Below are 57,671 nucleotides of genomic sequence, written 5' to 3'. Positions count from 1 at the left end.
CCAGAAGTAGTTTCGGGTGCTGTGGGTAGCAATGTCGGCGCCTTTGTACGTTCTACGGTTACGGAGCGCGCAAAAGGAGTACGCCAGGATTTTGTCGATAACGAGATTCTTTTCAGTAATATCGAAGGACATACTCTTTTTTCAGTTGGGAGCATCGCGGCCCCCAATAATGCTCTTCAGGTGCAGGCGGGTGCAGGAAGTCAGGCGGCTGGCCTCTATGTACAACAGGGCGCAAATGGATCCGCCAATCTGGGACTTTTTCCAGCAGAGGGCGGTGAATTGCAGATATCGTCTCCTGTCAGTGGGGAGGGGATGACCTTGCCGACAACTGCTGATGGCGGATTTTTGCACATCAACATCAATGGATCTGATTATCGTATTCCGTTGATGAGTCCGGCTCAGGCTGGAAGCTGACGATGGGTACGCTTTATGACGAAGAAGGGTTAGTTCTTCAGGCTACGGATGGAAAAGCCCTTTTGGATACCGGGCCAGTACCGGGCTCTCTTGAAGATTTTACGGCCCGCTTGCGTGCGCTCCTTCCCACTGGTTGGTTCCCGCCCCCCCCTCAGAGGTTGGAAGAGGAAGAAGCACCGGTGCTGGTGGCTCTTCTGACAGGGTTTTCCACGGTTCTTTCTGGAATCTGGGCTCTTATGGAGAAATGCCGGAATCAGACGCGCCTTTCGACAATGGGCGATGCCTTTCTGGATATGCTGGCGGCAGATTATTTCGGTGTGGACGGGTTGCCGAGGAGAGTCTCGGAAAGCGACAGCGATTATCGCAAACGGATTGTGAGTTCTCTGGTAGCGCCGCGAAATACCCGGCAAGCCGTCAGAGATGCTCTGGTCGCTGTCACGGGTGTGGAGCCCGTTATTATTGAGCCTTTGAATGCAGCAGATTGTCATGCACAGGCGTCTTTTGCCTCACCGTCCTGTGGCGGAGGCTTCGGATATGGCTGTGCTGACTTACGGTATGGCAGCCAGTCTGGAGGACAGTTTTTTCTGGAGACTGCTTTGGGTCAGGCGTCTGATGCGCAGGCTATTTATCAAGTCATTGAACGGACAGCAGCCGGCGGTGTAACGGGCTGGGTTCGGGTGGAGCAGTAATGGATCGGGCGATTGTATATGCGGGGTCGATCCCGCTGGATACGGACCTTTTGCGCGTTGGAAAGTATGGCAAGGCTGCAATAGGCCATATGTCTGACATGTTATATGGCCGGGGTGTTATCGCGGCTTCCGGGCTTGGGTGTACGCCCTCTTCTTCTTCTTTGTCTGTAACGATTGATCCTGGATCCATTACGGCTCCAGGGGTCATGGATGCGGCCCCTCTTGGAGGCGCTGGCGGTGGTTATCGCGCTGACCCGACACAAACCACCTGCCAGTATTCAAGTGAGACGGCAGTAACGGTTACTGTGCCTGGAACGGGGGCAAACTATACTGTTTTCGCAATTTGTTCCGAACAGGATATTGATCAGACAGTTCTGGCATTTTTCAATGCTTCCAATCCGTCCCAGACACAGGCGGGGCTGAACAATAGCGGCAACGTACTTCCTACCCGTCGCTGGGCTGGAATGTCTTTTGTGATTGCAACGGATGCGCCTTCCGCTCCAGACGGTGGGACTGTGGTTCCGCTTTATACACTGGCAATTCCGCAAGGTGGAGGGATCGAAGAACCATCAATTGATGTGCTTGGCCCGTGATTTCTGGGTTTTGGCGATTTGATTGACGGTTCTTTGGGGCGTTTTCTGTTTGCGTTTTGAGCAGATCGAGTGCTGTTTCCCGCTGGATGACTACGCGCTCGCGCTCAATCGTTCGAGGAAGAGAAAGCGGCGCATGTTGTAGACAATATTGGCCAGTCCGATCCTCATGGTGGCCCGGGTGATACCGACAGTTCGGATGAACAGTCCCGTCTGCGATTTCTGATCGGCAAAGACATGCTCGACACGAGATCGGATCACAGACTTTCCTGCATTGGATCTCTGGATATGCCGGGGCATCGGTTTGAGATGCGGTTTTTTTCTGTGAACCTTCGAAACAAATCCCTGCTTTTCCATGAAGTCTTCATTGGCTTTGGAGCGATACGCCGTGTCTGCCCAGACGCTTGAGGCCGTATTGGTGTTATCCAACAGCCCTTCTCGCAATCGCGCACCATCACTGGCGGCGGCATCTGTCGTCTTCCATTTCCGGATGAACCGGAACTTCCTGTCGATGGAGACATGGGACTTGTAGCCAAAGAACGGAATGGCCAGATCCGTTGTGGGGATCGTCCCGTCATCCTGACGCTTCGCCTTCGTGAACTTCAGTGTCCATCGTGCATGACGATCCTTATGCGACAGCTTTGCCGGCTTGTCCTGCCAGTCTTCGGGGGTACGTCCTGCCCGGAGGTCGGCTTTCTCAGCGTTCGTATTGCGCTGCTTTGGAGCGGCTACCAATGTTGCATCCAGGATCTGGCCCGACATCGGCAGATAGCCCGCGTTCCGCAGGGTCGCGTCAAACCGGTCAAACAGTCTTTCAATGGCCCCCGCCTGGGTCAGGCGTTCACGGAACAGCCAGACCGTTTTGGCATCAGGCACACGGTCCGACAGCCTCAGACCTAAAAAGCGCATGAAAGAGAGGCGGTCGTTGATCAGATATTCCGTCCGTTCATCAGACAAATTGTTCAGCGTCTGGATCACCAGGATCTTGAACATCAGTACCGGATCAAACGGCGGACGCCCGCCTTTACTGCCGTCTGAATAGGCCAAAGCCTGCTCCAGATCAGGGCGGAACACTTCAAAATCCACTGTCCGGGAGAACGCTTCGAGCTGATCGCCAAGCCCGCTCAAACGGGCAAGCCGCTCTTCAACATCAAAGAAACCAAGCTGTTTCATAGCGGCATTCCCTCAACCAAAACCAAAGAAAGGGAATCACATAGAAAGCATCAAAAACAGAGAGTTTTTCGAACCCTCCAGTTGGGGAGGAGACGGGCAGAGTAACGCTTCGACCTTTGGCGGCTACGGAGGCGGCGGCCCATGGGGTGGCGGTGGCCGTTGCGGCAATCAGGTAGGGCGCGACGGAACTCGCTTTGGCGCCGGTGGCGGTGGTTCGTATTCTGCTGCTGTTGATGGCACTCCGACCACAGCCGGCTCAGGCTTCTCAGGCTGCGTAATGTACCGATTTTTACCTTGATCTCAGGGTATGGAAGAAGAGGGATTAGCTCCCTCCTTTTCCCGTAGACTATCAGTTTAGTGAAATCTCACCGTCCGCCATATTGCGTGGCGGCATATCTTTTCGAAGTTTCGCAACGTCTTCCGCACTGACAGCGGGAGCGTTGTTGCCCCAGGCGTGACGGATAAATGTCACCACATCAGCGACTTGCTGATCGTTCAGACGATGCATGAAATCTGGCATCGTAAAGGCAGACGGGGCTGTCTCGGTTTTTGGCAATGTTGCTCCGACCTGAACAATATGAACCAGAGACGCCGGATCTTTTCCCATGACAACAGGATTTCCCGCCAGAGGCGGGAAGACAGCCGGATAACCCTTGCCATCCGTACGGTGGCATGCGGCACAACTATCCACGTACAGTTTTGCTCCGCGTGCAGAGACGTCTGCTTTGCGAAGAGCATTGGTTGCGGTTGGGTCATAGACCCAGTTTGTCTGCGTTCTATCGAAAGGTTGAAGCGCCCGCAGATATTTTGCCATGGCGTGGAGGTCAGAGTCTGTCAGGTGCTGTGTGCCATGTACAATGGCGGAAGTCATTGCACCAAAGCTCTCGCCTTGCATGTTGCGGCCAGTTTTCAGGAAATCAACAAGATCCTGCTCACTCCATCGTCCCAACCCTGTTCGGTTTTCCTGGCGCAGGGATGTTGGGATCCAGCCGTCAATCAAGGCACCACCCGCAAGGAAGGACGGACTGTCTGAGGCGGTCAGCGCTTTTTCCTGCATGGTCAGACCGCGAGGAGAGTGACAGGCCCCGCAATGCGCAGGGCCTTCTACGAGATAAGCGCCTCTTGCCATCTGGGCATCAGAAAATTCATTCAGGGTTTTCTCCTGCGCCTTTACTGGAGCAGGAGAAAAAGCCCATCGCCAGAACATGAGCGGCCAACGCATCGAGAAAGGCCATCGAATACCATTTTCCCGCGTCGGAATGGCTGCTGCTGGAACACTTTCATGAAAATAGGTGTAAAGGGCATGAATGTCATGATCCGTCAGGCGTGCATAAGACGGATAAGGCATTGCAGGATAGAGCGTTGAGCCGTCCCGCCGAACGCCCTCCCGTAATGCACGCCCGAATTCGGCTTCGGTATATTTTCCGATGCCGTGATCCATGTCCGGTGTGATGTTTGTGGAATAGATGGTGCCAATCGGGAGTGTAAAAGATACCCCACCGGAATATTCTGGCTTGTTCTTAATTGAATGGCATGCGGCACAGTCGGACGCCGCCGCAAGATATCGGCCTTCCTCTCTCAGAGTGGCCTTGTCATCATGAGCAGATGCCGTTTGGTGGCTTAGAGCAAAGATGCTGCAAGCAAAGGCCAGGATTGGGAAAGTCTTCATGCCTGCACCAGTGGTCCGGGAGATTTCAGGTAGGTTGTGCGAATATGATAGGCCGCCCAATAGGCAAGCGCTGCAACCATACCTGTCGGATTGTAACCCATTCCCTGTGGAAAGGCATTTGACCCGATAACGAAGACGTTCGAAACATCCCAGCTTTGCAGATAGCGATTGAGAGCGCTGGTTTGAGGATCAATGCCCATAATGGCGCCTCCACCAAGATGCGTCGTCTGATAGTGGCGGGTGTCGAAGGGCTGTCCCGCATTCAGATGCACAAGATTGGCCTTTGTCGCTCCCATCGCTTTGGCAATGGGTTCAATCTTGCTGACAACATATTGGTTCATTCGAATATCGTTGTCTTTCCAGGTAAAGGTCATCCGGAGGAGGGGCTGCCCGTAAGCATCTTTCCATGTCGGATCCAGATCCAGATAGACGTCTCGGTAAGCCATGTTACTGCCATGGGCATCGACACCGATCGAGTGTTTATAGGTGTCAATCAGTGCACCTTTATAGGCTGAACCCCACCGTGGTGTGCCACCACCGCCTGTCCCGATAGCGGCGGCAATGGGCTTGAGACCTGCTTGGTTTACCCAGACCGGCGAACCGCCAACAAAACCAAGTGGCCCATGATCGAAATTCATACTGTTGAAGTCATCTATGGCAACACCAACGCCACCAGCACCGATGAACTGGTTGGTGTATTTGGACGGCGGCAACCAGATCCGGGAAGAGGTGATGGTCTGATAAACGAAATTACGTCCTATTGTGCCCGTATTGCTGACAGGGTCGTAAGGTTTTCCAATTCCTGACAGCAGCATCAGATGAACGTTATGGAACTGGAACGCACTCAGGATAACGAGATCTGCAGACAGGGAAACTTCCTTCTGCGTTTTGGTTTCCAGATACGTGACGCCCGTTGCCTTGGAGCGCGTGTCATCCAGATCCACACGTAGAACATGCGCATCTGAAATCAGCGTAAAGCCTGGGTTCTGCCGCAGAGCAGGCAGAACATTCACATTGGGAGAGGCTTTAGAATAAAGGTAGCAGTCATATCCGCTACAGTACCCACAAAAATTACACGGCCCCATCTGGCAGCCATAGGGGTTTGTATATTGGCGAGAGGCATTTGCAGCCGGCAGGGAATAGGGATGGTATCCGGCTTCAGTCGCGGCTGCCCGGAATGTGGATGCGGTGAACGTATCCTTCATGGCGGGGAGTGGGAAATTGTCGGACCGGTCTCCATCAAAGATATTACCGTTTCCGACGATCTTTCCGTTTACTTTGTATGCCTCACCAGAGGTTCCAAAGACTTTTTCAGCCTTGTCGAAAAACGGTTCCAGCTCGGAATAGGTGACGCCGTAATCCTGAAGGTTCATACCTTCCGGGATGAATTTCTCACCATAGCGTTCTACGACTGAGCTGCGCAGACGCAGATCTTCCGGGGAAACCCGAAAATGAACACCCGACCAGTGAAGACCAGCGCCGCCGACACCTTCGCCGGGCAGGAAGGCTGCTAGTTGCCGGTAAGGCAGGGCTGTCTGGTCAATCGTATTGCGAACAGTCACCGTCGTTTGGGACAGATTCTGGAACAGACGTTTGCGAATGGCACCTCGAAGTTCGTCAATGGATTCCGGATAAGCGCCTTCGACGGCAGTGGCGCGTTCCGAGCCGCGTTCCAGCATGATGACGGAAAGGCCGGCCTCCGTCAGTTCTTTGGCAAGAATGGAGCCAGCCCAACCTGCGCCAACAACAATGGCATCTGCATGTTTTTTGGTCATGATCTGTGCTCCTCAGGCCGTCTCACCCGAGATCGAAATCGGACCAAAGGGATATGCCTCTCCATTCTGATTGACCCAGTCCATGAAATCCGCGCGGGCACCTGGAAAGCCGAGCATGAGCCAGCCCCCCAGTCCTTTATTGCCGCCATAAAGAGGGTCGGCAAAAGCACCCTCCATCGTATTCGTGCGCAGTTGCTCAAAGAAAACACGTCCCGGAACGTCGCCAAGTGGGACAGACCCGCCTTCAAGTGCTGTCAGAATTTGCTCCTGTGCGGCCAGGGGCAGATCGGCAAAAACTTTTCCATGCTGCTGATGAGTATAAGCCTCCAGCCCTGCGATACCTTTCCGGTACAGATCACGAGGGACAAAGGGGAGTTGATACCCAAGATTGGCCGGTCCCTGTACAAAAGGGGCAGACATGTACCAGTTGTCTCCATGCCCGTACGGAGACTCCATCTGTCGATCAATAAATTCGGCGACACCTAAGACGCGGGCGCCTGATCCGTGCTGATCCTGTGGGAAAAGACGTTCTGTCGCGGCTTCCAGAAAACGGTATTCATCAGGCGTGAAGAACGTGGGCTGGTAAGGCTTCTGTGCTTCCTGCGCCAGGGCCTCAGCCCAGTGGGAATGTCCACTCACCATCCAGAATGACGTGGACCCCAGAAGGCCTTTGACAAAACTACGGCGACGGGGGCGCGTCAGGGTTGGTTCCTTCGGGGGCACAGTTGTCTCCAGAACGAGGGTGGGGCCATGTTCGGGAAATGAACATATCCGAAATAAGTAAGGGCATGATCCCATAGAATAAGCGTCAGGTCTGACGCCAGACCCTACGCGATCACAACCCCACGAGGAGGATGATTTTAACCGTTTGAACCAGAGGTCTGCGAGGAGGACGGTAATTGCAGAGTTCCCATGGGAGGGGATTTCTGTTTGGGAGCAGGAACTACTGACGTGCCATCATCGCCTGAGCCAGTCGGGAAAATGGCATCTGGCACACTGGGCTGAGTTGAGACGGGAACTGCCTGCGGAACGCTGGTGGTCGTGGGCGGGGTTGTGACGGAGGGTACAACTGCCGGAGAGGCCACAGTACCCGGCGCGCCAAGAGATTGCTGTTTGACCCCGCCATCAACGAGTGGATTCCCGATGGCATCCGTCATCCAACTCATCAGCTTCTTGCGGATCTGGAACTCCAGTTCGACATTCATGTCCTGCATCATCTGATTGGTCAGTTCATACAGGGAGGCACGTGAGGTGGCGCTCCTGGAGCCGGTGTCGAGTTTGCGGCTGATCCGGGCATGAATATAACCTGTGTGCAGGTTGCCCGCGTCCGCAACATTCAACTGCACATCCATTGCGCCGGAAATGGTATTCTCTCCTGTGGCAGCGATATAGGCCTGCTTGATGATGAAATCCGCCTGTCCGGTCTGCCCGCTGGCAACAAGACGCTGGCTGGCCATTTGTTTGAGCGCCTGATCAGGCGGAGTGGGAGCCTTGGCGCTCAGTGCGCCTGGGGAGGGAACGGCCTCGTCCTGAATATTGATCGCAGCAACATTCAGGTGAAGCTGGGACAGATAGCTATAATCGGCTGGTGGGAATGTCTGCGCAGGCTCATCGTCTGCACATCCCCCAAGAGCAAGGGAAAAAGCCAGAGCACTCGCCCCGATCCAGTGTCTCATACCCATCACCCAGTCTCCCGAAACCTACTTGCTATGGCGGTTCAAAAGGGATTTCAGTCGCCCGAACAGCCCCTTTCTAGGCTCTGACTTTAATACCGGAGCGGTCTCCAGTGGAAGCTCCGGTAAAAAGGATCTTTGTGGAGCCGCCACAGGCTCTGGCGCGGTCTGAGTCTCTGTGGGGTCAGGTCTTGAAGACGTACTGACAGAGTGTGCAGCCTTTGTAGAAGCAAGCGGAGCGGCGGGTCGATCATCCCGAGGGATTTTGGGGGTGCGCAACGACGACGCCTGACCTACTCCAAAATCTTCCGGAAGAAACGGACGCGCTGAACGGATTGTCTCTGCATGATCTGAATGACTGGCAAACCATTCCAGAATCCATCCGGGAAAGAGCGGTCCGGAAGGGGCATCGCTGATCAGCAGCGGGCCTTTGGGATAATAGAAAGACGGTCGACGGTCCGGCGCTGTTTCATCCCAGACAAGGTAGAAGACAGTGTTCTCGGCTTCGTCATAAAACCGGTAGGCAGTCGCGGAAACCCCCAGTTTCATCTCAATCTGGGCACGAACAGGCAAGGCCGAAAACGGCGAAGACACAATCAGTGCACCACCACTGCGCTTTGCAGAAAGCAGGGCTTTCATCCGTCCTTCCGCGACGGGTTTTCCGTCCGGGCAGGTTAGTGCCTCTCCGCTATCCGCATGTCCCGCTGCGATGAAGATGGCATGAGGGGCATGGCGTCCCAGCCAGGCCCCTGAAAGCTCACGAAAGGCAACTTCCGGAAGATCCGTTCTGAAGATGCGTGCATCTTCCCTGATATCCCCTCCCAGAACGCCTTCCGCCAAAGGCCAGAACAGAGGGTCCATCGCGGTCAGAAGATCGTTCTGAACGGGCGGAGCCAGAGCGAGAATATGACTACCCCTGTAAATCCCGTTCTCCAGCCACCAGCAGGCCTGTCTGCGGCTGACCTCATCCTGAAAAACAACAACTTCGAACTGCCCGACGACCGGCTGACGTTGGAGTGCGACCCATCCGGGGTACAGCGCCCCGGCAGGCGCACCATCAATCTCGATACCATCCAGCAGCGAAGTCGTCATTCAGGCTTGTCTCCCAGTTCATCGCGGGTGAAGCGGAAACCGACATTACAGAACTCACAGTTCATCGTGATGGCTCCGTCTTCAACCATGTGGTCCAGATCGCCCGCGCTGAACCTGTCGAGTACCGCCGCAAGACGGGCGCGCGAACAGCGACAGCCATAAGCCAGAGCGCGGGGTGTCGAGATCTGCACATCCAACGTCCCGAACAGACGATAGATCAGATCCCCACTGCCCAGATCTTCATCAAAAATTTCAACAGGCTGGAGTGTTTCGGCAAACGTACAGGCCGTTTCCCACGCATCGTTATCCTGCGCGGTGGCTTCAATGCCACCTTCCGCAGCAATGCGTTCCAGAACCAGCGCACTGGCCCGCCAGCCTTCCAGCGTCTTCGTGCAGAACAGCCGGATCAGACAGTCATGCTGCTCGCTGGTCTGGAAGTAGTGCATGGCCATGTCGGAGAGTGTACCTCCCGTCAGTTCCACGATCCCCTGATGGCGATCCATATCCGCCCCCTGATCAATCGTGAACGCCATGAACCCGTTGCCCAGAAGCTCGAGCGTTGTATGCGGAAGATTCTCTGGATCCGCGTCTTCTGAAAGACGTGCCATAAAGCGCAGATCACCAGTATCTGTCGCATCCGCCAGCAGCATCGTGACAGGTCCATCGCCCTTGATCTGCAGGGAGAAAGAGCCTTTGAACTTCAGGGCAGAAGCCATGGCCGCCACAAGGGCCAACGCCTGACCGCCCAGTTCCAGAACAACGTCCGGCAGGTCATGACGGGCGAGGATAGCGTCAGCCAGTTTCCCCAGCCTGACAAGGCGCCCCCGCACCGGCGATCGCTCCAGATGGAAGGGAACAATCCCTCCGGAAACAACCATGTTCGGGACGTTGGGACGGTCCCTGTCAAGAAATGGAGGTGTATCGATCACCCGTTTTCTCTCCCAAGAGCCCAGAGAAGCAGGCCCTTCTGCGTATGAAGCCGGTTTTCCGCTTCATCAAAAACAACAGACGCCGGGCTTTCGAAAACATCCGCCGTCACTTCCTCCCCGATATGGGCAGGGAGGCAGTGAAGGAACAGGGCCTCAGGCGCAGCTTTCGCCATAAGGGCAGCATCCACCTGATACGGGCGGAAGGCTTCAAGGCGTTCCTCGCGGTCCTTGTCCCCCATGCTGACCCAGGTGTCCGTCAGAACAGCATCGGCTCCGGCAACGGCTTCAGCCGGATCATGGAAGATTTCGATGGATGCGCCATTTTCGCGCGCCCACCGTACTGCACGCTCACTGGGTGCAAACCCGGTGGGTGTTGCCAGACGCACATTGAATTTCAGCAGAGCCGCAGCTTCCATCAGCGAGGTCGCAACATTGTTGCCATCGCCAATCCAGGCCAGCGTCTTGCCGGTAATCGGGCCGCGATGCTCTTCAAAGGTCAGAACATCCGCCAGAATTTGGATCGGATGGGACACCGGCGTCAGACCGTTGATAACTGGCACAGTGCTCCACTTTGCCAGTTCGCGCAGGTTTTCATCCTTGCCCGTTCGCAGAACAATCACATCCAGAAAGCGCGACAGAACTCGTGCAGTATCCGCAATGGTTTCACCACGCCCAAGTTGCATGTCCCCTGGGGACAGCACCGAAACCTGTCCGCCAAGCTGACCCATTCCGACTTCGAACGACACACGCGTCCGGGTGGAAGGCTGTGCGAGCATCAGGCCCAAGGTCCGACCTTCCAGTGGACGTTCGGGATGAAGGGGGCGTGCACGATTGTTCTGCAAGGCTTTGACGCGTGCCGACAGATCAATAATCTGCCGAATAACGTCTCCGCTAAAATCCCGAATATCAAGAAAATGCCGTGGCATCTGCTGTTCCGTTCCAACCGTCCGGGGGGCGATAGCCAGACTCACGACACTGTCTCCTGTTCCAGTTTCCCGGCAGCCACAAAGGCTTCAGCTGCCTCAATCAGTTTGTTGCACGCAACTTTGCAGTCTTCTTCCGTGACAATCAGCGGCGGCACAAGACGCAGAACATTGTCCCCCGCTCCAACCGTCAAAAGACCAGCAGCCGTTACAAACGGCATGACCTCACCGACCGGGGGCACACAGTGCAGCCCACGCATCAGTCCCATGCCGCGCACATCGTCAAACACCCCGGAAGAGCGTTTCACAACGTCCTGGAGCAAGGCGCCGAACGTTTCTCCAACGCTGTGGACGTGGTTCAAAAAGTCGGGGCTTAGGACTTCTTCAAGAACGGTTGTCCCGGCCGCACAAGCCAGCGGATTACCGCCGAATGTCGTGCCGTGAGAACCCGGCGTCAGGTGCTTGGCCAGTTCTTCCGTTGCCAGAACCGCGCCGAGCGGGAAGCCGCCACCAATGCCCTTGGCAATGGAAATGACGTCCGGCTTGATGCCGTACCATTCATGCGCGAACAGCTTGCCTGTCCGGCCGACACCCGTCTGAACTTCGTCGAAGCCAAGATAAATGCCGTGCTCGTCACAAACCGCACGAAGTGCCTTCATGAAGACTTCCGTCGCTGGCTTGATGCCGCTCTCACCCTGAATGGGCTCGACGATAATACCAGCCGTCTCCGGCGTAATGGCCGCCCGCAGCGTATTCGTGTTGTTGAACGGTGCGTGGTCAAAACCTTCGACAACAGGGCCGAAACCCTTCTGATAGGCGGGGTTCCCTGTGGCGGAAATCATGGCCAGCGTCCGACCGTGGAAAGCGCCGTCAAAGCACAGAATACGCGTCCGTTCCGGATGGCCGTTCTCAAACTGGGCGCGGCGAATCATCTTCACCATGCCTTCGTTGGCTTCGGCTCCCGAGTTGCAGAACAGGACAGAGTCCGCGAACGAATTCTTCACCAGCAGGTCCGCCAGCTTTTCAGCCTGTGGAATGCGATAAAGATTCGAGACATGCATGACCTTCGCAGCCTGATCCGCGATGGTCTTCACCAGTTTCGGATGTCCATGGCCCAGAGAAGAGACGGCAATGCCTGCCCCGAAATCCAGATATCGTCGCCCGTCCGATGCCGTCAGCCAGACGCCTTCGCCCTGCTCGAAAGCAAGGTCGGCACGTTTGTAATTGGGCATGAGGGCGGAGATCATGATGATCGACGATCCTGAATCGGGGTGAATGAAAAGCTGCAGAATCGGAAAACCCTGCCCCAGTCGCCCGGGGCAGGGCCAAAGATTCCGCAGACACATACTGTGCGGCAGAAATGCAATCCGTCAAACCCCTTGCGGGGAAAGAACGGCTTCAGGCACGTCTGTAAACGAGATCCCGGGCCAGCCAGCACCCAACGCGAAGCGCATTTACACCTGCGGCATCCCGCTGGAAAGCCAGCGTCCAGTCTCCCGGGGCGGTATGATCCAGAGCGCGCGGGCAGGGCAGAACCCACACATCCTTCGCCAGTCTCTGGAGTGGCTCCATACGTCCATTTCCGAGAATGCCTGAGAAACCGCCGTAAACGACACCATTTGTCAGTGTGATGGTGACTTCTGCCTCATCCAGCTCTTCGCAGCGATAGACACCTTCAAGAGCGTCAACATCCTCGCCCGGCGTTTCATCACACGCTGTTAGAATACCAACCCGGTTTTCACCGGGGCGCTCCATGCGAACTTCGTCGCCCTGACGCACCACACGGACGGTCTGCGTTTCTGCCCGTGAAGGAGCAACGCCTTCCAGCATTTCAGGAACCATCAGATAGCGAAGCTGCGCACCACCCGGTGCTGGTTCGATTCGGGCAGACAGGCCCGTTTCCTGTTCAAGATACGTCCCGTAAAGTTCAAGTGGCTGCTGGGTCGTCCGCTCTGGCTCATAAGGAACACCAAGGGCGGCGGCCAAAATCTGCGCCGCAGCCACCTGAGCAGGTGCCATGTGATTGAACATCACCACCACGGACAGCCGCTCTGATGCCACATGCAGCCGGTGAGAGCGCCAGCCTCGCAGGGCGCCGCCATGCATCGTCACATCCCGCCCGAACATGGAGGTGCGCTGCAGCCCAAAACCATAGGGGGCAGTTGCACCATCCAGAAAGGTCACCGGGCTTGTGAGGCGATTGTAAAGCCCGTCCGGATCGTCACGGGTGGCGTCAATGAAGCGCTCCCAGGCAATCATGTCATCCAGCGAGGCGCCCAGTCCGGCATCGCCTGTCCACAGAACATTGTTGATCGCAGGTCGGAAGCCGCTTTCAACAGTGCCTTCATAGCCGACCGTCCCGTCCGGCATGGCGCGGGTCTCGGCCGCCAGAATGGCACGTTCCATACCGGCAGGATTGAACACGGACGTCTGAAGCAGTTCCGCAAAGCTCCGTCCCGTCCGGTCTTCCAGAATATCGGACAACAGGCGGAAGTTCTGGTTCACATAGGAGTAGGACGTGCCTGGCTGAAACTGGAGTGTGCGTGTTCCATCAATAACGCGGCGCGCTTCCCGGTCTCCGAAGTCTCCTTCAATCGGGGCTCCATGCAGCATCGCCACGGCCCAGTAATCCCGCAGGCCTGACTGGTTGTGTGCCAGATGCAGTGCGCCCGGAGCAGGCTCATCAAGCTGGGGCAGGCGGTCATCCACATCCCCATCCAGTTCCGTGGGGTCCTGAAAAAGATCCAGCATCACACCGCAGGTAAACTGCTTGGTGATCGAGCACATGCGGAACAGGGTAGAGGGCGTGAACGGAAGCCGCCGCTCCGCATTGGCGTATCCCCAGGTGTGGTGCACCAGAACTTCGCCGTTCTTTACAACGGCAACAGCGCCGCCGGGGCCGGGATAGCGGGCAGGAATGGCGGAGACGGCCGCCTCGAGACGGGCTGAAAAAGAGTTGCTCATGAAGCGATGATGGCCTCATCCGATCTTGCCGTAAATGCCTACTTGGCAGCATACTCCCTCTCTATGGAGGACATTCCAACCGCTCCCGATTTCAAGGTGTTGCGTGAAACGGCTCTGGCTCATCTGGCCCGTTTCGCCGCAACCGAACACGGCCTGCGCCAGATGCTGGACCGGCGTCTGCGCCGCTGGGCAACACGTGCTGTTCGAGCCGGTCTGCCTGAAGAAGATGCTGAAGCGACGATCGCTTCCCTGCGTCCTGCCGTAGATGATGTCGTTTCCGCCATGACAGAACTGGGCGCAGTGGATGATGCCGGATTTGCACGCTCCCGCGCCCTGAACCTGACGCGCACCGGACGCTCCCGCCGCGCCGTCGCTGCCCATCTGGCGACCAAAGGTGTCGATCAGAACGTGACACAGGACGCGCTCAACGAATCGCTGGGCGAACGATCAGACGATTCCGCCCATGAGGCTGAACTCGCTGCAGCACTCGTTCTGGCGCGCAAGCGTCGTGTTGGGCCTTTCTCTCGTCCTGACCGACCGCAGGAAGACCCGATGCGTGTCATGGGAATCTTCGCACGCAATGGATTTTCGCGGGACGTCGTGCAGGCAGCCCTGGAAATGGACCCTGAGCAAGCAGAAGACCGGATCATCGCATTCCGGAGCCGCCCGTGAAGAAACTTGCGCTCTGCCTGCTCTTATCCCTCACGGCCTGTGGCGGGAGCCGCGAATTCAGCCGCGCCAGTTTCAATGGTCCCCTCCAGTGCGCACCTTATGCCCGCTCCCGAACTGGCCTCCAGCTTCGGGGAGACGCAGCCTCATGGTGGCGTCAGTCCGCCGGGCACTACGCCCGCAGTCATAGTCCCATAGCGGGCTCGGTTCTGGTCTTCCGCGCGACGTCGCGCGTACCCAGCGGACACGTTTCCATCGTGCGGCGACAGATTTCTTCACGCACGATCCTTGTGGATCATGCTAACTGGGAGCCGGGACGTATTGATCGGAATGTCCCCATCACGGATGTTTCACCTGATCATGACTGGACGCTCGTTCGCGTCTGGTGGGCACCCATTCACGGCCTGGGGCGCAGGGCCTATCCAACCTATGGCTTCGTTTCGGCCTCCGGTCCGGATGATGCGTCCTGAGCGAACGCTTGCACAAACGCCCAAGCCTTGCCACATGAAGGTGTAGCCTTGGCTTTTCGGAGTAATACATTATGGGCAGCATGAGCCCCGTTCACTGGCTGATCCTGGCGGTCGTCCTGCTCGTCGTGTTTGGCGGCGGTGGAAAGATCAGCGGCCTGATGGGAGACTTCGCGAAGGGAATCAAATCCTTCAAGAAGAACATGGGCGAAGATGAGAACATGACGCCGGCTGAAAACAGCCAGCCGCCGGGTCACATCTCGCCCCCCAACCAGTCGCCCGGTTACAGCCAGACGACTACCAACAGCGATACGCACCGTACGCAGGTCTGATGTTGAACACGACGTCTGATACGGCATGGACCGAGGCTGCCCGGAAAATTGTCCGGGCAGGCCAACGGATGGATCAGCGCGGCTGGGTCCCGGCTACGGCTGGCAACCTGTCCGTGCGTCTGGACGATGGCCGCATCGCCATCACACGTTCTGGCGGCCACAAGGGCTTCCTGACGGAACAGGACGTGATTCAGATCACCCCTGAAGGCGTGCCGCTTGATCCCGCGAACCGAGCCAGCGCAGAGACTTTGCTGCACACACAGCTCTACGCGCATGACCCATCAATCGGTGCCGTGCTGCACGGTCATTCCGTCGCGGCCACCATCCTGTCCATGGATGAGCCAACAGACGCCATCACACTGGCAGGTTATGAGGTTCTAAAGGCCTTTGAAGGCCAGACGACCCATGAGACCAGCCTGGATCTGCCCCTGTTTCACAACGATCAGGATATTGCCCGGCTTGCGACAGTTGTTGCTCCGAAGCTGCCGGAAATGCGTCTGGGCTACCTGATCCGCGGACACGGTGTTTACGTCTGGGGCAAGGACATGTTCACGGCTCTCGCACGTCTTGAGGGCCTGGAGTTCCTGCTCGCCTGTCATCTCGCCCGTCTTCAGAAGGCACGCTGAACCATGAGCAGACTGACCGTCTATCGGGACGATGCTCCCGACACGATCCTTCTGGACGTAACGTCTCCCGGCGAAATCGCGGAGACGCTGCGCCCGCACAACATCCGTTTCGAACGCTGGGCAGCACCTGTTACGCCCCCCAAGGATGCGACGACGGATGAAGTGCTGGCCGCCTACCGCCCGTATCTTGATACGCTGATGGGCGAGACAGGCGCAGGCAGTGCGGATGTCGTACGGATCAACGCCTCCACACCCAATCTGCCGGAACTGCGCCAGAAGTTCCTCTCCGAACATACGCATAGTGAAGATGAAGTCCGGTTCTTCGTGCACGGTCAGGGCGCGTTTGTCCTGCATATTCATGGCCGGATCTATTCCGTCCTGTGCACCGCCGGAGACCTGATCTCCGTGCCGGAAGGCATCCCGCACTGGTTCGATGCCGGCCCGTCGCCTGATGTGGTCGCCCTGCGTGTCTTCACCGATACGACCGGCTGGATTGCCAAATATACTGGGGACGACATTGCCGAGCGCTTCCCCGCAGATGTCTCACCGGCCTCCTGAAAGCCCACTATGATCCGTCTCGTCCTGCTTGATATCGAAGGCACAACCCTGCCGATCTCTTTCGTGCGGGATGTCATGTTCCCTTACGCGGCCAAAGCGCTTCCAGCCCTGATTGAAGACCATACGAACCCGCAGGTCGTAGGCGCACGGGCAGATATTGCGATCTCCCATCCCGGCGAGGACCCGCTGAAGGTCTGCCAGGACTGGATGGCAAAGGACGAGAAAGCCGCCCCGCTTAAGACGTTGCAGGGCATCACATGGCGGCAGGGCTTCGAAGATGGCACCCTCCGGGCGGATCTTTACAAAGACGTGCCACCAGCCCTGAAAGCATGGTCCAAAGGTGGCCTGCGTCTGGCAGTGTATTCTTCGGGCTCCGTTCCATCCCAGAAGCTTCTGTACGGCTATACGGAACAAGGCGATCTGACGTCTCTGTTCGATGGTTTTTTCGATTTGTCGACAGGCGGCAAGAAAGATGCGGCGTCCTATACAAAAATCGCTACAGCCTGCGCTTTGAAGCCAGAAGAAATTCTTTTCCTGTCCGATATCGGCGCAGAACTGGACGCTGCGAAAGAGGCTGGACTTCAGATCTGCCAGCTTGTGCGCCCGCAGGACAAAACCTTCCCTTACGAGGGTGTACCTCACGCGGCTGATCTGAACGACGTCACACAGAAGTTCAGTCTCCCCACATGACCCTGCATACGGACTGGCGATCCATACCAGACAGCGCGCGCGGAACAGTCGCGGCCCTCGGCAACTTTGATGGTGTCCATCGCGGGCATGTTCATTTGCTGCATGCTCTGCGCGCTGCCCGCCCGGATCATCCGCTGTCGGTCGTCACGTTCGACCCGCACCCAAGAGAACTGTTCCGTCCGCAGGACCCTCCCTGTCGCCTGATGCTCCCGTCTGTCCGGGCGCAGACGCTGGAAGAGCAGGGCGTCTCTGAAGTTTTCCAGATTCCGTTCGATGAAGCTTTTTCACATCTAAGTGCTGAAGCCTTCGTAGAGGATATTCTGCTCCGCCATCTGGGTGTTGTGCATGTTGCCTGCGGGGCGGATTTTGCTTTCGGGCACCGTCGGACAGGGAATACGGAGACTCTGGAAGCTCTTCTGTCCCCCCACGGGGTGGGACTGATGATCGTGCCTCAGCTTACCGATGAAGGTGGCCCCATTTCTTCCAGCAGAATCCGCCGGTTGCTTCAGGAAGGCTATCCTGAACGGGCAGCTCAGGAGTTGGGAAGACCCTGGTCCATTGTCGGTCCCGTCATACACGGGGACCAGAGAGGCCGTCTTCTCGGTTTCCCAACGGCCAATATCCCTCTCGGGCAGCATCTTGAACCCGCTCGGGGCGTCTATGCGGTTCGCGCGACCTTGCCTGACGGACGCATCATTCCTGGCGTGGCCAATCTTGGCCGCCGGCCAACGATCAATGATGGCCAGGAAAGTCGGCTGGAAGCACATCTGTTCGACTTCTCAGAAGACCTTTACGGCAAGACTCTCAGCGTTGCTCTGATCGCCCTGCTGCGTGAAGAAAAGCGCTTTTCCGGTTTGGATGAACTTAAAGCTCGGATCACTCAGGACGTCGAGGAGGCTCGGGCTCTCCTATCCGCTTGATTTGCGCGTCGTCATGATACTGCTCCAGAAAGCCGCTTCTCATTTCGAGAGCGGCTTTCTTTTTTGCGCTCTCCCACTTAGCTCAAGCCTCCGTGGCAAATATGTCACTTAATTTCTATATTATGATTTAATGTGTAAATAATGCCATTCTCCATATTGCGAATAATTCGCATTATCTCTCTAAGGAAATCGCTTTTATCCTCACGACAGGATCCTGATGCGATGTCCTCGAAACACTCTAACCGCCCTCTGGGGGCAGTTTCCCTCGCGGCAAGCCTAACTCTGGTCTGTTCTGCGGCCCACGCCCAGAGCGGTTCGCCACATCATAAAGTCAAGCATCCGCAAGGACGTCGCCATCAGGCTGTTGTGCCTCCTGCATCTCAGAAAACCCAACCTGAACCCGTTGTGCAAAAGCCGGTCTCCACGCAGACGAACAGCATCGAAGCCGCTGCTGCCGAGACAGAGCATCTGCATGTTGTCGGTTCTCCCATGAACATTCTGCAATCGCCCGTCGGCATCAGCCGCATGCCTCAGGACGTTCTGCATACACCGCAAACCATCAACGTGGTCCCCAAAGCCTTGATGGAGCAGCAGAACGTCAAATCCCTGGATGAAGCCCTGCGGAATGTCCCGGGCATCACAGCGTCTGTTGGAGAGGGCGAGGGCGGAATGGCGGGAGACCAGTTCCTGATCCGCGGTTTTCAGGCCCAGAACGACATCTACGAGAATGGATTGCGTGATTTCGGCGTCTACACACGCGATAGCTTCGATTACGACCATATCACTGTCATCAAGGGGCCATCTTCGGAAGTCTTCGGCAACGGTACGACCGGCGGCGCCATCAATATCACCACAAAAGTCGCGCATCTGGGGGACAGCTACGGTGCCAGCCTTTCAGGTGGATCTGGCGACTATGCGCGTGGAACGCTCGATTTCAACAAGCAAATTGGTGAGTCCACAGCCATCCGCATTACCGGCATGGGAAACGAGAACAATACGGTTGGCCGGAACGATGTTTATTCCCACCGGTGGGGCATAGCGCCCTCCATTGCCTTTGGCCTCGGAAAGCGAACGACGTTTACGCTCGAATATTTCCACCAGACCGATAACCGTATTCCGGATTACGGCGTTCCTGTGATTACAAAACCGGGAACAGCCATTGCGAAGCCCGCTACAGAATATGGCCTGAACCGAAACAACTGGTATGGAACGAGTTATGATCAGGATGTCTCGAACGTGGACATGCTGACCGGCCGCCTCAAGTTCGATCTCAGCAAATATATCACCCTGTACAATGATTTACGCGGCGGATTGTACAGTCGATATTTCTCAGCCTCCCAGCCGGGCTGCGACACGACCTGCGCGGCTGAATTTTTCACAAATCCGGCTGCGGCCCAGATCAATCGTCGCGGACATCTGGGCGGCCCAGAACCTTATCAGCAGAATGACTGGTCCGTGCAGGATGTATTTTCCGGTGTCGCAAAGTTCTCGACCTGGCGCCTGCGTCACGAGATCATTGCCGGTGTGGATATCGAGCATGTGTATGACCGGCGCACGAACCAAGCCTATAATTTCAATGGCCAGAACGGCACGCAGAAAGACACCACAAGCCTGCTTCACCCATCGTCCACACAATCGGGTTTGCTGCTTGGGTCGGTCGGCCAGTATAGCGGAAACCTCGTCAATATTTCCGGTGTCGGACATGCGCTGTACAAGACAGGTGACGCCACCGATGTTGGCGCGTTCTTCTCTGACCAGATCTGGCTGACGTCCTGGTTCTCCGTACGAGGCGGCTTCCGCTGGGATCACTGGGACAGCCACTACTCAGCAAACGGCGGAACGACCGGGGCAGGTGTGTCTTATGGGCAGACGCAGGATACTTTCAATCCGACCGTTAGCCTCATGTACACGCCGACCAGTAACATCATGGTCTATTTCAACTGGGCACAATCCACGACCCCTATGGGCCTGTATGTGACCAACAGTTCCGAGCCTCTAAAATCCTCCACGCAGGGATTTAGCCCGGAGCGCAGCAGCCTTTATGAACTTGGCGCCAAATATAATGCGTTTCAGGGGCGTATGGGATTCGCAGCCTCGGTGTTCCGTCTTGAAAAGGGGAATGCCCTCATGACGGACGCCTCTACAGGCACCGTTTCCTCATCCAGCGACAGTCAGCGCAATCAGGGCGTCGAACTCAGTGTTTCAGGCGAAATCCTGAAGAACTGGACCATGATCGGCACCTACGCCTACTACGATGCGACCACCGTCAGTTCCCTGACGGCAGCAAACGTGGGCAAGCGGATCCAGTATGCTCCCAAGAATTCCGCGACCATTTGGTCCACCTATACAATCGCGCCCAACAAGCCTTGGAACCTTACCTTCGGCGGTGGGCTAACATGGCGTGACGGGGTATGGCTCAACGCGGCCAATACAGCGCGCGTGCCTGCAACGATGGAGTGGGATGCTGTCATTTCCCATAATTTTGGCAAGCACTGGCGTATCGCCATGAACGGTTACAACCTCGATAACCGTCTCAACTACAGCAATCTTTTTTCGGATCGTGCGACGCCGTCTGTCGGTCGCTCGTTCCTCGCGAATATTTCCGCAACATACTGATCTGAAACATCAGGCCCGTTCATGCCGGCCTGATAACCGAACGGTTAGGGCGCGGGAACACCAAGTTCCTGCAGCCGTCTTTGAACGCGGGTTTCCAGCGCCGTATCGCGCTTTTCCCCTAACAAAACGAGCTTCTGGTTCATCGCGAGCAGAATGTCAGACGTGGCATCCACAACAGCCTTGCGCCACCAGTCCAGAGCCTCATCAATCTTACCCGCATCCGCCAGTGCCGTCGCGAAATTATGCTGTCCCCGGTAATCCCCGCCTTCAGCGGACTTCCGATACCAGTCCAGAGCCGCTGCACGATCCTGCGATACAACCCAGCCCTCCTCCAGAAAGCGCGCATACAGGTTCATGGACTTTGCATGGCCGTTCTGTGCAGCCGTTCGGAACAGATCGAGTGCCTTAGGCAGATCCTGAGGCTGACCGATCCCGCGCATGGTCAGAATACCCAGATTGTATCGGCCCCACTCATCCCCGGCTTTGGCCGCTTCTTCATAACAGCGTGCCGCTTCCGTCAGATCCTGGTCGCATCCCCATCCAAACTGGAAGCAACGGCCTCGCATGTTATGGCCCGGCCCAAACCCTGCTGTTGCAGCAATCGTAAACCATTCCAGCGCACCAGCCGGATCTTTTGGAACATACACACTGTCCAGCAGAACCTGCCCCCACTGCACAATTTCCAGATGATGCCCTTTCAGGGCTTTCTGCCGGATGTCCTCAATATTTTCTGGCAGGGACGGAACGGGAATTGGCTCTTTCCGAAGCGGAAAAAATTTTCTGAAAACACGCTTCATGTCGAACCCGCCCATGCCAGCCGAAGCAGAGAATACTGCAAACTCAGTGTATCCTCTGCGTCAGGTCTGGCAAAGCCGACATCAGGTTAAAGCGCGCTGGGGCCAGTCGTGGCTGGAACAACCTGCTGGATGTCAAAACCATCCTGTTTCAGCAGAGCCGGAAGACCTTTGGGTCCCGCCATGTGCAAGGAACCAACGGCAATGAACAGGGATTTCCCGGATTCGTGCAGCGACAGAATTTTCCGTGCCATCTCAATGTTCCGGTCATCCAGAAGGCGCTTGGTTTCGGCCCGCTCTTTGGGGGTGCGAAGGCATTTGCACCATGCATCGTAGTGCTGAAGCTGTGCCATATCGCTTTGTCCCCATATCTCGACGATGCGTTTCTCATCCGTGCGAGCCTCGCCAGAAGAGATATTTTTGATGGTAGTATCAATGAAATCGTCTTCATCGGCCTGATTGGCAGCAATGACCAGATCGCGTTGGGTTTGGGCCTCTTCCAGCGCAATGAGATCTTTCTTCATGCCCCCTGCTATGCCCTGAATCACAAGATCAGCAGCATAGTCCGGATAATATCCGTCCACACGCCCCACGGCTGTACTCAACCCGGCTGCCTCCAGCCCTACAGCCGTTTTCGAGAAATTGGCGACTGGCAGGCACAGCGTTTCTGCCAGATCATCCAGCTTCTTTTTCCGCCCCGTCTGGATCAGATGTTGCAGGCGGTCCGGATCTTCTGGTTTGCGCAACGTCGCGAGCGTTGCCGGGTCCTGAAGATTCAGTTCCAGAGCAACGACATTACTCTTTACCATGGCCATACGTGTCAGGGGGCCGGGGAGCATCCATTCCTGTCGGGAGGCATGAATGGTCCCATAGAGCCAGGAAGAATGACCATCTTTCATGATTTTCCAGAGAAAGCCACGATCCTGCGCTGTCATCAAAAGGTGCAGGAGTTCAGACTTTGGGGGGACGGAGGCCGGTGCGGGGCAGTGCGACGCCTGAGCCATTGCCTGCATGGGAACCGCAAAAAGAAGGGCGGCCAGCCAAAGTCTTTTCATCAGAATGCTTTCAACGCAGAAATAATACGGTTTGAAGCCCACCATGACTGCCCTGCCAAAACAATCCAGCGGAAAGTTTTTTTCACGGAACTGCCGCATTCGCCATGAAATACGCTGAAAAAGCGTCTCCGGCACACATAAAGACGTCTTTCCGCCGTTTGGAAGCAGAGGTTTCCTGCGAGAAGACTTGACCGCATCCCCGCCCAATCTCCATATGGTCCCCCTTATTTTGTGTGAATGACCAAAGTTGGCCCGTCCCATGTCCGACAAGTCCGATACGACCTTTAAAGAACAGCAGGATCGCTATCGCGACACCGTGTTCCTGCCGCGCACCAGCTTCCCTATGCGGGGCGGCTTGCCGAAGCGCGAGCCTGAAACGCTGGCCCGCTGGGCCGCCATGGACCTGGACGGCAAGATCCGTGAGGAAGGGAAGGGACGCCCGGTCTTCACGCTGCATGACGGACCGCCCTACGCCAACGGGCACATTCACATTGGCCATGCGCTCAACAAGGTGATGAAAGACGTCATCAACCGCGCGCATCGTATGTCTGGTTTCGAAGTCCGCTATCAGCCGGGCTGGGACTGTCATGGTCTGCCGATCGAATGGCGGATTGAGGAACAGTATCGCAAGGCCGGCAAGGACAAGGATCAGGTGCCCCTGCTCCAGTTCCGCGCGGAATGTCGCCAGTACGCCGCCGAATGGGTGAGCAAGCAGGCGGAAGACTTCAAACGGATCGGCGTTCAGGCGGAATGGGCTAACCGTTACGTCACGATGGACTTCAGCTCCGAAGCCAAAATCGTGGCGGAAATCGGCAAGTTTCTGCTGAACGGTGGTCTGTATCGTGGCCTGCGCCCCGTCATGTGGAGCCCGGTTGAAAAGACCGCCCTGGCCGAAGCCGAGATCGAATACCACGACGTCGACTCCACCACGATCTTCGTCGCGTTCCCGATCCTGAAAGACCCGACCCCCGGCGATGCTCTGGAAGGCGTGTCAGCCGTCATCTGGACCACAACGCCCTGGACCATTCCGGCCAACCGTGCACTGGCTTACGGCCCGGACATCACCTATGTGGTTCTGCGTGCTGACGAGATCACGGAAGCCAGCGTTGTGCCGCAGGGCGCGCGTCTCCTGATCGCGGAGGACCGCGTTGAGGCGTTCTGTGCCGAAACCGGTATCAGTGCTCATCATATCCTCTACACGCTGCCCGGCAGTGCGCTGGAAGGCGCCATCGCCGCTCATCCGCTGCGTGGCCGTGGCTACGAATATGATGTCCCGATGTTGCCGGGCGATTTCGTCACGACAGACGCTGGTACGGGCCTTGTGCACATGGCGCCGTCGCACGGTCAGGATGACTTTATCGTCTGCCGCCAGTTCGGCATCGAAGTGCCGGAACTGGTGCAGGATGACGGTCGCTACGCCTCATGGGTGCCGCATCTCGAGGGTATCCATGTCTTCAAGGCCGCCGATCCGGTCTGCGATCTGCTGACGGAAGCCCGCCAGTCCGCTGAACATGATGACGCCCCTGCAGCCGGCCTGATGGCCCGCAGCAAGATCCGTCATTCCTATCCGCATTCCTGGCGCTCCAAAGCTCCGATCATCTTCCGCGCCACGCCCCAGTGGTTCATTGCGATGGATGGCGAAACCAAGCTGCGCGAGAAAGCCCTCAAGGCGCTTGATCCCGTCACGTTCGTCCCGGAAGCCGCCCGTCGCCGTCTGACCTCCATGGTCGAGCAGCGTCCGGACTGGTGCATCTCTCGTCAGCGCGCCTGGGGCGTGCCGATTGCCGTGTTCGTTGAGAAGCGGAGCGGTGAAGTCCTGCGTGACGCCGAGGTCATGGACCGTATCGTCCAAGCCTTCAACGAAAAAGGCGCGGACGTCTGGTATGATACGGACCCAGCTGTTTTCCTTGGTCCGAACCGTGATCCCGCAGATTACGAGCAGGTCTTCGATATCGTGGATGTCTGGTTCGAATCCGGCTCCTCACACCAGTTCGCGCTGGGGCAGGAAGGCCTGAATTTCCCGGCAGACCTGTATCTTGAAGGCTCTGATCAGCATCGCGGCTGGTTCCAGTCCTCCCTGCTGGAAAGTGTCGGTACCCGCGGCGTCTCTCCTTACAAGGCTGTTGTGACGAACGGCTTCGTGCTGGACGAGCAGGGGCGCAAGATGTCCAAGTCCCTCGGCAACGTCATTGCTCCGGCAGATGTGACGGACTCGCTGGGCGCTGACATCCTGCGGTTGTGGGTTCTGAACTCCGATACCAACGAAGATCTGCGGATCGGTAACGAGATCCTCAAGCAGCAGGGCGAACTCTATCGCCGTCTACGCAACACCCTGCGCTGGCTGCTGGGTGCGCTGGATGGCTTCACGGAAGAGGAAGCTGTTCCTTACGCCGAAATGCCGCCGCTTGAGCAGTATATCCTGCACCGCCTGTCGGAACTGCGTGGCCTGATCAGCAAGGCGGTCGAAACCCATCAATGGGTCGGCGTCTATCCGGCGCTGCACGGTTTCTGCACAACAGATCTGTCGGCATTCTATTTCGACATCCGTAAGGACGCGATTTACTGCGACGCGCCGTCTGACCCAACGCGCCGTGCGGCCCGCACGGTTCTGGACATCCTGCACCGCGCGCTCTGCACATGGCTTGCTCCGGTGCTGGTCTTCACAGCGGAAGAAGCCTGGAACGCCCGTTTCGGTGAAGAAAGCAGCATCCATCTGGAGCAGTTCTTTGAACCGGATGCTGAGTGGAATAACCCGGAACTTGGTGCAAACTGGGACGAAATCCGCGCCTATCGTCGCCTTGTCACGACAGAGCTGGAAACAGCCCGCCGTGACGGTACGATCGGAGCTTCCCTCGAAGCCAGTGTCACTTTGCCGATCTCGCAGGAAGAAGCCGCGTCTCTCACGGGGATCGATTGGGCCGAACTGCTCATCACGTCCCATGCAGAGATCGAGCTTCTACCCGGCGAAACCGTCCATGGCGGCCCGCAGGTTGAGCGTGCGCCCGGCCACAAATGTGCCCGCTGCTGGAAGGTTCTGCCTGATGTTGGCGAAAATGCCGAGCATCCGGCCCTGTGTCGCCGCTGCGTCAGCGTGGTGAGTGCCTGATGTCCCTCTGGCAGGAAGGTATGAGCCGCATGGGGCGGCTCGTTCTTGGGCTCGCCCTGCTGGTTCTGGTCCTGGTTTTGGATCAGGCCAGCAAGGACTGGATTCTCTACGGCTATAATTTGCCAGAGAAAGGGTCCGTCCAGATTCTGCCATTCCTGAACTTCACCATGGTCTGGAACCATGCCGTGACGTTTGGGATGTTCGGCGGTTTGGGTAGAAAAGGCCCGCTGGTGTTCTGCACGGTTTCGCTGCTGGCCGTTGGATTGCTGGTCTGGACCATGACGAAGACCCGCCGCACGCTGGTAGCCGGAGCCTGTGGCGCCATCGCTGGTGGCGCCATCGGTAACGTCATTGACCGCCTGCGCTATGGCGCGGTTGTGGACTTTCTGCACGCGCATGCGTTTGGCTGGTCCTGGTATGTGTTCAACGTGGCGGATGCCGGTATCGTCTGCGGCGTGGCCGTCTGGCTGATCGACTCCCTTCTTGCTGAACGTAACAGTCAGCCGCGCTGAACAAGCGGAGCTTGCCCCCACGCGGCGCGGACTGTAGGACTATCCCATCATGATCGCGTCCCAGGGTCCCTCAATGCGCCGTAACCGTCTTCCAGTTGCCCGTCTCAGCGTACAGATGGGTGCAATCGCTTCATTTGGCCTGATGCTGTCCGGTTGCTCAGGGAGTGATCTGGAGCGCGCCTTCGGCATGGAACGCTACATGCCGGACGAATACACCGTCACGACGCGTGCACCGCTTTCCATGCCGCCCTCAGAGAAGATGCAGCTTCCGGGCGCTGATGATGCCCATCGTCCGGACGAGAGCCCGCGTATGCAGGCACTGGAAACCCTCTCGCCTGATACGGCTCTCCACCCGATTACAGGTGAGAACAGCAGCGGTCAGTCCGCGCTCGTTGGTCAAGCGGACAAGGCCTCCAATGCGCCGAACAATGCGGAACTCGGAGCAGCTGACGCTGGTTTCGTTGATAACCTGATGTTCTGGAAGGGCGGTCAGGCTGGTTCTGTTGTGGATGGAGACGCCGAAAACCGTCGCATTCGTGAGAACTCGGCTCTGGGTCGTAACCCTGCTACAGGCGCCACACCGACGGTCAAGAAAAAGGCCACGCATTTTCTGGGCGTGCTGTAAGACAGCACGTTCCTTCAGGATCGTGAGACACAGTCCTGTCTGAAAAATCGTCAATTCTTCGCCCTGTTATCCGCCGCCTCTCAGGTCATGTCGTTGACCTGATTGCGGCCGGCGAAGTCATCGAACGTCCTGCGGCAGCGCTCAAGGAGCTTGTCGAAAACGCCATTGATGCCGGGGCCACCCGCCTTGTCGTCGCCTTGCGCGCAGGGGGCACAGACCGCATCGACGTGACCGATAATGGTTGCGGCATGACGCCTGAAGAGCTGGAAATGGCTGTTCAGCGTCACTGTACCTCCAAATTGCAGGACGAACGGCTTGTCCAGATCCGTACGCTCGGGTTCCGTGGAGAAGCACTCCCTTCCATCGGCGCCAGTGCCCGGCTGTCCATAACCTCCCGCACGTCTGAGTCCGATACGGCATGGTGTCTCCGTGTCGATGGCGGCATCATCACGCCACCGCAGCCGTCTTCCGGCCCTGTCGGGACGCGGATCGTGGTGACAGACCTCTTTTTTGCCACACCAGCCCGTCGCAAGTTCCTCAAAAGCCCACGGGTCGAGAACAGTCACGCCGAATCCGTCATGCGGCGTCTGGCTCTGAGCGCACCGCAGTGCGCCATGCGGGTTACTCTGGACGACAAGCTTCTGTTCGATCTGCCAGAACAAAGCCCGGTCGCCCGGGCCGCTGCGGTTCTCGATACAACGCCTGACACACTGATTCCGCTGGACGAAGAACGGGGCCATATCCGCCTGTCCGGCTTTGCCTGCGGCCCGGCAAAAACCCGTGCGACCGGATCGGGCCAGTTCATTCTCGTGAATCATCGCCCGGTGACAGACCCTATGCTCCGGACGGCGATCCGTGTCGCCTATCGTCCTGTCATTGAGCGTGGCCGCTTTCCCGTGATGGCGCTCCACCTCAAGGTGCCGCTGGAACGGCTGGACGTGAACGTCCATCCCGCCAAAACGGAACTGCGCTTTGCAGACGAAGCGGAAGTGAAGGCGTTGGTGATTGGCGGACTGGGCCGCGCCCTGGGACATGGTTCCAGCGGTGGCGGCGGTATTCATGCCAGCTTTGGCATCCGTCCTTCGCGCCCGTCCATTTCCTATCCGCCCCGTTTGGACGTGCCGGTCAATCCGCCTGTTCGCGCTGATGCTCCGGCCACACTTCCTTTTGCTGCTCCTTCACTTTCTCGCCCTTCTACTTCATCGATACCGCAGACTGAGCGTTCAGGGTTTGCAGAGCAGGACGCCGGGTTTACCCCTGCCGCGCGTCCGCCCCAGCCTGTTCCAGAACATCTGGACCCAGCCTTTCCGCTGGGGGCCTCCGTCGCACAGGTTTTTGATACCTACATCATTGCCGTCGCTCCGGATGGTGATCTTGTTCTTGTGGATCAGCACGCCGCGCATGAACGTCTGACGCATGAGCGTCTGCGGGAACAATACGCCAGTGGAGCGCTTCGTTCGCAGGCGCTTCTTCTGCCGGAAGTCATTGACCTTCCCCGCCGTGAGGCAGAGGCGCTGCTGGCACGTTCCGAAGACCTGTCCCGACTGGGAATGGATCTGGAGTCTTTCGGACCGGGGAGCGTATTGCTGCGCTCCGTTCCCGCCCTTTTAGGGACGAAGGATGTTCAGGGCCTTCTGCGGGATGTCGCGGATGAACTGGCCAATGACCCAGACCTTGAGGCTGGCAATACGGACAGCTTCTCCAACCGGCTGGACGCTATTCTGGCTCGCATGGCGTGTCATGGCAGTATTCGGGCTGGACGACGCCTGAAACCTGAAGAAATGGATGCGCTCCTGCGGGAAATGGAACGCACGCCCCGCGCCAATACCTGTTCTCATGGTCGTCCAACCTGGTTGAAGCTGACGCGGAGCGAAATCGAGCGACTGTTCGGGCGTATCAAATAGCGGCCATAATCCTCTCTTAATCGTGACATGCGTCTTTGACCTGAGGCATGGACGATACGCGTTGCAGAGGCTTGTTTTGTGGCTTTGCCTTTCGACAGATGTTTACCTCTGAACTCAACACGCCCTGACAGCCCTGTGGTTAATTCTACGGGGTGGTCTGTGGCATAAGGAACATTCCAGACATGTCGACCACGTCCAGCGATAACGCGGCTTTCCTCGACACGCTTCGCTCGGTCGTGGGCCGACGCCACGTTCTCACCAAGCCCAACGCGACATACCGTTTTCGCAAAGGTTACCGTTTCGGTCTTGGAGACGTTCTGGCCGTTCTTCAGCCGGGAAATCTTGTCGAACTCTGGAAAACCTCCAAGCTCTGTGCGGAGAGCGGAAAAATCATCATCATGCAGGCCGCTAATACGGGTCTGACAGGTGGCTCTACGCCGGACGGGAATGATTATGACCGCGAGATCGTCATCATCAGCACGAACCGACTGGATGGTATCCATTTGATCGGTGAGGGCAGGCAGGTTGTTTGTCTGCCAGGCTCCTCCTTGCACGATCTTGAAGAAAAACTTGCCAAGATCGGTCGTGAACCGCATTCCGTGATCGGGTCTTCCTGCATCGGTGCCTCCGTTCTGGGGGGAGTCAGCAACAATTCCGGGGGCGCTCTTGTCCAACGTGGGCCAGCTTTCACGGAAATGGCCCTGTTCGGTCAGATGGGAACAGATGGAAAGCTGCATCTCGTCAATCATCTGGGCATCCGGCTGGACGGTGATCCAGAACAGATCCTGTGCGCCGTGCAGAACGGGCAGTTTCCTGAAAATGCCATCGACTGGAACGCGGGTCGCGGTCATGACGCGGGCTATGCCCAGCACGTCCGGGACGTGGATGCCGAAACCCCAGCGCGCTTCAATGCGGACCCGAACCGCTGGCATGAAGCCGCAGGATGTGCAGGCAAGCTGGTGGTCTTTGCTGTTCGCCTCGATACGTTCAAGGCCAACCGAAACCCGGCCGTGTTCTACATCGGCACCAACAGCACGCATGACCTTGAAGACCTGCGCCGTCATATCCTGACCAGCTTCGATGAATTGCCGATTGCGGGCGAATACATTCATCGCGATGCGTTCAACATCGCCGAGGTGTATGGCAAGGATACAACCGCCATCATTCGCTATATGGGGACGCGATTCCTGCCGACGTTCTTCGGCATGAAATCCCGGTTCGACATTGCCGTGCAGCGTATTCCCGGTATTTCTGGCCATCTGAGCGATCTGCTGCTTCAGGCATTCAGCAAGATCATTCCCAAGCAGCTTCCGGCCCGGATGTGTGAGTTCCGGGACCGCTTCGAACATCATCTGATGCTCAAGGTCTCTGCCGAGCTGGCCGCACCCGTGAAAGCCTATCTGGAAAACTGGCGCTCACAAACGGGAGGGGATTTCTTCGCCTGTACGCCAGAAGAAGGAAAGCTGGCCTTCCTACATCGTTTTGCAGCAGCCGGAGCCGCCATCCGCTATCGGGCCATCCATTCAAAGACGGCAGAAGACATTGTGGCGCTTGATGTGGCACTGCGTCGGAATGATCGGGATTGGTTCGAGACGCTGCCTCAGGACATCGAAGACAAAATCATTGTCAAACTCTATTACGGTCACTTTTTCTGCCATGTGATGCATCAGGATTACGTGGTGAAGAAAGGCTACAATGCCATGGCCGTGGAACATTCCATGTTGCCAGGGCTGGACGCGCGCGGAGCACGTTATCCAGCCGAGCATAACGTCGGTCACCTCTATGACGCACCGGAAGAAATGATAGAGCATTATCGCAGTCTCGATCCCTGCAACTGCTTCAATCCTGGCATTGGCAAGGCGACCAAAAAGCGGAACTGGGTCGCTGAAAGCGTCTGAGCAGAATGCCCCTGTTGCGAAGGCGTAGAGTGCTCAGAAACCGACCTCAATGCCTACACGAACAGTGCGTCCCTGTCCCCATGACACACGCAGGGGCGTTCCTGCCGTGGACACGAAATACGCTTTGTTTGCAAGGTTTACGGCGTTGACCTGTAGGGAGGTGTCATGTCCAAGCAGTCGGCCCGTGTGCCACGAGGCAAAGGCATCCACAGTTGTATAGCCGGGGAGCCAGAATGTATTATTCAGATCACCCGGGCGACGACCAACATAACGCGCACCAGCACCAATGCGCATGGTTGTCCTGAGCCACGGCAGGCCCGTCTCATAGGTCAGATAGCCACCGCCTGTATGCTTGGCGCCATTGGCAACCAGTTTGCCTTCATCCGCTGGCGTATCCCGCAGAATACGGGCATAGGTGAAGGCATAATTGGCCAGAATGTTCCAGTGCCTGTTCAATTTCCCTGTCAGGCTGGTTTCCACCCCCTTGGACCCGACCAGACCAGCGAGGCGCTGAAGCGTATTTCCGGTCTCGTCCAGCCCGGCTGATTGTTGAACATTTTTCTTGTGGATATTGTAGAAAGCCACATCAGCCGTCAGGAAGCGATCCTGATAACGTGCTCCAACTTCAAACTGCCGCCCCATGGTGGGCTTGTACGTGCCCTCAAGAACACTGCCTGCATCAAGCTGATTGGGTGTAAAGGATTGAGAGTAATCTCCGTAAAACGAGACATGCTTTCCGGGTTGGTACACCAGCGCCACGAAGGGCAGGGGCTTGGTGTAGGATGCGTCCGTTGTCTGTACATAGGGGCGACGTCCTCCATATGTGATGTGGAAGAACTGATAGCGCAGGCCGGGAGCCAGAATCAGACCATGCCCCAGATGAATGTTATCCTTCAGGTAGCCTGAGGCACTGTTGATGTGCTGGCGCCAGTCGCTGTTGTTCACGTTAACAGGACCAACCGGCTTGAGCATCCCATACACGGGATCTGACGGGACAAAGCCGCCTAGTCTTGGGCCGTCAATAAAAGCCCCCTGATTTTGCTGGCGGTTTTCGTAGTCTGCGCCAATCACCAGGTCATGCTTCATGCCCAGGAGTCTGTGATCGGAAATGTAATCCAGAGCAGTATAACCATTGGCACGCACTGTTCCGGTATTGCTGCGATAGCGCCGGGTCAGAACACCTGTGATAGCGCTATAAGCTGACGGGTCAGCCTGTCGATCATGGTAATTGTCCCGGTTCCAGCCCCCTGACAGGCGAATTCGGTCATGGCCTGACAGGCGATACTGGAAGGTGGTGGAAAGCAGATGGCGGGTGCCAAAAGATTTCGCCCAGCTTTCGTCCAGGCGTTTTTCAGGGCCGCTGATGACTTCCCCATTTGAGAAGACCGCACCGCGGTCCAGAGTATTGTCGTATTGCGCCCATTCATAGGAGACATCCGCTGTAAACGCTCCGCGCTCGAAACGCAGGGACGGGGAGACCAGCTTTTGTCTGTTAGAGCCAAAGTTGCGCCAGTAATTCTCGTTTTTGTAAGCTCCTACAAGCCTGAATGTCAGACCACGCGCCAGAGGGCCTCCTACATCCAGATGACCATATCCGCCTCCAAGAGAGGCCCATGTCGTTCCAAGGCTGGCTCCCCATGTCTTGCGGGGCTGCTTGGTAATGACGTTAATCACGCCACCCGGTTCTTGCATGCCGTAGAACAGAGAAGCAGGCCCCTTCAGAATTTCAACCCGATCTGTCGTTGCCAGATCGAAGTTCCGCCCTGTCGGCATACGAACGCCATTTCGCAGGATTGAGCCGTCGTCTGTAGCCCCGAAGCCCCGTTTCATCAGGTTATCCTGGGTGCCACCAAAATTATTGCCAATTGAAAGGCCTGGTACATACTTGGCCACATCTTCCATCGTCTGGGGTGTCATGTCTTCAATGACCTGGTGTGTCACAACATTCGTTGTCTGGGTCTGTTGCAGAAATGTGGTTGGAAGCTTGTCCGCAATGCTGCTGGTTGTGGCCGCATAAGAGTTGGGGTCTGCATGAACGCGAATGCGTTCTGTCTTGCGTTGCTGGGTAACGGACTGTGACTTCCGGATTGGGCTTTTGTTATCATTCTCCGGGGACGACGGTGCACCTTCAGCACTATATCCGCTGAAAACAGACAATCCTGCGCATGCAAAAGCTACCGTCCTGAAGAAAGCCATCTGATTTTTCCGCAAATAATAATTACTCTCATTTACGTTTGTTGCATTGGCGATGTCATCGAAAGAGTTATGACAAACGATATCGATGGTTTTCCAAAATCAGATCTCGCAGTTCGCGTCATAGGGGTGGAAGAGGGCCTCTGAGCGATGTGAGACAATCCAGATCATATTTTTGTTATTTATGGCGTAAAATTTTCCGCCTTCTGAAGAAAAGTACCCGTAAATAAAACATCTATAAATCAATTAGTTAATATATAACTTCAAGCAAAAATTGTTCGATTCCGAAACTGAAAAACGGAAAATAGTATCAGTTGTGATAAAAAAATAATCTATTAAGTGTTATATATAACATATAATCCGTACTTCTGATCACATCTGATGATAAAACGTGCGACAGGAGACGGTTGGGTATGGCTCAGGCACTGGTACTTGAAAAGAAAGGTGAGCTCTCTCTGCGGGAGATCAGCCTGCCGTCCGAGCTTGGACCGAACGACGTCCGTATCGCTATTCATACGGTGGGTATCTGCGGCAGCGATGTGCATTACTACACGCATGGTGCCATCGGGCCTTTCGTGGTTCGCGAACCTATGGTTCTGGGGCACGAAGCCTCTGGGACGATTACAGAAATCGGAAAAAATGTCCGATCTCTGAAAGTTGGCGACCGGGTATGCATGGAACCCGGGATTCCAGATCCGCAGTCTCGCGCAACACTGATGGGTCAGTACAATGTCGATCCTGCTGTTCGTTTCTGGGCGACGCCCCCCGTTCACGGCTGTCTGACGCCTTCAGTCGTGCATCCAGCAGCTTTCACATTCAGATTGCCTGACACTGTCAGTTTTGCTGAAGGGGCGATGATTGAGCCGCTCGCCGTTGGCGTGCATGCTTCAGTGAAAGCTGCTCTCAAACCCGGTGATATCTGCCTTGTGACAGGATGTGGTCCCATTGGCATCATGACGGCACTGGCGGCTCTGGCTTCCGGGGCAGGTCAGGTTTTCATCACGGATCTTGCACCTGCCAAGCTTGCTATCGCAGCACAGTATGACGGCGTTACAGCAATCAATGTTCGCGACGAGAAACCGCGTGATGTGGTGGATGGGACCTGCGGCGCAGACTGGGGCGTAGATGTCGTCTTTGAAGCGAGCGGTTTTGCAGGCGCTTACGATGACGCCCTGTCCTGTGTACGCCCTGGCGGCACCATCGTTTTCGTCGGTATGCCTGTTCAGAGGATTCCATTCGATATCGTGGCGGCCCAGGCCAAGGAAATCCGCATGGAAACGGTATTCCGCTACGCCAATGTTTATGATCGCGCCATCCGTCTTGTTGGTGCAGGGAAAATCGACCTCAAACCATTGGTGTCCGAAACATTCTCTTTCGATCAGGGCATTGCCGCCTTTGAACGCGCTGCCGAAGCGCGGCCAGGCGATGTCAAACTCCAGATCGTTCTCTGAGAGGCTGTAACAGAATGTCTGCACCCCAGAAGATACCCAGGCAGGGCCCATTCTCCCCGATTGCCAGCCGACCCTCTGCTCTTGGAATGGTAAGTTCCCTGAAGGCGAAGACGCCTGTTTCTGAAGGGAATACGCGTCCTGTTTACGAGACGATCCATGCGGAACCGAACACCAGTTTCCGCTGGCATCAGCATGACTATCCCGGTCCGCTGGCACGCTGGAACCATCATCCGGAATATGAACTGCACCTGATCACACAGAGCGAAGGTCGTGCGATCATTGGGGACCATATCGGGAGTTTCGGGCCACGCCAGATTGTTTTGGTCGGACCTGACCTGCCGCATGGCTGGTTCAGTCCTCTCAAGCCGGGTGAAGTGCTGACAGGGCGGGATGTTGTCCTTCAGTTTAGCGCTAAATGGATTGAAGGCCTGATGACCCTGTGCCCGGAATTGGGTGGACTGAGAAATCTACTTCAAGCCTCTACTCTGGGTGTCGAATTTACCGGCTCAGAAGCACTTGACCTCGGGGAGAAACTTGAAGCAATCGGGGCTTTTCAGGGCGCGGGGAAGCTGGCCGCTTGTGTGGATCTTCTCGCCGCACTGATGTCTGCTCCGTTCAGGACGCTGTCTCTCAAAGGTGAAACCAAGGCGCTCAATAGCCCGGAAATGCAGCGGATGAGTGGTGTCATCACGTCCCTGATGGCCATGGACCCGTCCGAAATTCGGCACGACCATCTGGCGCAGGATCTGGGGCTGTGCGCCTCAACATTCTCTCGCCAGTTCCGGGCTGCGACGGGCGACACGTTCATGTCTTTCCTGCATCGGCTGCGTGTGTGTCACGCCTGCCATCTGCTGGCCAGTTCCCCTCTTTCAATCACGGAGATCGGTGCGGCTTCCGGCTTCAACAACCTGTCCAATTTTAACCGCATCTTTCTGCGCCTGCGAGGTTGCACACCCCGGGAATACCGCCGGCATGCCCGTGAAATGACGACCCTTCCACACGCAGATGCCACAGATTTCCTGAACTGACGGACAAGGGAAAACAGACCATGCCAAAACTTCCACAACGCTTTTCCCTCGATGGTCGCAAAGCTCTTGTCACGGGTGCGTCCCGCGGGCTTGGCGTCACGATCTGCGATGTTCTGAGTGCCGCCGGAGCCGATATTGTCGCCGTTGCGCGGTCTGAAGCCGATATGGCTGAAACACGCCGGATCGTGGAAGGCCATGGACGTCAATGCCTCACGGTTGTTGCTGATCTCAGTGATTCGACTGTCCCTGACGCTGTCGCCCAGACAGTGACGGCTGCGTGGGGTGGCGTGGATATTGTCGTCAACAATGCTGGCGTCAGTTTTCCTCGGCCGCTGGTGGAACAGACCGTTGAGGAATGGGACACCGTACAGGCCATCAACCTGCGTGCGCCGTGGCTTCTCGCCCGTGCTTTTGCGCCGGGGATGATCGAACGCAAACGCGGTAAGATAGTCAACATAAGCTCCCAGGCCAGTTCTGTCGCGCTGATTGACCATGGTGCTTACGTCGCTTCCAAAGCTGGTCTGAATGGCCTCACCAAGGTCATGACGGCGGAGTGGGCGGCTCACAACATCCAGGCCAATGCTATCTGCCCGACAGTTGTCTGGACGCCCATGGGCGAACGCGTCTGGAGCGTTGGCAACAAGTTGGAAAAGCTACTGGAAAAAATCCCCGCTGGTCGTGTCGCAACACCGGAAGATGTCGCGGATACAGTTCTGTATCTCGCCTCCGATGCGTCGAACATGGTCAACGGGCAGGAAATATTTGTCGATGGCGGATACACGGCTCTCTAGGTCGCCCCATCCTCAAATAAAGACATGTGATTTTACGGTTTTGACAAGGCCATGTGCAGGAAATGGCCTGCACAGTGCATGCAGATCAACAGGTGTAACATGAAGATCAAGACGCTTCCGCTGGCCCTTCTGTCTCTCGCTCTTGGCGGGACGGCCCTGTCACCGCCGGCTGCCGCAGCCGGAACACCGCTGAAAATTGGCGTTTCCTTTCAGGAAATGAACAATCCGTATTTCGTCACTATGAAGGATGCCTTGCAGGAGGCCGCTGCCACGATCGGCGCCAACGTCATCATCAGCGATGCGCATCATGACGTCTCCAAGCAGGTGAGTGACATTGAGGACATGATCCAGCAGGGCGCGCAGATCATCATCATCAACCCGACCGATACCGTAGGCGTCACGTCCGTCGTAAAGACCGTTCATGACAAGAACATCCCGATTGTCTCGGTAGATGCTCAGGCTGGTGGTCCGCTGGATGCGTTTGTCGGCTCCAAGAACTACGATGCCGGCTTCAAGGCCTGCGAGTATCTCGCCACGACGATCAAGACCGGTAATATCGGCATTATCGACGGTATCCCGGTCGTTCCCATTCTTGAGCGTGTTAAAGGCTGCAAAGACGCTATCGCCAAGCATTCCGACATCAAGATTGTCAGCGTTCAGAACGGCAAGCAGGAGCGTGATCAGGCTCTGACTGTGGCAGAGAACATGCTTCAGGCCAACCTGGATCTGAAGGGCATCTTCAGCGTCAATGACAATGGATCGCTCGGTGTGCTGTCCGCCATTGAATCCAATGGCTCGGACGTGAAGCTGGTCAGCGTTGATGGTAACCCGGAAGCTGTGAAGGCCATCAGCAAGCCGGGCTCGCATTTCATCGCCACGGCAGCGCAGTTCCCCCGGCAGGAAATCCGTTTGGCACTGGCACTCGCCCTTGCCAAAAAATGGGGTGCAGAAGTGCCGAAGGTTCTGCCAGTCGATGTCGAACTGATCGACGCGACGAAAGCCAAGACGTTCAGCTGGTAAATTCCAAGGTCGGCCCCGGATTCCGGAGGGAACATCATGACAGAAACCAGTCAGATATTGTCGGAGCCTCTTCTGGCGCTTGAGGGAATCTCCAAGAGCTTTCCGGGAGTCCGGGCGTTGCGGAATGTCAGCCTCAACCTGGAGCGTGGAGAAATCCACGCTCTTCTGGGAGAGAATGGTGCTGGAAAGTCCACGATCATCAAGATCATGGGCGGTATCCAGTCTCAGGATGAAGGACAGATCTTTCTCAAAGGAAAAGAATGCCACTTTTCCAGCTACAGGGACGCCATCAGTGCGGGGATCGGAATTGTTTTTCAGGAATTCAGCCTGATCCCTGAACTCGATGCCGTGGATAATATTTTCCTCGGGCGCGAGATGCGGAACGCTCTCGGATTTTCCCGCAAAAACGAAATGACGCGCATCGCGCAGGGAATTTTCGAACGCCTGGGAGTAAAAACGCGGTTTGATGTTCCTGTCTCGCGTCTCAGTGTCGCAGAACAGCAGTTCGTGGAAATTGCGAAAGCCCTGTCACTGGATGTGCAGGTTCTCATCCTCGACGAACCAACCGCGACCCTGACCCCGACGGAAGCTGAACTGCTCTTCAACGTCATGCGGCAGCTTCGCGATCAGGGGATCGGAATTTTCTTCGTGTCACATCACCTCGAAGAGATTTTCGAAATCTGCGACCGCATTACGGTGCTTCGTGATGGTGCCCACGTGGGCGTCCTGAAAACAGCTGACTGCACCATGGATCATCTGGTTGAGAAGATGGTCGGCCGGAAAATTGAAAGTACGTTTCCGCCCAAACCCGCTCTCCAGACTGCCGAGCGCATTCTGGAAGCCGAAAACATTCGTTTTGCCAGTAACGGGCACCCCAACAGTTTCTATCTGCGAAAAGGTGAAATCCTCGGTTTCGCCGGGCTCGTCGGTTCTGGCCGAACGGAAACGGCGCTGGCGTTGATCGGCGCACTGCCATGTCCCGGAAAAAGGGTGCGGATTGAGGGCAGGGAAGTGTCTATGGGGAATCCTGCACAGGCTCTGCATCATGGCATCGGAATTCTGCCGGAAAGCCGAAAAACCGAGGGATTGATCCTCGGTTTCAGCATCCGGGACAACATCTCTATCAACAATCTGCCGCAATATACCCGCCCGACCGGCACGATCGACGCGGCGCGGGAGAAGCGGAAGACACAGGAACTGATGTCCGCGGTCCACATCAAAGCCCCTTCGGACGAAACGACCGTAGTGAGCCTCAGTGGTGGGAATCAGCAGAAGGTTGTGATTGCGCGCTGGCTGAACCGGCGAAGCAAGATCCTGATCTTCGATGAGCCCACCCGCGGCATTGATGTCGGGGCCAAGGCGGAAATCTACACACTCATGCGGAACCTCACGGCAGAGGGATACGCCATCATCATGATCTCATCCGAGCTTCCAGAGGTCGTCGGAATGTGTGACCGCGTGGCCGTGTTCAGCCATGGCGTCATCACGGCAGTTCTGGAAGGGGATGCCATCAGTTCGGAAGAGGTAATGCGTCATGCAACAGCAAGCGTTAAAAAGTCCGCAGTCGATGCACTCTCTGCTTGAGCGTTACAAAGCGTCGAAGGTCGCACGTTCAACGGCCTTTCTCCCGGCTGTCGGACTGTTCGTGGTCGTGGCCTGCATGATCGCGCTCAACAGTCGCTTCCTGTCCTTCGGCAACCTCGAAAACGTTGCCAGACAGGTCTCGATCAATGCCATCATCTCTGTAGGCATGACTTTTGCCATTCTCACGGGCGGCATTGACCTCTCCGTAGGCGCGGTCATGGCACTGGCCGGAACCATTACAGCGGGTCTGCTGGTTTCTGGCTTGAACGCCGGGCTGGCCATTATCGCCGGGCTGGGTGTCGGGGCGCTTTTTGGGGCAGGAAACGGATTGTGCATTGCCCGTCTCGGAATGCCGCCGATCATCGTCACTCTGGCATCCATGAGCATCGCTCGTGGACTAGGGCTGATCTACACGAACGGCTATCCCATTTCGGGTCTTCCAGACTGGTTTGCGTTTATCGGCCGCGGGAAGATTCTGGGAATCCAGACTCCCATTCTCATCATGCTGGTGGTCTATGCGCTGGCTTATCTGTTGCTCCAGCGCATGCCGATTGGCCGCTACATTTATGCAATCGGTGGGAATGAAGACGCCGTCCGCCTCTCCGGCATCGATTCCCGAAAATACAAGATTATCGTTTACCTGATCGGCGGCTTTACGGCTGCTCTGGCGGGCGTTGTTCTCTCCTCCCGTCTCATGAGTGGTCAGCCGAATGCAGGCGTCGGCTTTGAACTTGATGCCATCGCTGCCGTGGTGCTGGGTGGCACCTCAATTTCCGGCGGCCGTGGTTCCATCATCGGGACCCTGATCGGCGCCATGCTGCTGGGCGTCCTGAACAACGGGCTGAACCTGCTTGAAGTCTCCCCGTACGTTCAGAACGTCATCAAGGGCGCGATCATCCTTCTCGCAATTTTCATCAGTCGTCAGCGCGGCACAGCATCTGCACGCTGAGACAGAATCACAAGGTAGAGCATATGACACAGTCTCTTCAGAACAAGGTCGTCGCTATTACGGGCGCGGCTTCGGGCATTGGCCTCGAATGTGCCCGTTATCTCATCGAAGCTGGTGCGGTGGTCTATCTTCTGGACCGTGACGCCAAGGCGCTGGAAGAAAAGACAGCAGAACTCGGCAGCCAGGCTCATGCGATCATTGTCGATCTTTTCGACTACAAAACCGTAGATGCTGCGGTCGCGCAGATCGTTCAGGAGCAGGGCCGGATCGATGTTTTCCACGCCAATGCCGGCGCGTATGTTGGTGGCAATGTGTGGGAAGGCGATCCTGATAGCTGGGATTCGATGCTCCATCTGAACATCAATGCAGCTTTCCGTTCGGTTCGCGCCGTACTGCCGCAGATGATGAAGCAGGAAAGTGGCGACATCGTTATGACCAGTTCGATTGCAGGCATGATCCCCATCATGGCCGAGCCGATCTATACGGCCTCGAAACATGCCGTGCAGGCATTCGTCCATACGGTTCGCCGTCAGGTCGCGAAGTACGGAATTCGTGTAGGAGCCATCCAGCCCGGCCCCGTTGTCACGCCTTTGCTGAAAGACTGGGATCAGGCGCGGCTTGAAGCCAACATTAAAGCGGGTGCCCTGATGGAAGCCAAGGAAGTCGCCGAAGCTCTGATCTTTATCCTGACACGTTCAAAAGGTGTCATGGTGCGTGATCTAGTCGTTTTGCCGCATAATTTTGATGCCTGAAGCGAAAGCGGGGTTTGCTGCTCACATCGTTAGTGAGCAGCGACTTTCTTTGCAGTCAGAACATTGCCCAGCGAAGCAATGACAATACACAGGACACCCACCCATCGCGCGGCAGACAAACCTTCTCCCAAGAAAATCCAGCCCGAAATGGCTCCCAGCATAGGCTCCATACTCAGCAGGATGCCAAGGTCTTTTGGTTTCAGACGGCGCATCGCCATCATGTCCAGAATATACGGGACAGCCGAAGACAGAACCGCCACACTCAGCGCCGCTCCACCTTGCCAGGGATGGGTGATGACAGTCGGAATTGTCGGGATGAGGCAGGGCAGTAACAGGATACCTGCTGTAGACATACCAAGAGTCGTGGCTTGTCCGGCATCCAGAACCTTACCCATCTGCGTACCCGTCAGGATGTAGACGATCCACCCGCATCCACTGAACAGTGCTGCACAGATCCCGAATAGATCCAGATGATGCAGAGTCCCCGTTACAGCCGTCGTCTCAGGTCGCAGCAACAGGTACAGACCGGTAATCACAAAGAACGCCCAGCAGAGATCCAGCCAGCGGCGCGACCCGGTCAGGGCAAGGGTCAGCGGGCCAGTGAACTCCAACGCTACTACGATGCCCAGTGGAAGCCGAACCAGGGCGACGTAGAAGCAGAAATTCATGACCGCGACGGACGCACCATAAGGCAGCAGGAGCTTCCAGGCCGCAGGCGTCAGGGTCATGCGGGTGGGGCGCCAGATTGCCAGAAGGATCAGCGCCGCCATACAGACACGCAGTCCCACCATCCCGGTCGGGCCGAATAACGGGAAAAGCCCCTTGGCCAAGGTGGCCCCGATCTGGAAGGATGAAATCCCCCCGATCAAAAGCCCTACAGCCTTGAGTTGACCGTATTTTTCAACGGATTGCACATTGCTCGTCACACTCAGACGTCGAGATCTTCAACAGAACGGGCATGTTCCTGGATGAAGCGGAAACGAAGTTCCGGTTTGCGTCCCATCAGACTTTCCACGCGTTCGCTGGTGAGCGCCCGATCCTCGGGGGGGGCTATAACGCGCAAAAGAGTCCGGCGGGACGGATCCATCGTGGTTTCCTTGAGATCCTTCACAGGCATCTCACCCAACCCTTTGAAGCGGGATACCTCCACCTTGGCGTTGGCCTTGAAATCCGCCTTGATCCGACGATCACGGTCCAGATCATCCATGGCATAAATCGTCTTTGCGCCATGCGTCAGGCGATAGAGCGGCGGTTGCGCCAGATGCAGATGACCGTGACGGATCAGTTCCGGCATTTCACGATAGAAAAACGTCATGAGCAGGGAGGCGATATGCGCGCCATCCACGTCAGCATCCGTCATGATGATGACACGACCATAGCGCAGGCGGCTGATGTCGAAGGACGATCCCAGCCCACAGCCCAGCGCTTCCGTCAGGTCGCGCAGTTCCTGATTCGCCCGTAGCTTGTCAGCCGTAGCAGACGCCACGTTGAGAATTTTGCCACGAAGCGGAAGAACGGCCTGTGTCTCACGATCACGCGCCTGCCGTGCGGAACCACCTGCGGATTCGCCCTCAACGAGGAACAGTTCCGTCTCGGAGGCATTTTCGCGCGTACAGTCGGTCAGCTTGCCAGGAAGGCGAAGCTTGCGAGTCGCACTTTTGCGGGCCGTTTCCTTGACCTCGCGGCGGCGCAGACGTTCTTCCGCGCGCTCGATCATAAAGGCCAGAAGATTGTCAGCCTGCTGTGGATTTCCACCCAGCCAGTGATCGATTCGATCCCTCAGTGCGCCCTCGACAAGGCGTGAGGCTTCCTGATTGGTCAGCTTGTCCTTGGTCTGTCCCTGAAACTGCGGATCGCGGATGAACACGGATAGTTTGGCCGCAACGGATCCCAGAACGTCCTCAGCCGTGATGGCTGCTGCCCGCTTGACCTTGCGCTGGTCGCCCCATGCCCGAAAGCCTTTGACGAGTGCCGCACGGAAACCCGCTTCATGTGTGCCACCCTGCGGGGTTGGGATGGTGTTGCAGTAAGAGACCAGAGACGCGTTGCCGCTCTCAAGGAAAGCGACTGCCCATTCTACCTTGCCGCCTGTCCGGCCATCAGCAGCAAGGGGAAGTTCTGCTTCACCGGCCCAAAGGGGTGTCAGAAGCGCCGGATCCGGCCCCAGTTCAGCTGTCAGCGCATCTTCCAGCCCGTTCGGGAACTGGATCAGAGCCTCAGTAGGGGTTTCGTCACCGGTCTTGATAAGGTCCGGTTCACACTTCCACTGAATGGCCACACCACGGAACAATGCCGCCTTGGAGCAGCAGAGCCGATAGAGGCGCGCGGCGGAAAAATGGATAGTCCCGAAAATTTCCGGGTCCGGAGTGAAGCGGACCGTGGTGCCGCGGCGGTTCGGTGCATTGCCGACCTCAGCCAGCGGGCCAAGGGGAATCCCGCGTGAGAATTCCTGCCTATACAGCAGGCGATCCCGTGCGACTTCAACTTCCAGCTTTTCGGAAAGCGCATTGACAACCGAACTGCCCACACCGTGCAAACCGCCAGATGTGTCGTAGGCTTTGCCAGAGAACTTGCCACCCGCATGAAGCGTCGTGAAAATTACTTCAAGGGCGGATTTCTTGGGAAATTTTGGGTGAGGGTCGGTTGGGATGCCTCGACCATTATCCCGCACCATAAGAGTGCGTGGTCCTTCCAGCCGCATCTCAATGCTGCTGGCATGACCCGCCACGGCTTCATCCATGGCATTATCGAGAATTTCGGAAGCCAGATGATGATAGGCGTTATCATCCGTCCCGCCGATATACATTCCAGGGCGACGGCGTACGGGCTCCAGCCCCTCCAGGACTTCAATGTCCTGTGCGCCATACTCTGTGCCAGCAGCGTCCTTACGGTTTCTGGACGCCCTGGTGTTTCCTGCTTTGCCTGACTCGAACAGATCGCTCATGTCTGCGTTGTCGCCGCCCCGGTCCGGAACGTCAAGCGAACGCTTCCGGATGAGGCAGAACGACGATGTTTTCGCAGATCAGGCGCGATGCGTACGGCGCGTGGTGGTGCTCTTCGTCACACCATGGCGCGAACGGCGATCAACCGTGGCAGGGGCTGCACAGCTCTCGTAGGAAGCAGGTTGTGCCACGTCCTTGGCTTCAGCGTAGTGAGCAAGGTCAGCACCCGTCTCAAGCGCATTGATTTCATCGAACATGGCTTCACGCTGCTCACAGAAAACCGTACCGGACTTCAGGCCGCCAAGAGACTGAACGTCGGCCAACTGCGTGATGTAATCATCATGCTCAGCCTGAGCGCGGCGCCCATAAGTCGTGCGGAAATAGCCATCTAGACGGCTTTCTGCATCCATCAGGGCCGGACGAAACTTGGCGACGAACGCATTGTAGCGGTCCTGGGCCTTGCAGGAGAGAGCCGTGACCATCAGCTCGGACTTCAGGCCGGCGACATCGAAAGCTTCATGAGCAGGGGAGTTGCCACATTCTGCAGCAAAGGCTGAGGACGGATGAGCAGCAAGGAAGGTGGTGCAGGCCAGACCAGCACCCGCCAGACGAACGAAAGAACGACGGAAGAACGAAGACATCGACAGACTCCACAAGGCCGGGACATTTTGGCCGGAAACAGACAGACAGCATAATCCGGGCTTGCGGCCCGCGGAAGATGAAACTCAATGTGAGAAACATTCAGCAAACCATTTACCTGCAACATAATTTCGTGGCGGAAAATGGGCGCAGCCGCACTCAACTGTAATTTATTGCTCCACGGGCATAAAAAGCCGTCAAAGTGCTTTTCCTGACGGTTGACAGTCTTTCACCCCGCTTCGTCCTGTTCTACATCCGAACGTCTGTCTTGCCGCGGGAAGCGCGGCATCATCTGTCACGAGCGTTGGAGTTGACCGTGCGCCTGCGAGGTTCCGTCGTTACCCTGGGATCGGCTTTTGCCCTTTCCATGCTTCTTTCCGGTTGCGCCCAGCAGCCGATCGTCCAGCGCTCTGTGGCTCCGAATCCTTTCGGATACCAGAAGGTCTCCGCAGTTTGCCACGTCTCGCCAGTAACTACCGCCGCAGACGGTACGATGAGCGTGAACATGACAGTCCGTAGCGATGACGGCCTGTGCGCCATTTCCGTCCAGAAGCCTGGTACCGGCAGCTACGCCTCCTTTGGCGTGAGTCCCGCACCGGAGCACGGCAAGGCTTTCCTCTACAATTATGACGGTCGTACCTACGTCAACTACACCCCGGCCACCGCCTACGCCGGTGCGGACACGTTTACGGCAGAACTGATCCCGGGTGGCGGCAAGAAGCGCGAGCATCTTGTGGTGCATGCGACAGTCGATGCAACGGGTGTGGTTGTTGCCAAGCCTGCTGTTGCTGCTCCGACGCCAAAAGCAGCAACCTCCACCAAGAAGACTGCGGTTCGGCACACAACAGCTCGCCGCAAGAAGTAAGACGCCTGACGTCCTGGAAAAGCGAGGGTTCTGCCCTCGCTTTTTTTGTATCCTGTTTTGAAGACACCATAAAAAAAGCCCTGCCTTTTTACAAAGGCAGGGCTTTTGTCGTCTGGTCTGGCTGGAAATTTACTTGAAGTCGATTTCCACACGGCGGTTCTGCGGCTCACGGGCGTTCGGGCCAGTCGCCACCAGAGGATGCGCTTCACCGTATCCCTGCGTCATGATCAGGCCAGTCGCGACGCCGTCACGGATCAATTCTGCCTTCACATTTTCAGCACGACGCTTCGAGAGAGCCAGATTATAGGCCTGGCCACGTGGGCCTGGCTGTGCAGCAGAGCTGTCCGTATAACCGTTGACCTCAATATGCGTGATCTGTGTTGCGGTGGAGTTCTTTGCAGCCTCTGCAACAACAGATTTTGCGCGATCGCTCAGAGCCGCCGAATCCCAGTCAAAGAACACGAGATAGGTTCGTGTCGGAGCGGGCGCAGGAGCGGCGATCGGGGCAGGCGCCGGAGGGGCTGGCGGCGGAGCAGGATTGAACTCGTAACGCAGGCCCAGCATTAGGGAATGGTTGAAGTCCGTCCGGGTATTCCGGTTGCCCTCAGAATAGCCATAGGCCTGTTTCTGATCCCAGCCACCATAAATGCCAGTTGCCGAAGCATGGTGTCCGTTCGGTCCGAGCAGGGAATAGAAACGGTACTCCGTCGTGGCGGATAGGCCAACAACCCACGGAACCGGGAAAGACAGACCGAAAATGCCCTGATAGGCGAAGTTGCCCGCCGTGCCGCCAGTATGCTGATCGAATGCGCCGTTCGGCGCCCGGACATAGGTGTTCATGGCCTGCCAGCCGTAACCGATACCCGCACCGAAATACGGATAAACCCAGGACTGACCGATATCCATGTCGAACAGCGCGTTGGCCATCACGCCGTACTGCTGCTGACGTCCCCCGACGGAAGACGGGAACAGGCTGCTGCGGAATTGCTGGAGGCGATTGTTGCGGTAATTGCCTTCAACTTCGACACGGAAGCCGTTTCCAAGACCCCAGCCAACACTTCCGATTCCCGTGACGCCTGCCTGATAATGGTCGCGACCGCTCGGGAAAACAGGAGAAAGACGGACCGTCTGATCCTGATTGAAGCTCGCGCCACCTGCCCCTGAAATATACAGGCCCTTAACGGGCTGGGCCTGCGCAGCCCCCATGACCAGCATCGATACGCCAGCAGTGAGCCCGGCCCGGGCAAGCCAGGTTCTGACAACGGATCGCTGCATCATGTCATTTCTCTCCAACCAACCCAATTGAAAGTCTTCTTGCTGAAAGTGCCGGGAATGGCAACGCGCACCAGTTCTTAATGGCTGACGCAGAAGTTTCACAGTGGGCAGGTTCGTTGCTCACTGTGTCTTCCGTCCCACAGTTCAGTGCATGACGTCCAGATCGGCACGGCGCGACCCCAGTGTCCGTTCCAGCGGAGTCTCTACAGTCCGAACTTCAAGCTCGATCAACCAGAGGTCTGGATCATACCGGCGCTGACGCTCCAGATATTCCTCCAGACCGGATTTCTGAACATCGGCGCGAACCCAGTCAGAGCCGTTTTCCCGCAGGACAGCAATATTGTCCTCCCGGTCTCGCAGAACAATCAGAACAGCTCCGGCGTCTTCATCGCCTTTTTTCAGAACCATGGCGGACGTTCCATCCGAGGAAATACGACGGATAACGGCGCGGACCCAAAGCCCTGTTTTCAAACGTGCACCCATGAAAATATCTCGTCCATTCCTGAAAAATTTAATGCAGAGGTGCGGTGTTCTCGTCAGGAACAGCCTCTAGGGCTGCTTTGTATGCTGTTGCAGAAGACAGCAGGAACCGCGCCGTGTCCATGTCTGCATCCGTCCCGATCGCCGCCGGACAATGACGTCTTATGTCAAGAATCCGGGAAACCGGGACCGGATAGCGGGCCGCCCTTGCCATTTGCACGGCAGCAGCCTGAGGAGCCGTCCCTCCCTTAAGGGCAGCAAGCTGTCCGTGCAGATCGTCACCCCCCCGCGAAGTGCACACCTGAGGCATAATGCCCAGCCCCTGAATGGGCCATCCAAGGGGGGCCTGATTCCGGCTCCAGGTAACAAACAGCTCCCCACCATTCGGCATTTGCCCAATGACCTGAACCAGCCCCTTGCCCAGAGTTTCGCTTCCCACCACAACAGCCCGACGGTGATCCGAAAGTGCCGCGGCGAGAATTTCAGCCGCACTGGCCGTGCGCCCATCGACCAGAATGACAATCGGTGCACCGCTGGTCATGTCGCCCCCCTGAACCACCCAGATATGGTTGGCTTGAGGATCTCGTCCATGCGTGGTGACTGCAACACCATGATCAAGGAACAGGGCCGCTGCCGTCACGGCTTGCTGAAGCACCCCACCCCGATCTCCACGCAGATCAATGATGATTCCTGCAGGCCGTTTCAGAGGTGTTTTTGCTCTGGCAGAAGATTGTCCGTCAGGCGTCTCGTCTTCAACCACCTGATCGAGGTACTGGCTGATCTCCTCGGCTGTCTGGATCGAAAAAGACGTGATCCGGAGAAGGGTATAGGGTCCATCCGTCGAAGCAAAAACCGTCTCAGGCGGAACCTGTGCCCGACGTAGTTTCAACGTCGCAGGATGCTGCCCATGAGAAGCGAGTGCCAGAGAAATGGACGTACGGTCTTCGCCTTCAAGCCAGCTCTGAACGACTTCAGGAGACTGCCCACGGGTAGATCGTCCGTTCACGGCGATCAACCGCTGACCCGTGTCCACACCTGCTTCCCAGGCTGGTCCATTCGCATTGACAGCCGTCACGATGATCGCATGGCCCTTTGCCCCAAGCGTCAGGCCAACAGTGCCACTCTGGCCGGTCCGTTTGGTGCGGTCAGCAATGGCTGGGGTGGGGCCCAGATACCGCGAATATGGGTCCATATGGTTGAATAATTCATCAAAAAATCCCTGAAGGAGCGCATCAGCCCCTGCATCGCGGATCGTTGATGAGTGTTCCCAGGCTGACTGCATGGCCGCAGTCACAAGATCTGACCAGCCTGACCGGCTTTCATCCGCAGGAAAGATCCGTTTGAAAAGCAGGGTCTGACCTTGCGTAATCGTCAGTGTTTCGGGAATATGCTGTTTGTCATGATCTTCTGCCGGATTGTCCGTTACGGCAATCGTCGGGTCGATGGCCGTCAGGCCATCCAGCCCCCAAATGCAGAATTCGCGCGGCGAATGGGCCTCAAGGGTCCTCGGACCAAGAAAGCCCAGAGCCGCAAAAAGAACATCCCGGGTCATTCCTGTAGAGAACGTCTGACTTGTCGAAGGCGTCGCCGCAGATGTCGATGCTGTACCCTGCGCCCAACCATGATGAAAAGACGTTCCCGCTGCCAGAACTGTCAGACCAAGGACGAGAGTTCGACGCCGCGTCGTTGAACAGAACTGCGACAGAAACAGGGAAAAGTGGCGTGCGGCGTGGCGCAAGAACGGGGTCCTCGAAGGCGGGTCAGCAAAAGCGCTTTTCAGCCCTTCCATCATGAGACCACGCCACAAACTTTAGCCCCGGTAAAGACACACAGAAGACATTGTTCAGGAGAGTGCAGCCGGGTCACACCCTCCTGAAGAAAGAGGTCAGGCCCCGGAGGCTGGGTCTGCCGCCGTTTTCCGTTTCTTCGTTGCAGAAGTGGTTGTTTTCGTGGCCTTGGAAGTTTTTGTCGTAGCGCGCTTTGTTGTCTTTTTAGGCGCCGCGTCCTCAGAAGTTGCATCTGTCGCAGCAGATTTTTTGCTTTTCGTCGTTTTGGCTGCGGTCTTCTTGGCCGGACTCTTTTTTGCTGCACCTTTCAGGGGCTTTCCCTTTTCGGCCAGCAACGCCACAGCCTCATCCAGAGTCACGTCATCCATACTCTGGTCCTTGGGCAGGTTGGCAATCAATTGGCCATGCTGTGCATAAGGGCCAAAACGGCCCTTGCGGATCATGACCGGTTCGCCATCCTTCGGATGCGCGCCCAGATTGCGAATGGACGCCAGCTTCTTCGCCAGACTGTCCACAGCGCGGTTCAGGCCAACGGTCAGGACATCATCGTCCTTGTCCAGCGTGCCGTAAATCGCACCCATCTTCACATAAGGTCCAAAGCGGCCCAGACCAGCCTCAATCTTCTCGCCGGTCTCCGGATGAAGGCCAACAAATCGGGGAAGGGAAAGCAGTCCCAGAGCCTGTTCCAGCGTGATGGTGTTACCATCCAGCCCCTTGGGAATGGTCGTCCGCTTCGGTTTTGCTTTCTTGTCTTCCGGGTTGGGCTCACCCTTCTGGATATATAGTCCCCATGGGCCCCGACGAACAGTAATGTCTTCGCCGCTTTCCGGGTCCTGGCCCAGAATCTTCGGCCCATCGCTGAGACCTTCAGCATCTCCATCGTCCGCAATCAGACGGCGTGTGAATTGACAGGTCGGATAGTTGGAGCAGCCAATAAAGGCTCCAAACTTGCCAAGACGCAGTCCCAGACGCCCCGTTCCGCAGGACGTGCAGACGCGAGGATCGGACCCGTCTTCCTTGGGCGGGAAGAAATGTGCACCCAGATCTTCATCCAGAGCGTCAATGACGTCTGAAATTTTCAGATCCTTGGTTTGAGCAACCGCCGCGGAGAAGTCATGCCAGAACGCTGCCATGACATCGTGCCAGTCTGCCCGACCGCCGGAAATGTCATCAAGCTGCTCTTCGAGAGAGGCCGTGAAGCCCGTATCGACGTACCGTTCGAAGAAGGACGTCAGGAACGCTGTCACCAGCCGCCCACGATCTTCCGGCATGAAACGCTTTGCATCCATGCGGACGTAATTGCGATCCCGCAGAACCCCTAGAACAGACGCATAGGTGGAGGGACGTCCGATCCCGATCTCTTCCATCTTCTTGACGAGAGATGCTTCAGAATATCGCGGCGGTGGCTGCGTGAAGTGCTGCTCGGCATCCACACCTGTGGTGGAGACGCGATCCCCTTCCTTCATCGGCGGAAGAAGTTTGCCATCCTCATCTTCGGACTTCGTATCGTCCCGGCCCTCGATGTAGAGCTTCAGGAAGCCATCAAACGCGATTGTCGACCCTGTAGCGCGCAGCAACGTCTGACCGCTTGCATCTGCCAGCGTCACTGCGACCTGATCAAGCTCCGCAGACTGCATCTGGGAGGCTACAGCGCGCTTCCAGACCAGTTCATAAAGCCGCTTCTGCTCAGGAGACAGGGCATGAGCAACCTGGGCGGGCGTCCGGAAAACATCTGTCGGGCGCACGGCTTCATGCGCTTCCTGAGCGTTCTTGGCCTTGGTGGAATAGGCACGCGGATAGTCAGGAACGTACTCGTCCCCGAAAGCCTTGCCGATATGTCCTCGGATTGCCCCGATGGCTTCCTTGGCCATCGTGACACCATCGGTTCGCATATAGGTGATGAGACCGATCGTCTCACCGCCCAGATCCACACCTTCATAGAGCTGCTGGGCCGTACGCATCGTTGTCTGGGCGCTCATGCCCAACTTGCGGGAGGCTTCCTGCTGCAACGTGGAGGTTGTGAATGGCGGGGGCGGGTTCCGCTTCGTCCGCTTGCGTTCAACGGACCGGACCGTGAACTGACCGGCCTGCACAATATCGCGGGCTTCAAACGCCAGTGTCTCATTATTGAGATCGAACTGGTCAAGCTTGTTACCCTTGAGGTGCGTCAGGCGCGCCTGAAAGGCTGCCTTGGCGGGCGTGTTGAAGCCACCTGTGACGGTCCAGTATTCCTTAGGCCGGAAGACCTCGATCTCCGCTTCACGCTCACAGATCAGCCGCAACGCCACGGACTGGACACGGCCAGCGCTCTTGCTGCCCGGCAGCTTGCGCCAAAGAACCGGCGACAGCGTGAAGCCCACCAGATAGTCCAACGCGCGTCGGGCCAGGTAGGCGTCAATCAGCGGCTGGTCCAACTCACGGGGACCAGCCATGGCGGCCGTAACGGCGGCTTTCGTGATTTCGTTGAAGGTGACGCGATGGACGTCGATTCCCTTCAGAAGCTTCTTTTCTTCCAGAACGCTGCGGACATGCCAGGAAATGGCTTCTCCTTCGCGATCCGGGTCAGTAGCCAGATAGAGGTTCTTGGCCCCTTTGAGCGCTTTGGCGATGGCCGCGATCTGCTTGGAGCCACGGTCGTCCGTCTGCCAGCTCATGGCAAAGTTCTCGTCCGGGCGGACGCTGCCATCCTTTGGCGGCAGATCCCGCACGTGACCGAAGGAAGCCAGAACGGTAAACCCGCTTCCCAGATACTTGTTGATCGTCTTGGCCTTTGCCGGGCTCTCGACTACCACAACGTCTGTCATTGCCACTCCGGTTTTCCGCGTCACTTCCTGTTCGGCTGTAACGCCACGCGCCCGCCGGGCACGAACTCAACGACGCCTCCAAGCTCAAGCTCGGTAAGCACCGACAGTACTGCCGAAACGGAGAACTGGCAGCGGCGCACCACCTCGTCAACTGTTACCGGTATCACAGAAAGCAGCGGGAGCACTTTTTCAAGGACCAGATCAGGGTCTTCCCATGGCTCTGACGCGTCCATGCCCCACGCGGCATAAGGTTCTGAAAAGCCTTGGAAAAGAGCGGTGTTCTGCTGGTTTTGCCTCCACGGTGGAAGGAGGGGGGCGGGGAATTCCGAAGGCAGGCACGAAAGAATATCCTGCACATTTTCCGTGAGCGTCGCTCCATGTCGCAAAAGGTCATTTCCACCCCGTGACCGCGGATCCAGTGGTGAGCCGGGAACAGCGTACACTTCCCGATCATAGGAGAGAGCCAGACTGGCCGTAATCAGCGTGCCGGAATGCAGGGCTGCTTCCACCACCACACACCCCAGCGACATGCCAGCAATCAGCCGATTCCGGCGCGGGAAATGTCTGGCCTGGGGGATCGTTCCCAGCGGCGCTTCTGTCACGACGCACCCGCGTTCCGCAATGCTGGCCTGAAGTTTCGCATTTTCCGGGGGATAGACATGATCCAGCCCTCCGGCGACGGCCGCCGTCGTCAGGCCCGGATAAAGCGCCGCCTCATGAGCAGCCGAATCGATGCCGCGTGCCAGACCGGATACAACGCAGATGCCCGAGTCTGCCAGTTCGGCAGCAAGGCTTTCCGCCATGCGAATCCCTGCTGCGGACGCATTTCTTGCGCCAACAATGCCAACTGAACGCAGCGATAGCTTGGCAGGATCACCCTGAACAAACAGGACAGGCGGTGCATCCTTGATGAAGGACAGCATCAAAGGGTAGTCCGCATCGCCCCGAATCAGAACGTCTCCGCTCATGCGATGCAGGGCTTCGACTTCAGAAGCCATCTGGCCAGCAGAAGGAATAACCGGAAGATCAAGCCGTCCAGCCTGACGCATCCGTTCTGGAAGCGCCTCGACCGCTGCCGTTGGACTGCCATACTGGCAAAGCAGCCGGGAAAAATTGATCGGACCAACGCCGGGCGTCCGGGCAAGACGCATCGCGTCGAGTCGGTCCTGATCAGACATCCGGAACGGAGGAGCGGAAAACGTCGTCATATTTTCGCTCCTACCTAAAAATCTTTAACGATTACTTAAGGTCAGGAAGATTTCGTTTTTGCGTTTACGCGCGGTTCATTGCCCGACAGCAAACGAATGATATTGCTGTAATGGCGAACCCAGATCAGCAGCGCGATGAGGGCTGTTGCAACCGGAATCGGGGCATTTATGCCCTGACCCTTGATGATCACCATCAGAATGGGAGCCACGAGAAAGGCGGACAACGCTCCGGCTGAGGAAATGCGGCTCAACCGCGCTACAACCAGCCAGACAATGCAGCAGGCTACCCCGACAGGCCAGCTCAGAACCCAGATCGTCCCAAGGCCAGTCGCCACACCTTTTCCCCCCCGGAATCCAAGCCAGACCGGGAAGCAGTGCCCGACCACGACAGCGACTGCTGCCACGGCCATTGCCAGTGAAGGCTGATCGCCACCGAGTCGCAGAGCCAGAAACACTGCCAGTGCGCCTTTGAGTGCATCCAGCAGCAGCGTTGCAGCGGCCAGGCCCTTGCGGCCAGTCCGCAGAACATTCGTAGCGCCGATATTGCCGGACCCGATCTGGCGAATGTCTCCGCCGCCTGTCGCTGCCGTGAGGATCAGTCCGAAAGGGATACTGCCAAGGCCATAGGCAATCGCAGCGATCAGGAGCAGGCTCGGATCAGGCAGCGTCATGCCAGACCCTCAGCCGTGAAAACCTCAACACCACGACGGAAGGTGCGCAGTACGCGGCCTGTCAGCTTCTGGCCATCGAATGGCGTATTCTGGGCACGCCCCGGTAGTTCGCCAGCACGAACTTCCCAGACTGCTTCCGGATCGAACAGACAGAGATCCGCATCCTGACCAACGGCCAGCGTGCCGGCTGAAATCCGCAGCAGGGAGGCCGGAGCACAGGTCACAAGGCGCAGAGCCTCGATCAAAGGCAGGCCAGCGCCGAGAGTAACGCCAAGAAGCGTAACCAGCCCTGTTCCGCCTGCGCGCGCCTGCGCAAAGGGGAGGCGTTTGTCATCCGCATCAGCAGGAGCGTGATCAGAGGCCACCGCATCAATCGTTCCATCAGCCAGCGCTGCACAGACAGCAGCCCGATCCGATTCGGAACGGAGAGGCGGAGAGAACTTCGCATAGGTACGGAAATCCCCGATGTCCTCTTCCGTCATGGCAAAATAAGGAGGCGCCGTGTCGCACGTCACCTTGATGCCTCGCGCTTTGGCCGACCGGATCAGATCCAGCCCTTCAGCGGTGGAAACATGGGCGAAATGCAGACGGGCACCCGTCATGTCCGCCAGACGCAGATCACGGGCAATCATGATCGCCTCAGCGGCGGCCGGAACCTGCGGCAGACCCAGACGCACAGCTAACGCACTTGCGGTCGCGCAGGCACCCTTTGCAAGAGAAGGCTCTTCCGGATGCTGCACAACAAGCGCATCGAGAAAGCGGGAATAAGATAGCAGATTGCGCATCTGCTTGGCGTCCGCGATAGCGCGCGTGCCGTCCGTGAAGGCTACGGCACCGGCGTCCTGCAACAGACCCAGCTCTGCCATGTCTCCGCCCTCGCAGCCACGCGTCAGCGCGCCGTAAGGATGGATGGAGACCATGCCCGTCTCTTCACCGCGTACCTTCAGAAGATGCACTAGAGCCGGATTGTCGATTGCCGGAGAGGTGTTGGGTAAAACGGCCATGGTGGTGATTCCGCCGGCCACGGCAGCCCGTGCGCCTGACTTGACGCTCTCACGGTATTCAAAGCCCGGCTCGCCCAGAGCCACACGCATGTCGACAAGTCCAGGGCATAGAACCGCTCCCTGACCATCAATCACGCATGCCCCTTCGGGCGTCTCCGGGCTGTCGATAGCGGCAATACGGCCATCTTCAACCGTCAGGCGTCCTACGCCATCCCGACCGGAGGCAGGGTCAATCAGGCGGACATTCTCAAAAACAGTTATCGTCATAGTGGCATCCGTGCCCGGGACAGGCGATCCAGAACGGCCATACGCACGGCCACACCCATTTCCACCTGTTCGGCAATCACGCTCTGGTCCGAATCGGCAACATCAGAGGCAATCTCGACGCCCCGATTCATGGGGCCGGGATGCATGACCAGCGCACCGGGGTTCGCCAGTGCCAGACGACGCCGATCCAGCCCGAAGAACCGGAAATACTCGCGGGAACTCGGGACAAGGCCAGCGCCCATGCGCTCCTTCTGAAGACGCAGGGACATCACAACATCCGCGCCCCTCAGGGCCTCATCCATGTCTGAATAGAGCGTGACATTCCCAAGCTCTGCCATGGCGGCCGGGAGCAGAGTCGGCGGTCCAACCAGACGCACCGAGTTGCCCAACGCCGTCAGGAGATGGATGTTGGACCGTGCGACACGGCTATGGCCAACATCGCCACAGATCGCGATTGTCAGACCTTCCAGACGCCCGAAGTGACGGCGAATGGTCAGGGCATCCAGCAAGGCCTGCGTAGGATGCTCGTGGGTGCCATCGCCAGCATTCACAACGCTGGCTTCGACTTTCTGGGACAGCAGGGCCGGCGCACCTGACTGGCCATGACGCACAACCAGCAGATCGCAGCGCATGGCATTCAGCGTGGAAGCCGTATCCAGCAACGTCTCGCCCTTGTTCACCGAACTGGTGGCGACCGTCATGTTGATGACGTCCGCCCCAAGGCGCTTGCCTGCCAGCTCGAAACTGGTGCGGGTTCGGGTGCTGTCTTCGAAAAACAGATTGATGACCGTCCGGCCCCGCAGCGCTTCACGCGGTGCGGAACGGGAACGGCTCAGGAGCGCATAGCTCTCCGCCAGATCGAGGAACGGGGTGATCTGCCCCGCTGTCAGCCCCTCGATTCCCAGCAGATGCCGGGGGACGGATGGCCGCTCAGGCACTGAGCACACTCGCAATACGGGCCAGAACCTCATCACGACCAAGAGCGGCCAGTGTCAGATCAATGCCCGGAGACGTGGTGGACCCTGTCATGGCCGCACGCAGAGGCTGGGCAACGGAGCCGAGTTTCAGTTCGTTCTTCTCGGCGTAGGCGCGAAGAGCGCCGTCGATCGCTTCCGCTGTGAAGTCTGGGAGCGCGGCCAAGTCATGCCCAACACCTTCAAGAACCTTGCGGCCGTTCTCGTCCAGAAGCTTCTCGGCTTTGGGCGTGAAGGTCAGGGGCAGGGTGAAGCCTGCGAAGGCTGCGTTATCCGTCAATTCGACCAGCGTCTTCGCACGTTCCTTGAGGCCGGACATCATGGCCAGAACCCGGGCCCGCGTGCGGTCATCCGCGACAACGCCTTCACGGCCCTGCAGACGCTCCATGACGTCATTGGTCAGACGCTCATCATCCGCCTGACGCATCCAGACGCCATTGAGGTGCGCCAGCTTCACATAGTCCATGCGGGACGGGGAACGACCGACACCATCCAGATCGAACAGCTTGATCTGCTCTTCGCGGGACAGGATTTCCGCGTCACCATGACCCCAGCCCAGACGCAGCAGGTAATTGCACAGGGCTTCTGGCAGATAGCCTTCCTCGCGGAAGTCCACGACAGACTGCGCGCCGTGACGCTTGGACAGTTTGGCGCCATCTGGACCGTGAATGAGCGGTAGATGAGCGAACTGCGGGAGATCCCAGCCCATTGCGCGATAGATCATGGCCTGACGGAACGTGTTCGTCAGATGGTCGTCACCGCGCATGACGTGGGTGATGTTCATGTCATGGTCGTCACAGACCACGGCGTGGAGATAGGTCGGCGTGCCGTCGGAGCGCAGGATGATCAGATCATCCATTTCCACATTGGCGACACGAACTTCGCCCTGCACCAGGTCCTTGATCACCGTCTCGCCTTCACGCGGCGCCTTCAGGCGCACAACGTAAGGCGCACCTTCCGGCGCTTCGGACGGATCACGGTCGCGCCATGTGCCGTCGTAACGGGGCGGACGCTTCTCGGCCATGGCCTTCTCGCGCATGGCGGTCAGCTCTTCCGGCGTGCAGTAGCACTTGTACGCCTGACCCTTAGCCAGCAGTTCCAATGCCACTTCCGTATGGCGATCCTGTCGGGCGGACTGGAAGACGGGTTCCTCATCTGCCGTGATCCCCATCCAGGCGAGACCATCAAAGATCACGTCCACCGCGCGTTGCGTGGAGCGTTCCTTGTCGGTGTCCTCGATCCGCAGGAGGAACTCACCGCCATGGTGGCGGGCGAAGAGGAAATTGAACAGGGCAGCGCGGGCGTTGCCGACATGCAGCAGGCCCGTGGGCGAGGGTGCAAAGCGCGTACGGATCGTCATGCGGCTCTCATATCATGCTCGTGCGGGAGGGGCTATCCGCATCATTCTGGGATGATTTGTGTCGTTGTTTTTCTGGGGCGTGCAGTCAGGTGTCACAAGGCTGTTACATGCAGGGCATCCCTGCTTTTCAAGCGGGTGTGATTTCCTGCACCGCTCGTCGGGTCCCTATCCTGAGGACAGGATTTTCAACAGTGGCCGAGCTGGAGGCGAGCATGGACAGGCGTGATTTCAATGTGATGCTGGCCGGCATGGGCCTGACGATGGGACATGGCCGCATCCGCAAGGCCTCCGCCAGCGCAGCGCGTGTTGAAGCTTTCACACTTCACAGCAACGACTGGGTGCCTAACAACTCCCGTCTGCCTGTCATCGTGTATCGCAACGCCCTGGAGGCTGGATCGGGGCGTGAAAGCGTGTACGAGGATCTGTTCAATCGGAATGGCTGGCCCTCCCGGTGGCGGAACGGCGTCTATGCCTTTCATCATTATCACAGCCTTGGCCACGAAGTTCTCGGCTTTTCCAATGGGTCAGCCCGACTCATGCTGGGAGGCCCCTCGGGCAGGACGGTGGAGGTGCGGGGAGGAGACATCGCACTTCTTCCGGCCGGGACAGGTCACTGCAATCTAGGCTCCGATGCCGATTTCACCGTGATCGGTGCGTATCCTCCCGAGCAGGACTTTGACATACTGCGCGCTGCGCCCACGCCCGAACAGCTTGCACGGATCCAGTCCCTGCCATTCCCGATGACAGACCCTGTGCAGGGTAAAAGCGGCGCACTCTCACGCGAGTGGCACCCTTCATGAGAAGTTTTCCGCTCCGAAGACGCCCCTTCCTCGCCGCTGTTGCAGGACTGGCTGCCGTCAGTGGAACGGCAATGGCCGATTCGCCTCGGCCGTTACCGAAAATCGGCATTATTGGCGCCGGTCAGGTCGGGCGGACTCTGGCGACGCTCTGGGTGCAGGCTGGC

The 57,671-nt window shown here is 57.3% G+C and carries 51 protein-coding genes (2 of these 51 running past the window's edge); 26 read left to right on the top strand and 25 right to left on the bottom strand.

What is annotated here, in order from left to right; translation table 11 throughout:
• The 3 genes in view from AC3B6F_RS05680 to AC3B6F_RS05670 are tightly spaced (at most 2 nt apart) and all read left to right on the top strand, a layout consistent with a single transcriptional unit that may run on beyond the window.
• Positions 1–414, top strand: the 3' portion of a protein-coding gene (locus AC3B6F_RS05680; protein WP_489823657.1) for a hypothetical protein. Its footprint begins 825 nt before the window's first position; 414 of the gene's 1,239 nt are visible here — the last part of the coding sequence; the start codon falls outside the window, past its left edge; it ends in the stop codon at positions 412–414.
• A 2-nt stretch (positions 415–416) separates the two neighbouring features.
• A complete protein-coding gene (locus AC3B6F_RS05675; protein ID WP_489823656.1) occupies positions 417–1,103 on the top strand; it encodes a hypothetical protein in 687 nt (228 codons plus the stop codon).
• The gene (locus AC3B6F_RS05670) at positions 1,103–1,696 is read left to right on the top strand and encodes a hypothetical protein (RefSeq protein WP_489823655.1); all 594 of its coding nucleotides are present in this window, start codon (positions 1,103–1,105) and stop codon (positions 1,694–1,696) included. The genes AC3B6F_RS05675 and AC3B6F_RS05670 overlap by 1 nt, the downstream gene beginning before the upstream one ends.
• A gap of 90 nt (positions 1,697–1,786) precedes the next feature.
• Here the strand turns inward: AC3B6F_RS05670 and AC3B6F_RS05665 are convergent, their stop codons facing one another.
• The 10 genes from AC3B6F_RS05665 to AC3B6F_RS05620 form a co-directional block, all read right to left on the bottom strand.
• Positions 1,787–2,866 carry an IS5 family transposase gene (locus AC3B6F_RS05665; RefSeq protein WP_489823012.1) on the bottom strand — a complete coding sequence of 360 codons (1,080 nt, stop codon included), beginning with the start codon at positions 2,864–2,866 and terminating at the stop codon, positions 1,787–1,789.
• A gap of 349 nt (positions 2,867–3,215) precedes the next feature.
• Entirely contained in the window at positions 3,216–4,535 is a 1,320-nt protein-coding gene (locus AC3B6F_RS05660; protein WP_489823654.1) for a c-type cytochrome, read from the bottom strand.
• Entirely contained in the window at positions 4,532–6,310 is a 1,779-nt protein-coding gene (locus AC3B6F_RS05655) for a GMC family oxidoreductase (protein ID WP_489823653.1), read from the bottom strand. The genes AC3B6F_RS05660 and AC3B6F_RS05655 overlap by 4 nt, the downstream gene beginning before the upstream one ends.
• A gap of 12 nt (positions 6,311–6,322) precedes the next feature.
• Complete coding sequence (locus AC3B6F_RS05650) at positions 6,323–7,033, bottom strand: gluconate 2-dehydrogenase subunit 3 family protein (protein ID WP_489823652.1); 711 nt, start codon at positions 7,031–7,033, stop codon at positions 6,323–6,325.
• A 137-nt stretch (positions 7,034–7,170) separates the two neighbouring features.
• Positions 7,171–7,992, bottom strand: a complete 822-nt coding sequence (locus tag AC3B6F_RS05645) for a hypothetical protein (protein WP_489823651.1) — start codon at positions 7,990–7,992, stop codon at positions 7,171–7,173.
• 18 nt (positions 7,993–8,010) lie between these two features.
• Positions 8,011–9,075 (bottom strand): hypothetical protein, encoded by a 1,065-nt coding sequence (locus AC3B6F_RS05640; protein WP_489823650.1) that lies wholly within the window; start codon positions 9,073–9,075, stop codon positions 8,011–8,013.
• A complete protein-coding gene (gene hslO / locus AC3B6F_RS05635; RefSeq protein ID WP_489823994.1) occupies positions 9,072–9,953 on the bottom strand; it encodes an Hsp33 family molecular chaperone HslO in 882 nt (293 codons plus the stop codon). The genes AC3B6F_RS05640 and hslO overlap by 4 nt, the downstream gene beginning before the upstream one ends.
• A gap of 47 nt (positions 9,954–10,000) precedes the next feature.
• The gene (gene argF / locus AC3B6F_RS05630) at positions 10,001–10,930 is read right to left on the bottom strand and encodes an ornithine carbamoyltransferase (RefSeq protein WP_489823993.1); all 930 of its coding nucleotides are present in this window, start codon (positions 10,928–10,930) and stop codon (positions 10,001–10,003) included.
• A gap of 41 nt (positions 10,931–10,971) precedes the next feature.
• Entirely contained in the window at positions 10,972–12,174 is a 1,203-nt protein-coding gene (locus AC3B6F_RS05625) for an aspartate aminotransferase family protein (protein WP_489823649.1), read from the bottom strand.
• A 151-nt stretch (positions 12,175–12,325) separates the two neighbouring features.
• Positions 12,326–13,891 (bottom strand): D-aminopeptidase, encoded by a 1,566-nt coding sequence (locus AC3B6F_RS05620; protein ID WP_489823648.1) that lies wholly within the window; start codon positions 13,889–13,891, stop codon positions 12,326–12,328.
• Between the two features lie 63 nt (positions 13,892–13,954).
• Here AC3B6F_RS05620 and AC3B6F_RS05615 point away from each other — a divergent pair, with 63 nt between their 5' ends.
• The 8 genes from AC3B6F_RS05615 to AC3B6F_RS05580 all read left to right on the top strand — a co-directional run bounded on the left by AC3B6F_RS05615 (position 13,955) and on the right by AC3B6F_RS05580 (position 20,769).
• Positions 13,955–14,563, top strand: a complete 609-nt coding sequence (locus AC3B6F_RS05615) for a regulatory protein RecX (RefSeq protein ID WP_489823992.1) — start codon at positions 13,955–13,957, stop codon at positions 14,561–14,563.
• Entirely contained in the window at positions 14,560–15,030 is a 471-nt protein-coding gene (locus AC3B6F_RS05610; protein ID WP_061930569.1) for a CHAP domain-containing protein, read from the top strand. Before AC3B6F_RS05615 ends, AC3B6F_RS05610 begins: the two co-directional genes overlap by 4 nt.
• 71 nt (positions 15,031–15,101) lie before the next feature.
• Positions 15,102–15,359 carry a twin-arginine translocase TatA/TatE family subunit gene (locus tag AC3B6F_RS05605; protein ID WP_023944515.1) on the top strand — a complete coding sequence of 86 codons (258 nt, stop codon included), beginning with the start codon at positions 15,102–15,104 and terminating at the stop codon, positions 15,357–15,359.
• Positions 15,359–15,985, top strand: coding sequence for a methylthioribulose 1-phosphate dehydratase (locus tag AC3B6F_RS05600; protein WP_489823647.1), 627 nt, complete (start codon positions 15,359–15,361; stop codon positions 15,983–15,985). Before AC3B6F_RS05605 ends, AC3B6F_RS05600 begins: the two co-directional genes overlap by 1 nt.
• A 3-nt stretch (positions 15,986–15,988) precedes the next feature.
• Entirely contained in the window at positions 15,989–16,543 is a 555-nt protein-coding gene (locus AC3B6F_RS05595; protein WP_062016411.1) for a 1,2-dihydroxy-3-keto-5-methylthiopentene dioxygenase, read from the top strand.
• Between the two features lie 9 nt (positions 16,544–16,552).
• A complete protein-coding gene (gene mtnC / locus AC3B6F_RS05590) occupies positions 16,553–17,233 on the top strand; it encodes an acireductone synthase (protein WP_489823646.1) in 681 nt (226 codons plus the stop codon).
• On the top strand, positions 17,230–18,153 hold the full coding sequence (locus AC3B6F_RS05585; protein ID WP_489823645.1) for a bifunctional riboflavin kinase/FAD synthetase: 924 nt from the start codon (positions 17,230–17,232) through the stop codon (positions 18,151–18,153). The genes mtnC and AC3B6F_RS05585 overlap by 4 nt, the downstream gene beginning before the upstream one ends.
• 222 nt (positions 18,154–18,375) lie before the next feature.
• A complete protein-coding gene (locus tag AC3B6F_RS05580; RefSeq protein WP_211569190.1) occupies positions 18,376–20,769 on the top strand; it encodes a TonB-dependent receptor in 2,394 nt (797 codons plus the stop codon).
• 44 nt (positions 20,770–20,813) lie between these two features.
• Here the strand turns inward: AC3B6F_RS05580 and AC3B6F_RS05575 are convergent, their stop codons facing one another.
• On the bottom strand, positions 20,814–21,566 hold the full coding sequence (locus AC3B6F_RS05575) for a tetratricopeptide repeat protein (RefSeq protein WP_489823644.1): 753 nt from the start codon (positions 21,564–21,566) through the stop codon (positions 20,814–20,816).
• Positions 21,567–21,652: 86 nt separating this feature from the next.
• Positions 21,653–22,618 carry a TraB/GumN family protein gene (locus tag AC3B6F_RS05570; protein WP_489823643.1) on the bottom strand — a complete coding sequence of 322 codons (966 nt, stop codon included), beginning with the start codon at positions 22,616–22,618 and terminating at the stop codon, positions 21,653–21,655.
• 259 nt (positions 22,619–22,877) lie between these two features.
• Here AC3B6F_RS05570 and ileS point away from each other — a divergent pair, with 259 nt between their 5' ends.
• The 5 genes from ileS to dld all read left to right on the top strand — a co-directional run bounded on the left by ileS (position 22,878) and on the right by dld (position 30,663).
• A complete protein-coding gene (gene ileS, locus AC3B6F_RS05565; RefSeq protein WP_489823642.1) occupies positions 22,878–25,724 on the top strand; it encodes an isoleucine--tRNA ligase in 2,847 nt (948 codons plus the stop codon).
• Positions 25,724–26,236 (top strand): signal peptidase II, encoded by a 513-nt coding sequence (gene lspA, locus AC3B6F_RS05560; protein WP_211569186.1) that lies wholly within the window; start codon positions 25,724–25,726, stop codon positions 26,234–26,236. Before ileS ends, lspA begins: the two co-directional genes overlap by 1 nt.
• A gap of 49 nt (positions 26,237–26,285) precedes the next feature.
• Positions 26,286–26,861, top strand: coding sequence for a DUF3035 domain-containing protein (locus AC3B6F_RS05555; protein WP_062504067.1), 576 nt, complete (start codon positions 26,286–26,288; stop codon positions 26,859–26,861).
• A 35-nt stretch (positions 26,862–26,896) separates the two neighbouring features.
• Positions 26,897–28,765, top strand: a complete 1,869-nt coding sequence (gene mutL, locus AC3B6F_RS05550; protein WP_489823991.1) for a DNA mismatch repair endonuclease MutL — start codon at positions 26,897–26,899, stop codon at positions 28,763–28,765.
• 182 nt (positions 28,766–28,947) lie between these two features.
• Positions 28,948–30,663, top strand: coding sequence for a D-lactate dehydrogenase (gene dld / locus AC3B6F_RS05545; RefSeq protein ID WP_489823641.1), 1,716 nt, complete (start codon positions 28,948–28,950; stop codon positions 30,661–30,663).
• A gap of 33 nt (positions 30,664–30,696) precedes the next feature.
• Here dld and AC3B6F_RS05540 read toward each other — a convergent pair whose 3' ends face one another.
• Entirely contained in the window at positions 30,697–32,859 is a 2,163-nt protein-coding gene (locus tag AC3B6F_RS05540; protein ID WP_489823640.1) for a TonB-dependent receptor, read from the bottom strand.
• Positions 32,860–33,269: 410 nt separating this feature from the next.
• Between AC3B6F_RS05540 and AC3B6F_RS05535 the strand changes: the two genes are divergently transcribed.
• From AC3B6F_RS05535 to AC3B6F_RS05505, 7 genes are all read left to right on the top strand, one after another.
• The gene (locus AC3B6F_RS05535) at positions 33,270–34,307 is read left to right on the top strand and encodes an NAD(P)-dependent alcohol dehydrogenase (RefSeq protein ID WP_023944529.1); all 1,038 of its coding nucleotides are present in this window, start codon (positions 33,270–33,272) and stop codon (positions 34,305–34,307) included.
• A gap of 14 nt (positions 34,308–34,321) precedes the next feature.
• Positions 34,322–35,335, top strand: a complete 1,014-nt coding sequence (locus AC3B6F_RS05530; RefSeq protein ID WP_489823639.1) for an AraC family transcriptional regulator — start codon at positions 34,322–34,324, stop codon at positions 35,333–35,335.
• 20 nt (positions 35,336–35,355) lie between these two features.
• Positions 35,356–36,126 carry an SDR family NAD(P)-dependent oxidoreductase gene (locus AC3B6F_RS05525; protein WP_489823638.1) on the top strand — a complete coding sequence of 257 codons (771 nt, stop codon included), beginning with the start codon at positions 35,356–35,358 and terminating at the stop codon, positions 36,124–36,126.
• 99 nt (positions 36,127–36,225) lie between these two features.
• Complete coding sequence (locus AC3B6F_RS05520) at positions 36,226–37,146, top strand: substrate-binding domain-containing protein (RefSeq protein ID WP_489823637.1); 921 nt, start codon at positions 36,226–36,228, stop codon at positions 37,144–37,146.
• 36 nt (positions 37,147–37,182) lie between these two features.
• A complete protein-coding gene (locus AC3B6F_RS05515) occupies positions 37,183–38,730 on the top strand; it encodes a sugar ABC transporter ATP-binding protein (protein WP_489823636.1) in 1,548 nt (515 codons plus the stop codon).
• Positions 38,714–39,679, top strand: coding sequence for an ABC transporter permease (locus AC3B6F_RS05510; RefSeq protein ID WP_489823635.1), 966 nt, complete (start codon positions 38,714–38,716; stop codon positions 39,677–39,679). The genes AC3B6F_RS05515 and AC3B6F_RS05510 overlap by 17 nt, the downstream gene beginning before the upstream one ends.
• A gap of 23 nt (positions 39,680–39,702) precedes the next feature.
• A complete protein-coding gene (locus tag AC3B6F_RS05505) occupies positions 39,703–40,431 on the top strand; it encodes an SDR family oxidoreductase (RefSeq protein WP_010505648.1) in 729 nt (242 codons plus the stop codon).
• 29 nt (positions 40,432–40,460) lie between these two features.
• On the opposite strand, the gene AC3B6F_RS05500 is transcribed toward AC3B6F_RS05505, so the two are convergent.
• The 3 genes from AC3B6F_RS05500 to AC3B6F_RS05490 all read right to left on the bottom strand — a co-directional run bounded on the left by AC3B6F_RS05500 (position 40,461) and on the right by AC3B6F_RS05490 (position 44,014).
• Complete coding sequence (locus tag AC3B6F_RS05500) at positions 40,461–41,357, bottom strand: EamA family transporter (protein WP_489823634.1); 897 nt, start codon at positions 41,355–41,357, stop codon at positions 40,461–40,463.
• A 2-nt stretch (positions 41,358–41,359) separates the two neighbouring features.
• The gene (parE, locus tag AC3B6F_RS05495) at positions 41,360–43,375 is read right to left on the bottom strand and encodes a DNA topoisomerase IV subunit B (protein ID WP_061930536.1); all 2,016 of its coding nucleotides are present in this window, start codon (positions 43,373–43,375) and stop codon (positions 41,360–41,362) included.
• Positions 43,376–43,453: 78 nt separating this feature from the next.
• Positions 43,454–44,014, bottom strand: coding sequence for a hypothetical protein (locus tag AC3B6F_RS05490; protein WP_408870164.1), 561 nt, complete (start codon positions 44,012–44,014; stop codon positions 43,454–43,456).
• A gap of 200 nt (positions 44,015–44,214) precedes the next feature.
• On the opposite strand from AC3B6F_RS05490, the gene AC3B6F_RS05485 reads away from it, so the two are divergent.
• Positions 44,215–44,877, top strand: a complete 663-nt coding sequence (locus AC3B6F_RS05485; RefSeq protein WP_489823633.1) for a hypothetical protein — start codon at positions 44,215–44,217, stop codon at positions 44,875–44,877.
• 129 nt (positions 44,878–45,006) lie between these two features.
• On the opposite strand, the gene AC3B6F_RS05480 is transcribed toward AC3B6F_RS05485, so the two are convergent.
• The 9 genes from AC3B6F_RS05480 to gltX all read right to left on the bottom strand — a co-directional run bounded on the left by AC3B6F_RS05480 (position 45,007) and on the right by gltX (position 56,707).
• Positions 45,007–46,155 carry an OmpA family protein gene (locus AC3B6F_RS05480; protein WP_489823632.1) on the bottom strand — a complete coding sequence of 383 codons (1,149 nt, stop codon included), beginning with the start codon at positions 46,153–46,155 and terminating at the stop codon, positions 45,007–45,009.
• A gap of 141 nt (positions 46,156–46,296) precedes the next feature.
• Positions 46,297–46,635, bottom strand: a complete 339-nt coding sequence (locus AC3B6F_RS05475; RefSeq protein ID WP_034880894.1) for a DUF1491 family protein — start codon at positions 46,633–46,635, stop codon at positions 46,297–46,299.
• Positions 46,636–46,663: 28 nt separating this feature from the next.
• Positions 46,664–48,421 carry a S41 family peptidase gene (locus tag AC3B6F_RS05470; RefSeq protein ID WP_489823990.1) on the bottom strand — a complete coding sequence of 586 codons (1,758 nt, stop codon included), beginning with the start codon at positions 48,419–48,421 and terminating at the stop codon, positions 46,664–46,666.
• A 96-nt stretch (positions 48,422–48,517) separates the two neighbouring features.
• The gene (gene topA / locus AC3B6F_RS05465; RefSeq protein WP_489823631.1) at positions 48,518–51,223 is read right to left on the bottom strand and encodes a type I DNA topoisomerase; all 2,706 of its coding nucleotides are present in this window, start codon (positions 51,221–51,223) and stop codon (positions 48,518–48,520) included.
• Between the two features lie 20 nt (positions 51,224–51,243).
• Positions 51,244–52,431 carry a DNA-processing protein DprA gene (gene dprA, locus AC3B6F_RS05460; RefSeq protein WP_489823630.1) on the bottom strand — a complete coding sequence of 396 codons (1,188 nt, stop codon included), beginning with the start codon at positions 52,429–52,431 and terminating at the stop codon, positions 51,244–51,246.
• Between the two features lie 41 nt (positions 52,432–52,472).
• Complete coding sequence (gene plsY / locus AC3B6F_RS05455; protein ID WP_489823629.1) at positions 52,473–53,102, bottom strand: glycerol-3-phosphate 1-O-acyltransferase PlsY; 630 nt, start codon at positions 53,100–53,102, stop codon at positions 52,473–52,475.
• The gene (locus AC3B6F_RS05450; protein WP_489823628.1) at positions 53,099–54,373 is read right to left on the bottom strand and encodes a dihydroorotase; all 1,275 of its coding nucleotides are present in this window, start codon (positions 54,371–54,373) and stop codon (positions 53,099–53,101) included. The genes plsY and AC3B6F_RS05450 overlap by 4 nt, the downstream gene beginning before the upstream one ends.
• The gene (locus AC3B6F_RS05445; RefSeq protein WP_489823989.1) at positions 54,370–55,344 is read right to left on the bottom strand and encodes an aspartate carbamoyltransferase catalytic subunit; all 975 of its coding nucleotides are present in this window, start codon (positions 55,342–55,344) and stop codon (positions 54,370–54,372) included. The genes AC3B6F_RS05450 and AC3B6F_RS05445 overlap by 4 nt, the downstream gene beginning before the upstream one ends.
• Positions 55,304–56,707: a glutamate--tRNA ligase gene (gltX, locus tag AC3B6F_RS05440; protein WP_010503645.1), complete on the bottom strand. Its 1,404-nt coding sequence runs from the start codon at positions 56,705–56,707 to the stop codon at positions 55,304–55,306. The genes AC3B6F_RS05445 and gltX overlap by 41 nt, the downstream gene beginning before the upstream one ends.
• Positions 56,708–56,919: 212 nt before the next feature.
• Between gltX and AC3B6F_RS05435 the strand changes: the two genes are divergently transcribed.
• Positions 56,920–57,507: a cupin gene (locus tag AC3B6F_RS05435; RefSeq protein WP_489823627.1), complete on the top strand. Its 588-nt coding sequence runs from the start codon at positions 56,920–56,922 to the stop codon at positions 57,505–57,507.
• Positions 57,504–57,671, top strand: the 5' end (the start) of a protein-coding gene (locus AC3B6F_RS05430) for an NADPH-dependent F420 reductase (RefSeq protein WP_010503641.1). It continues 558 nt past the right edge of the window; only the first 168 of its 726 coding nucleotides appear in the window; its start codon is at positions 57,504–57,506; its stop codon lies off the right edge, out of view. The genes AC3B6F_RS05435 and AC3B6F_RS05430 overlap by 4 nt, the downstream gene beginning before the upstream one ends.

The sequence above is a fragment of the Gluconobacter sp. ESL1110 genome, assembly GCF_058107395.1.
The sequence above is the reverse complement of the archived record's forward strand: the minus strand, read 5'-3'. Positions and strand labels throughout refer to the sequence as shown.

Excerpts from the sequence above, each read along its gene's own strand:
- AC3B6F_RS05675 (WP_489823656.1), top strand. The coding sequence starts at position 417 with ATGGGTACGCTTTATGACGAAGAAGGGTTAGTTCTTCAGGCTACGGAT.
- AC3B6F_RS05670 (WP_489823655.1), top strand. The coding sequence starts at position 1,103 with ATGGATCGGGCGATTGTATATGCGGGGTCGATCCCGCTGGATACGGAC.
- AC3B6F_RS05665 (WP_489823012.1), bottom strand. The coding sequence starts at position 2,866 with ATGAAACAGCTTGGTTTCTTTGATGTTGAAGAGCGGCTTGCCCGTTTG.
- AC3B6F_RS05660 (WP_489823654.1), bottom strand. The coding sequence starts at position 4,535 with ATGAAGACTTTCCCAATCCTGGCCTTTGCTTGCAGCATCTTTGCTCTA.
- AC3B6F_RS05655 (WP_489823653.1), bottom strand. The coding sequence starts at position 6,310 with ATGACCAAAAAACATGCAGATGCCATTGTTGTTGGCGCAGGTTGGGCT.
- AC3B6F_RS05645 (WP_489823651.1), bottom strand. The coding sequence starts at position 7,992 with ATGGGTATGAGACACTGGATCGGGGCGAGTGCTCTGGCTTTTTCCCTT.
- AC3B6F_RS05640 (WP_489823650.1), bottom strand. The coding sequence starts at position 9,075 with ATGACGACTTCGCTGCTGGATGGTATCGAGATTGATGGTGCGCCTGCC.
- hslO (WP_489823994.1), bottom strand. The coding sequence starts at position 9,953 with ATGGTTGTTTCCGGAGGGATTGTTCCCTTCCATCTGGAGCGATCGCCG.
- argF (WP_489823993.1), bottom strand. The coding sequence starts at position 10,930 with ATGCCACGGCATTTTCTTGATATTCGGGATTTTAGCGGAGACGTTATT.
- AC3B6F_RS05625 (WP_489823649.1), bottom strand. The coding sequence starts at position 12,174 with ATGATCTCCGCCCTCATGCCCAATTACAAACGTGCCGACCTTGCTTTC.
- AC3B6F_RS05620 (WP_489823648.1), bottom strand. The coding sequence starts at position 13,891 with ATGAGCAACTCTTTTTCAGCCCGTCTCGAGGCGGCCGTCTCCGCCATT.
- AC3B6F_RS05615 (WP_489823992.1), top strand. The coding sequence starts at position 13,955 with ATGGAGGACATTCCAACCGCTCCCGATTTCAAGGTGTTGCGTGAAACG.
- AC3B6F_RS05605 (WP_023944515.1), top strand. The coding sequence starts at position 15,102 with ATGGGCAGCATGAGCCCCGTTCACTGGCTGATCCTGGCGGTCGTCCTG.
- AC3B6F_RS05600 (WP_489823647.1), top strand. The coding sequence starts at position 15,359 with ATGTTGAACACGACGTCTGATACGGCATGGACCGAGGCTGCCCGGAAA.
- AC3B6F_RS05595 (WP_062016411.1), top strand. The coding sequence starts at position 15,989 with ATGAGCAGACTGACCGTCTATCGGGACGATGCTCCCGACACGATCCTT.
- mtnC (WP_489823646.1), top strand. The coding sequence starts at position 16,553 with ATGATCCGTCTCGTCCTGCTTGATATCGAAGGCACAACCCTGCCGATC.
- AC3B6F_RS05585 (WP_489823645.1), top strand. The coding sequence starts at position 17,230 with ATGACCCTGCATACGGACTGGCGATCCATACCAGACAGCGCGCGCGGA.
- AC3B6F_RS05580 (WP_211569190.1), top strand. The coding sequence starts at position 18,376 with ATGTCCTCGAAACACTCTAACCGCCCTCTGGGGGCAGTTTCCCTCGCG.
- AC3B6F_RS05575 (WP_489823644.1), bottom strand. The coding sequence starts at position 21,566 with ATGAAGCGTGTTTTCAGAAAATTTTTTCCGCTTCGGAAAGAGCCAATT.
- AC3B6F_RS05570 (WP_489823643.1), bottom strand. The coding sequence starts at position 22,618 with ATGAAAAGACTTTGGCTGGCCGCCCTTCTTTTTGCGGTTCCCATGCAG.
- ileS (WP_489823642.1), top strand. The coding sequence starts at position 22,878 with ATGTCCGACAAGTCCGATACGACCTTTAAAGAACAGCAGGATCGCTAT.
- lspA (WP_211569186.1), top strand. The coding sequence starts at position 25,724 with ATGTCCCTCTGGCAGGAAGGTATGAGCCGCATGGGGCGGCTCGTTCTT.
- AC3B6F_RS05555 (WP_062504067.1), top strand. The coding sequence starts at position 26,286 with ATGATCGCGTCCCAGGGTCCCTCAATGCGCCGTAACCGTCTTCCAGTT.
- dld (WP_489823641.1), top strand. The coding sequence starts at position 28,948 with ATGTCGACCACGTCCAGCGATAACGCGGCTTTCCTCGACACGCTTCGC.
- AC3B6F_RS05540 (WP_489823640.1), bottom strand. The coding sequence starts at position 32,859 with ATGGCTTTCTTCAGGACGGTAGCTTTTGCATGCGCAGGATTGTCTGTT.
- AC3B6F_RS05535 (WP_023944529.1), top strand. The coding sequence starts at position 33,270 with ATGGCTCAGGCACTGGTACTTGAAAAGAAAGGTGAGCTCTCTCTGCGG.
- AC3B6F_RS05530 (WP_489823639.1), top strand. The coding sequence starts at position 34,322 with ATGTCTGCACCCCAGAAGATACCCAGGCAGGGCCCATTCTCCCCGATT.
- AC3B6F_RS05525 (WP_489823638.1), top strand. The coding sequence starts at position 35,356 with ATGCCAAAACTTCCACAACGCTTTTCCCTCGATGGTCGCAAAGCTCTT.
- AC3B6F_RS05520 (WP_489823637.1), top strand. The coding sequence starts at position 36,226 with ATGAAGATCAAGACGCTTCCGCTGGCCCTTCTGTCTCTCGCTCTTGGC.
- AC3B6F_RS05515 (WP_489823636.1), top strand. The coding sequence starts at position 37,183 with ATGACAGAAACCAGTCAGATATTGTCGGAGCCTCTTCTGGCGCTTGAG.
- AC3B6F_RS05510 (WP_489823635.1), top strand. The coding sequence starts at position 38,714 with ATGCACTCTCTGCTTGAGCGTTACAAAGCGTCGAAGGTCGCACGTTCA.
- AC3B6F_RS05505 (WP_010505648.1), top strand. The coding sequence starts at position 39,703 with ATGACACAGTCTCTTCAGAACAAGGTCGTCGCTATTACGGGCGCGGCT.
- parE (WP_061930536.1), bottom strand. The coding sequence starts at position 43,375 with ATGAGCGATCTGTTCGAGTCAGGCAAAGCAGGAAACACCAGGGCGTCC.
- AC3B6F_RS05490 (WP_408870164.1), bottom strand. The coding sequence starts at position 44,014 with ATGTCTTCGTTCTTCCGTCGTTCTTTCGTTCGTCTGGCGGGTGCTGGT.
- AC3B6F_RS05480 (WP_489823632.1), bottom strand. The coding sequence starts at position 46,155 with ATGATGCAGCGATCCGTTGTCAGAACCTGGCTTGCCCGGGCCGGGCTC.
- AC3B6F_RS05475 (WP_034880894.1), bottom strand. The coding sequence starts at position 46,635 with ATGGGTGCACGTTTGAAAACAGGGCTTTGGGTCCGCGCCGTTATCCGT.
- AC3B6F_RS05470 (WP_489823990.1), bottom strand. The coding sequence starts at position 48,421 with ATGGAAGGGCTGAAAAGCGCTTTTGCTGACCCGCCTTCGAGGACCCCG.
- topA (WP_489823631.1), bottom strand. The coding sequence starts at position 51,223 with ATGACAGACGTTGTGGTAGTCGAGAGCCCGGCAAAGGCCAAGACGATC.
- dprA (WP_489823630.1), bottom strand. The coding sequence starts at position 52,431 with ATGACGACGTTTTCCGCTCCTCCGTTCCGGATGTCTGATCAGGACCGA.
- plsY (WP_489823629.1), bottom strand. The coding sequence starts at position 53,102 with ATGACGCTGCCTGATCCGAGCCTGCTCCTGATCGCTGCGATTGCCTAT.
- AC3B6F_RS05450 (WP_489823628.1), bottom strand. The coding sequence starts at position 54,373 with ATGACGATAACTGTTTTTGAGAATGTCCGCCTGATTGACCCTGCCTCC.
- AC3B6F_RS05445 (WP_489823989.1), bottom strand. The coding sequence starts at position 55,344 with ATGAGGTTCTGGCCCGTATTGCGAGTGTGCTCAGTGCCTGAGCGGCCA.
- gltX (WP_010503645.1), bottom strand. The coding sequence starts at position 56,707 with ATGACGATCCGTACGCGCTTTGCACCCTCGCCCACGGGCCTGCTGCAT.
- AC3B6F_RS05435 (WP_489823627.1), top strand. The coding sequence starts at position 56,920 with ATGGACAGGCGTGATTTCAATGTGATGCTGGCCGGCATGGGCCTGACG.